General features: G+C 60.6%; 48 protein-coding genes and 2 rRNA genes (2 of these 50 cut by a window edge). 12 read left to right on the top strand and 38 right to left on the bottom strand.

Features of this window, described 5'->3' with window-relative positions; genetic code table 11:
* From I6L49_RS20160 to I6L49_RS20150, 3 genes are all read right to left on the bottom strand, one after another.
* A protein-coding gene (locus tag I6L49_RS20160; RefSeq protein ID WP_216951696.1) for an immunoglobulin-like domain-containing protein crosses the window boundary here: on the bottom strand, window positions 1-4800 show its beginning. Its footprint begins 17124 nt before the window's first position; 4800 of the gene's 21924 nt are visible here — the first part of the coding sequence; it begins with the start codon at window positions 4798-4800; the stop codon falls past the left edge of the window.
* A 231-nt stretch (window positions 4801-5031) separates the two neighbouring features.
* The gene (locus tag I6L49_RS20155) at window positions 5032-6693 is read right to left on the bottom strand and encodes a putative transporter (RefSeq protein WP_216950236.1); all 1662 of its coding nucleotides are present in this window, start codon (window positions 6691-6693) and stop codon (window positions 5032-5034) included.
* Between the two features lie 127 nt (window positions 6694-6820).
* Complete coding sequence (locus I6L49_RS20150) at window positions 6821-7456, bottom strand: hemolysin III family protein (protein WP_216950235.1); 636 nt, start codon at window positions 7454-7456, stop codon at window positions 6821-6823.
* Between the two features lie 175 nt (window positions 7457-7631).
* Between I6L49_RS20150 and I6L49_RS20145 the strand changes: the two genes are divergently transcribed.
* The 3 genes from I6L49_RS20145 to I6L49_RS20135 all read left to right on the top strand — a co-directional run bounded on the left by I6L49_RS20145 (window position 7632) and on the right by I6L49_RS20135 (window position 10130).
* The gene (locus I6L49_RS20145) at window positions 7632-9155 is read left to right on the top strand and encodes an aminotransferase class V-fold PLP-dependent enzyme (protein ID WP_216950234.1); all 1524 of its coding nucleotides are present in this window, start codon (window positions 7632-7634) and stop codon (window positions 9153-9155) included.
* Window positions 9156-9245: 90 nt separating this feature from the next.
* Window positions 9246-9809: a septation protein A gene (locus I6L49_RS20140; RefSeq protein ID WP_042080054.1), complete on the top strand. Its 564-nt coding sequence runs from the start codon at window positions 9246-9248 to the stop codon at window positions 9807-9809.
* A 24-nt stretch (window positions 9810-9833) separates the two neighbouring features.
* A complete protein-coding gene (locus I6L49_RS20135) occupies window positions 9834-10130 on the top strand; it encodes a YciI family protein (protein WP_033112808.1) in 297 nt (98 codons plus the stop codon).
* Window positions 10131-10209: 79 nt separating this feature from the next.
* Here the strand turns inward: I6L49_RS20135 and cysQ are convergent, their stop codons facing one another.
* The 11 genes from cysQ to rpoE form a co-directional block, all read right to left on the bottom strand.
* Window positions 10210-10965, bottom strand: coding sequence for a 3'(2'),5'-bisphosphate nucleotidase CysQ (gene cysQ / locus I6L49_RS20130; protein WP_216951688.1), 756 nt, complete (start codon window positions 10963-10965; stop codon window positions 10210-10212).
* A 214-nt stretch (window positions 10966-11179) separates the two neighbouring features.
* Window positions 11180-11917, bottom strand: a complete 738-nt coding sequence (gene pdxJ, locus I6L49_RS20125; protein ID WP_005335389.1) for a pyridoxine 5'-phosphate synthase — start codon at window positions 11915-11917, stop codon at window positions 11180-11182.
* Window positions 11918-12001: 84 nt separating this feature from the next.
* Complete coding sequence (recO, locus tag I6L49_RS20120; protein WP_216950233.1) at window positions 12002-12712, bottom strand: DNA repair protein RecO; 711 nt, start codon at window positions 12710-12712, stop codon at window positions 12002-12004.
* On the bottom strand, window positions 12713-13612 hold the full coding sequence (gene era, locus I6L49_RS20115) for a GTPase Era (RefSeq protein ID WP_005335393.1): 900 nt from the start codon (window positions 13610-13612) through the stop codon (window positions 12713-12715).
* On the bottom strand, window positions 13609-14280 hold the full coding sequence (rnc, locus tag I6L49_RS20110; RefSeq protein WP_005335394.1) for a ribonuclease III: 672 nt from the start codon (window positions 14278-14280) through the stop codon (window positions 13609-13611). Before rnc ends, era begins: the two co-directional genes overlap by 4 nt.
* On the bottom strand, window positions 14281-15204 hold the full coding sequence (gene lepB, locus I6L49_RS20105) for a signal peptidase I (RefSeq protein ID WP_216950232.1): 924 nt from the start codon (window positions 15202-15204) through the stop codon (window positions 14281-14283).
* A gap of 3 nt (window positions 15205-15207) precedes the next feature.
* Entirely contained in the window at window positions 15208-17001 is a 1794-nt protein-coding gene (gene lepA / locus I6L49_RS20100) for a translation elongation factor 4 (protein ID WP_005335396.1), read from the bottom strand.
* A gap of 116 nt (window positions 17002-17117) precedes the next feature.
* Window positions 17118-17579 carry a SoxR reducing system RseC family protein gene (locus I6L49_RS20095; RefSeq protein WP_139428717.1) on the bottom strand — a complete coding sequence of 154 codons (462 nt, stop codon included), beginning with the start codon at window positions 17577-17579 and terminating at the stop codon, window positions 17118-17120.
* Between the two features lie 93 nt (window positions 17580-17672).
* A complete protein-coding gene (locus I6L49_RS20090) occupies window positions 17673-18653 on the bottom strand; it encodes a MucB/RseB C-terminal domain-containing protein (RefSeq protein WP_005335407.1) in 981 nt (326 codons plus the stop codon).
* A 21-nt stretch (window positions 18654-18674) separates the two neighbouring features.
* Entirely contained in the window at window positions 18675-19277 is a 603-nt protein-coding gene (locus I6L49_RS20085) for a sigma-E factor negative regulatory protein (RefSeq protein WP_216950231.1), read from the bottom strand.
* Between the two features lie 22 nt (window positions 19278-19299).
* Window positions 19300-19881, bottom strand: a complete 582-nt coding sequence (gene rpoE / locus I6L49_RS20080) for an RNA polymerase sigma factor RpoE (protein WP_042062096.1) — start codon at window positions 19879-19881, stop codon at window positions 19300-19302.
* Between the two features lie 182 nt (window positions 19882-20063).
* On the opposite strand from rpoE, the gene nadB reads away from it, so the two are divergent.
* The gene (gene nadB, locus I6L49_RS20075) at window positions 20064-21671 is read left to right on the top strand and encodes an L-aspartate oxidase (RefSeq protein ID WP_005354382.1); all 1608 of its coding nucleotides are present in this window, start codon (window positions 20064-20066) and stop codon (window positions 21669-21671) included.
* Window positions 21672-21825: 154 nt separating this feature from the next.
* Here the strand turns inward: nadB and I6L49_RS20070 are convergent, their stop codons facing one another.
* Window positions 21826-22218 carry a protein YgfX gene (locus tag I6L49_RS20070; protein WP_139441637.1) on the bottom strand — a complete coding sequence of 131 codons (393 nt, stop codon included), beginning with the start codon at window positions 22216-22218 and terminating at the stop codon, window positions 21826-21828.
* Between the two features lie 19 nt (window positions 22219-22237).
* Window positions 22238-22507: a succinate dehydrogenase assembly factor 2 gene (locus I6L49_RS20065; RefSeq protein ID WP_005335417.1), complete on the bottom strand. Its 270-nt coding sequence runs from the start codon at window positions 22505-22507 to the stop codon at window positions 22238-22240.
* A gap of 111 nt (window positions 22508-22618) precedes the next feature.
* On the opposite strand from I6L49_RS20065, the gene ygfZ reads away from it, so the two are divergent.
* Window positions 22619-23527: a tRNA-modifying protein YgfZ gene (ygfZ, locus tag I6L49_RS20060; protein ID WP_216950230.1), complete on the top strand. Its 909-nt coding sequence runs from the start codon at window positions 22619-22621 to the stop codon at window positions 23525-23527.
* 6 nt (window positions 23528-23533) lie between these two features.
* Here the strand turns inward: ygfZ and I6L49_RS20055 are convergent, their stop codons facing one another.
* Window positions 23534-24415, bottom strand: coding sequence for a LysR family transcriptional regulator (locus I6L49_RS20055; protein ID WP_216950229.1), 882 nt, complete (start codon window positions 24413-24415; stop codon window positions 23534-23536).
* A gap of 125 nt (window positions 24416-24540) precedes the next feature.
* Between I6L49_RS20055 and I6L49_RS20050 the strand changes: the two genes are divergently transcribed.
* Entirely contained in the window at window positions 24541-24987 is a 447-nt protein-coding gene (locus tag I6L49_RS20050; protein ID WP_047436069.1) for a PACE efflux transporter, read from the top strand.
* A gap of 162 nt (window positions 24988-25149) precedes the next feature.
* Here the strand turns inward: I6L49_RS20050 and I6L49_RS20045 are convergent, their stop codons facing one another.
* On the bottom strand, window positions 25150-25506 hold the full coding sequence (locus I6L49_RS20045) for a hypothetical protein (RefSeq protein ID WP_005354392.1): 357 nt from the start codon (window positions 25504-25506) through the stop codon (window positions 25150-25152).
* 244 nt (window positions 25507-25750) lie between these two features.
* On the opposite strand from I6L49_RS20045, the gene cutA reads away from it, so the two are divergent.
* From cutA to I6L49_RS20025, 4 genes are all read left to right on the top strand, one after another.
* Window positions 25751-26068, top strand: coding sequence for a divalent-cation tolerance protein CutA (gene cutA, locus I6L49_RS20040; RefSeq protein ID WP_005335428.1), 318 nt, complete (start codon window positions 25751-25753; stop codon window positions 26066-26068).
* Window positions 26065-27864 (top strand): protein-disulfide reductase DsbD, encoded by a 1800-nt coding sequence (locus I6L49_RS20035; RefSeq protein WP_216950228.1) that lies wholly within the window; start codon window positions 26065-26067, stop codon window positions 27862-27864. Before cutA ends, I6L49_RS20035 begins: the two co-directional genes overlap by 4 nt.
* Window positions 27854-28345, top strand: a complete 492-nt coding sequence (locus tag I6L49_RS20030) for an N-acetyltransferase (RefSeq protein ID WP_216950227.1) — start codon at window positions 27854-27856, stop codon at window positions 28343-28345. Before I6L49_RS20035 ends, I6L49_RS20030 begins: the two co-directional genes overlap by 11 nt.
* Before the next feature lie 79 nt (window positions 28346-28424).
* Window positions 28425-28838, top strand: a complete 414-nt coding sequence (locus I6L49_RS20025) for a hypothetical protein (protein WP_042029699.1) — start codon at window positions 28425-28427, stop codon at window positions 28836-28838.
* A gap of 63 nt (window positions 28839-28901) precedes the next feature.
* Here the strand turns inward: I6L49_RS20025 and I6L49_RS20020 are convergent, their stop codons facing one another.
* The 11 genes from I6L49_RS20020 to I6L49_RS19970 form a co-directional block, all read right to left on the bottom strand.
* Window positions 28902-29492, bottom strand: a complete 591-nt coding sequence (locus I6L49_RS20020) for a hypothetical protein (protein WP_216950226.1) — start codon at window positions 29490-29492, stop codon at window positions 28902-28904.
* A 194-nt stretch (window positions 29493-29686) separates the two neighbouring features.
* Entirely contained in the window at window positions 29687-30991 is a 1305-nt protein-coding gene (locus tag I6L49_RS20015; protein ID WP_216950225.1) for an FAD-binding oxidoreductase, read from the bottom strand.
* A 158-nt stretch (window positions 30992-31149) separates the two neighbouring features.
* Window positions 31150-32229, bottom strand: a complete 1080-nt coding sequence (fbaA, locus tag I6L49_RS20010; protein WP_042029694.1) for a class II fructose-bisphosphate aldolase — start codon at window positions 32227-32229, stop codon at window positions 31150-31152.
* Window positions 32230-32344: 115 nt separating this feature from the next.
* Window positions 32345-33508, bottom strand: a complete 1164-nt coding sequence (locus I6L49_RS20005) for a phosphoglycerate kinase (RefSeq protein WP_005340965.1) — start codon at window positions 33506-33508, stop codon at window positions 32345-32347.
* Between the two features lie 61 nt (window positions 33509-33569).
* A complete protein-coding gene (gene epd, locus I6L49_RS20000) occupies window positions 33570-34580 on the bottom strand; it encodes an erythrose-4-phosphate dehydrogenase (RefSeq protein WP_042029692.1) in 1011 nt (336 codons plus the stop codon).
* Window positions 34581-34660: 80 nt separating this feature from the next.
* Window positions 34661-35590: an ROK family protein gene (locus tag I6L49_RS19995; protein WP_201931328.1), complete on the bottom strand. Its 930-nt coding sequence runs from the start codon at window positions 35588-35590 to the stop codon at window positions 34661-34663.
* Between the two features lie 112 nt (window positions 35591-35702).
* The gene (gene hemE / locus I6L49_RS19990; protein WP_005335440.1) at window positions 35703-36770 is read right to left on the bottom strand and encodes a uroporphyrinogen decarboxylase; all 1068 of its coding nucleotides are present in this window, start codon (window positions 36768-36770) and stop codon (window positions 35703-35705) included.
* Between the two features lie 182 nt (window positions 36771-36952).
* Window positions 36953-37732: an NAD(+) diphosphatase gene (gene nudC / locus I6L49_RS19985; protein WP_216950224.1), complete on the bottom strand. Its 780-nt coding sequence runs from the start codon at window positions 37730-37732 to the stop codon at window positions 36953-36955.
* Window positions 37733-37978: 246 nt separating this feature from the next.
* Window positions 37979-41143, bottom strand: a complete 3165-nt coding sequence (gene putA, locus I6L49_RS19980) for a bifunctional proline dehydrogenase/L-glutamate gamma-semialdehyde dehydrogenase PutA (RefSeq protein ID WP_216950223.1) — start codon at window positions 41141-41143, stop codon at window positions 37979-37981.
* 313 nt (window positions 41144-41456) lie between these two features.
* A complete protein-coding gene (locus tag I6L49_RS19975; protein WP_005335443.1) occupies window positions 41457-42062 on the bottom strand; it encodes a TIGR04211 family SH3 domain-containing protein in 606 nt (201 codons plus the stop codon).
* Window positions 42063-42208: 146 nt separating this feature from the next.
* Window positions 42209-42961, bottom strand: a complete 753-nt coding sequence (locus I6L49_RS19970; protein WP_005354446.1) for a potassium channel family protein — start codon at window positions 42959-42961, stop codon at window positions 42209-42211.
* Window positions 42962-43062: 101 nt separating this feature from the next.
* Here I6L49_RS19970 and I6L49_RS19965 point away from each other — a divergent pair, with 101 nt between their 5' ends.
* Entirely contained in the window at window positions 43063-44313 is a 1251-nt protein-coding gene (locus I6L49_RS19965; protein WP_216950222.1) for a methyl-accepting chemotaxis protein, read from the top strand.
* Between the two features lie 205 nt (window positions 44314-44518).
* Window positions 44519-47392 carry a bifunctional [glutamate--ammonia ligase]-adenylyl-L-tyrosine phosphorylase/[glutamate--ammonia-ligase] adenylyltransferase gene (gene glnE, locus I6L49_RS19960; protein WP_216950221.1) on the top strand — a complete coding sequence of 958 codons (2874 nt, stop codon included), beginning with the start codon at window positions 44519-44521 and terminating at the stop codon, window positions 47390-47392.
* 91 nt (window positions 47393-47483) lie between these two features.
* Here glnE and I6L49_RS19955 read toward each other — a convergent pair whose 3' ends face one another.
* From I6L49_RS19955 to I6L49_RS19915, 9 genes are all read right to left on the bottom strand, one after another.
* Window positions 47484-48014 carry a GNAT family N-acetyltransferase gene (locus tag I6L49_RS19955; RefSeq protein WP_216950220.1) on the bottom strand — a complete coding sequence of 177 codons (531 nt, stop codon included), beginning with the start codon at window positions 48012-48014 and terminating at the stop codon, window positions 47484-47486.
* A 95-nt stretch (window positions 48015-48109) separates the two neighbouring features.
* A complete protein-coding gene (locus tag I6L49_RS19950; RefSeq protein WP_216950219.1) occupies window positions 48110-50308 on the bottom strand; it encodes a glycoside hydrolase in 2199 nt (732 codons plus the stop codon).
* A gap of 108 nt (window positions 50309-50416) precedes the next feature.
* A complete protein-coding gene (locus I6L49_RS19945) occupies window positions 50417-51250 on the bottom strand; it encodes a DUF2861 family protein (protein WP_216950218.1) in 834 nt (277 codons plus the stop codon).
* Complete coding sequence (locus tag I6L49_RS19940) at window positions 51247-51894, bottom strand: response regulator transcription factor (protein WP_203130021.1); 648 nt, start codon at window positions 51892-51894, stop codon at window positions 51247-51249. The genes I6L49_RS19945 and I6L49_RS19940 overlap by 4 nt, the downstream gene beginning before the upstream one ends.
* Complete coding sequence (locus I6L49_RS19935) at window positions 51891-53273, bottom strand: DUF3404 domain-containing protein (RefSeq protein WP_216950217.1); 1383 nt, start codon at window positions 53271-53273, stop codon at window positions 51891-51893. Before I6L49_RS19935 ends, I6L49_RS19940 begins: the two co-directional genes overlap by 4 nt.
* 145 nt (window positions 53274-53418) lie before the next feature.
* The gene (locus tag I6L49_RS19930) at window positions 53419-55581 is read right to left on the bottom strand and encodes an AsmA family protein (RefSeq protein ID WP_216950216.1); all 2163 of its coding nucleotides are present in this window, start codon (window positions 55579-55581) and stop codon (window positions 53419-53421) included.
* Between the two features lie 132 nt (window positions 55582-55713).
* On the bottom strand, window positions 55714-56220 hold the full coding sequence (locus I6L49_RS19925; RefSeq protein ID WP_216950215.1) for an NUDIX domain-containing protein: 507 nt from the start codon (window positions 56218-56220) through the stop codon (window positions 55714-55716).
* Window positions 56221-56407: 187 nt separating this feature from the next.
* A 5S ribosomal RNA gene (gene rrf, locus I6L49_RS19920) occupies window positions 56408-56522 on the bottom strand.
* A gap of 79 nt (window positions 56523-56601) precedes the next feature.
* Window positions 56602-57671, bottom strand: a 23S ribosomal RNA gene (locus I6L49_RS19915); it runs 1820 nt beyond the window's last position.

Here is a 57671-nt window from a genome sequence, read left to right as displayed (position 1 = left end):
GCCGAGGTTGATGACCAGCGGTGCTTCGGTGGCATTGGACAGGCTGACATTGAACACGGCATTGCTGCCTTCATTTACGTCGCCGGCGTTGCTGACGGCCAGAGCAGGCTTGTCATTGTCCGGGGTCGAGCCAGGGCCGGTACCATCGTCTTTGATGGTGGCATTGCCGCTGACGCCAGCAGCGCCATTGGTGGTGATGCCATTGGCTTCGGTCACCTTCAGGCTGAAGGTTTCAGGGCCTTCGTAGACGCTATCCTGGGTCGTGGCGACGGTCACGGTCAGGTTGGTGACACCCGCCGGAACAGTCACATCGCCATTGGCGGCCACAGTCAAGGTTTGGGTCTGACCATTGCCGCCCACATAAGTGACGGTCATGGTGCCAAGGTCGGCAGCTTCAGCAGTGCCGTACACCAGGCCGAGGTTGATGACCAGCGGTGCTTCGGTGGCATTGGACAGGCTGACATTGAACACGGCATTGCTGCCTTCATTTACGTCGCCGGCGTTGCTGACGGCCAGAGCAGGCTTGTCATTGTCCGGGGTCGAGCCAGGGCCGGTACCATCGTCTTTGATGGTGGCATTGCCGCTGACGCCAGCAGCGCCATTGGTGGTGATGCCATTGGCTTCGGTCACCTTCAGGCTGAAGGTTTCAGGGCCTTCGTAGACGCTGTCCTGGGTCGTGGCGACGGTCACGGTCAGGTTGGTGACACCCGCCGGAACAGTCACATCGCCATTGATGGCCACAGTCAAGGTTTGGGTCTGACCATTGCCGTCCACATAAGTGACGGTCATGGTGCCAAGGTCGGCAGCTTCAGCAGTGCCGTACACCAGGCCGAGGTTGATGACCAGCGGTGCTTCGGTGGCATTGGACAGGCTGACATTGAACACGGCATTGCTGCCTTCATTTACGTCGCCGGCGTTGCTGACGGCCAGAGCAGGCTTGTCATTGTCCGGGGTCGAGCCAGGGCCGGTACCATCGTCTTTGATGGTGGCATTGCCGCTGACGCCAGCAGCGCCATTGGTGGTGATGCCATTGGCTTCGGTCACCTTCAGGCTGAAGGTTTCAGGGCCTTCGTAGACGCTATCCTGGGTCGTGGCGACGGTCACGGTCAGGTTGGTGACACCCGCCGGAACAGTCACATCGCCATTGGCGGCCACAGTCAAGGTTTGGGTCTGACCATTGCCGCCCACATAAGTGACGGTCATGGTGCCAAGGTCGGCAGCTTCAGCAGTGCCGTACACCAGGCCGAGGTTGATGACCAGCGGTGCTTCGGTGGCATTGGACAGGCTGACATTGAACACGGCATTGCTGCCTTCATTTACGTCGCCGGCGTTGCTGACGGCCAGAGCAGGCTTGTCATTGTCCGGGGTCAAGCCAGGGCCGGTACCATCGTCTTTGATGGTGGCATTGCCGCTGACGCCAGCAGCGCCATTGGTGGTGATGCCATTGGCTTCGGTCACCTTCAGGCTGAAGGTTTCAGGGCCTTCGTAGACGCTGTCCTGGGTCGTGGCGACGGTCACGGTCAGGTTGGTGACACCCGCCGGAACAGTCACATCGCCATTGGTGGCCACAGTCAAGGTTTGGGTCTGACCATTGCCGTCCACATAAGTGACGGTCATGGTGCCAAGGTCGGCAGCTTCAGCAGTGCCGTACACCAGGCCGAGGTTGATGACCAGCGGTGCTTCGGTGGCATTGGACAGGCTGACATTGAACACGGCATTGCTGCCTTCATTTACGTCGCCGGCGTTGCTGACGGCCAGAGCAGGCTTGTCATTGTCCGGGGTCGAGCCAGGGCCGGTACCATCGTCTTTGATGGTGGCATTGCCGCTGACGCCAGCAGCGCCATTGGTGGTGATGCCATTGGCTTCGGTCACCTTCAGGCTGAAGGTTTCAGGGCCTTCGTAGACGCTGTCCTGGGTCGTGGCGACGGTCACGGTCAGGTTGGTGACACCCGCCGGAACAGTCACATCGCCATTGATGGCCACAGTCAAGGTTTGGGTCTGACCATTGCCGTCCACATAAGTGACGGTCATGGTGCCAAGGTCGGCAGCTTCAGCAGTGCCGTACACCAGGCCGAGGTTGATGACCAGCGGTGCTTCGGTGGCATTGGACAGGCTGACATTGAACACGGCATTGCTGCCTTCATTTACGTCGCCGGCGTTGCTGACGGCCAGAGCAGGCTTGTCATTGTCCGGGGTCGAGCCAGGGCCGGTACCATCGTCTTTGATGGTGGCATTGCCGCTGACGCCAGCAGCGCCATTGGTGGTGATGCCATTGGCTTCGGTCACCTTCAGGCTGAAGGTTTCAGGGCCTTCGTAGACGCTATCCTGGGTCGTGGCGACGGTCACGGTCAGGTTGGTGACACCCGCCGGAACAGTCACATCGCCATTGGCGGCCACAGTCAAGGTTTGGGTCTGACCATTGCCGCCCACATAAGTGACGGTCATGGTGCCAAGGTCGGCAGCTTCAGCAGTGCCGTACACCAGGCCGAGGTTGATGACCAGCGGTGCTTCGGTGGCATTGGACAGGCTGACATTGAACACGGCATTGCTGCCTTCATTTACGTCGCCGGCGTTGCTGACGGCCAGAGCAGGCTTGTCATTGTCCGGGGTCAAGCCAGGGCCGGTACCATCGTCTTTGATGGTGGCATTGCCGCTGACGCCAGCAGCGCCATTGGTGGTGATGCCATTGGCTTCGGTCACCTTCAGGCTGAAGGTTTCAGGGCCTTCGTAGACGCTGTCCTGGGTCGTGGCGACGGTCACGGTCAGGTTGGTGACACCCGCCGGAACAGTCACATCGCCATTGGTGGCCACAGTCAAGGTTTGGGTCTGACCATTGCCGTCCACATAAGTGACGGTCATGGTGCCAAGGTCGGCAGCTTCAGCAGTGCCGTACACCAGGCCGAGGTTGATGACCAGCGGTGCTTCGGTGGCATTGGACAGGCTGACATTGAACACGGCATTGCTGCCTTCATTTACGTCGCCGGCGTTGCTGACGGCCAGGGTTGGACGGTCTGCATCATCAGTGATAATCGTCTTGATTTTCGCGTCTGACAGATCCAGTTTCTCAAAACCTAAAGTACCTGCAGGCACTTGAATGCCGCTGACAGAGACCTCAAAAATTTCGTTTCCTTCATAAGTAGAGTCAACCAACGTCGCAATGCTAAACATTGCCGTCTTGCCATCGGCACCAATAACCGCCTGTGTGGTCTCGGTGATGTCAGCACCACTGGCAGTAGTGTAGGTGTAGCTCAGGGTCACGATGCTACCGACCGGTGCTGCATTGCTCAGGGTCACGGTGTAGGTCGCCGTAGCCTCGCCCTCCACCACACTGCCTGGCCCGCGCAGGGTCACGGTGGTCACGTCGCTGTCGTCCACCACGGTGTTGCTGACGCTGCCGGCGGTGGTCACGCTCTCGTAGTTGCCGCCGCTGGTACCGCTGATACTGACGCTCAGCGTCTCGTTACCCTGCTGATAGGCATCGTCGGCCCGCACCGGCACCGGCTCGCTGTTGGCGCTGCTGCTGCCCACCGGAATGGTGATCACCACCCCGTTGGAGAGGGTTACGGTCAGCGGACTGCCGGTCACCGGGCTGCTGACGCTGGCGGTGTAGACAATGCTGCCGCCCTCGGTCACGGTCTGGCCATTGGTGGCCGAGCTCAGGGTCACCGTGGTGGTATCCACGGTGTCGGCCACCTCGGTGGTCACCTTGCTGCTGGTGTCCAGCTGCTCGTAGTTGCCACCGCTGCTGCCGGTGATACTCACCGTCAGGCTGCTGCCATCTTTGTAAACGTCGTCACTCGGGGCATCGACCGTCACGCTGCCGCTCAGCTCGCCCGCCTTGATGGTGATGCTGGCGCCGTTGGACAGGGTCAACACCAGGTCACTCTGCGGGGCGTTGTTCACACTGGCGCTGTAGGTGACCTGCCCACCTTCGTTGACCTGCGCCGGTGCGCTCAGGGTCACGGTAGTGGTGTCCACAGTATCGTTAATCTGGGTTGTGGTTGAAGAACCGGTGATGATCTGGTTAAAACCACCGCCCTGAGTACCGGTGATCGAAACGGTGATCGTTGACGGGTCGACATAAGGGCTGTCTGCTGGAGCAGCAACAGTGACTGAACCGGAACTCTGGCCGACGGGAATGGTGATCACTGCACCATTTGAAAGCTGAATAACCAAGTCAGAACCAAAAACAGGTTCATCTAATGTCGCAGTAAAGGTGATAAATCCACCTTCATTCACCTGTGCATCCGCACTCAAGACAAGGTTGGCGGAGGTAAAAAGAGGATCATCTTCACCAACGGCTTCAAGCGGTGGCTCACCATTAGCGTTGTAGGTGGTATCGAAGGTGGCTTCAGCAATGGTTGCGGAACCGGTACGGTCGATGGTGACAAAACCGCCGTTGCCACTGGCACCTGCGACGCCCCCAATACCGCCACCACCGGCGGCAGGTGCTCCGCCTGCTGCAGAGGCTTCAAAGGCCTGGGTTGGGTCAGCGCCACCCAGGATCGCCTGTTGCAGGGCATTGATATCATCAGGAGTGCCAGCGGCACCATTTTGCGCCAGCTGGGGAGCATCCCCCTCTTCGGCAGGTTCACTCTGCTCGCTGGCTGGTTGCACATTGAACGACTGTCCGCCGCCCATGAAACTGGCGCCATCCGGCGACATGATCACCGACCCTTTAGGCAGCACATCACCTTCAGCCAACAGCTTCCGGCTGCCATCAGCGGCAACCAGATAAATTTGTCCTTTAAGTTGGGTTACGGTTACGCCCTGTTCCAAGGTAACGGCATTGGTGATCATGTTCTCTCCTGAATCCTGATTTGAATGCAATAAGCCACAGCCTACTTTGCAGACTGAGGGGAAAAATAACCAGCTCGAAAATTCGAAAGGATAGACCGATTTGAGGCTGAACTGTTCAGCCAGACAGAAGTGTGTAAAACGAGGTTGCGAGAGTGGCAAAAACCTAAATTATCAATAGATTACAGAGTAATGACAGGAGCATGACAAAGCATGCTCCCGTCAGGATTAACCCTAGGCTCCCGCCCAGAGGATGATAGCCAGCAGCTGTGGCGAGATGATCCGCAGGAACATCACCAGCGGGTAGACAGTGGCGTATGAGAGCGCACTGGCACCACTGGTCGGGTGCATAGCGTTGGCAAAGGCCAGCGCAGGAGGATCAGTCATGGAGCCGGCCAGTAAGCCGCACAGGGTCAGATAGTTCATCTTGCCGTAGAGGCGCGCCAGCACACCGACCACCAGCAGCGGGATCAGGGTAATCGCCATACCGTAGAGCATCCAGGCCGGGCCATCACCGTTGATCAGGGTATCGACGAAGCCGGCACCGGACTTGAATCCGACCACCGCCAGAAACAGTACGATGCCGATCTCCCGCAGCGCCAGGTTGGCACTGGGGGGCATGAACCAGTAAAGCTTGCCGATGCTGCCGATCCGCGACAGGATCAGCGCCACCACCAACGGCCCGCCCGCCAGACCCAGCTTGAGGGCGGCCGGGAAACCGGGCAGGTAGAAGGGGATGGAGCCGAGCAATACGCCAAGGCCAATCCCGATAAATACCGGCAACATCTGCACCTGCTGCAGTTTTTGCTGCACGTTGCCGACCACATTGGTCACCGCTTCGATGGCGTCGAGGCGCCCCACCAGGTTGAGGATGTCACCAAACTGCAGGCTGGTCTGGCTGGTCGGCACCAGTTCGATACCGGCACGGTTGAGGCGCGAGATCACCACGTCATAGCGCTGTTTGATGTCCAGATCGCGGATCTTCTTGCCAAGAACCTGCTCGTTGGTCACCACAACCCGCTCGACGCGCAGATCGGTGCCCCGGGTCGAGAGCGAGGTCTCCACCTCCTCCCCCAGCACCAGCAACACCTTGTGCAGCGCGTGACGCTCACCGACCAGGTGCAGCAAGTCACCCAGTTCGATACGGGATTCCGGCCGTGGCACCATCAGCTCGTCGCCACGCTTGAGCCGTGAACAGATGACATCCGACTCGTCGAGACTCGGGATCTCGCTCAGCATCAGGCCGTGCATATTGGGGTTGCGCACCGCGATGTTGATGGTCTGCAAGCTCTCCTTGATTTTACCGGTTTGTAGCTCGAACTGGGCGGCTTCATCGTCGATCTTGATGCGAAAGAAGACCCTGACCAGCCACATGGTGAGCAAAATGCCACAGATACCAAACGGATAGGCAACCGCATAGCCCATCCCCATCAAACCGGTAGAACCGGGCGCAGCGCCCAGCTCGGCCAGGATCTGCTGGCCCGCACCGAGAGATGGCGTATTGGTGACGGCACCGGAGAAGACCCCCAGAATGACCGGCAACGGCACATCGAAAAATTGATGCAAGCCAGCGGCCACCACGCAGCCAAGGATGACCAGTAAAGCGGCAAAGGCGTTGAGTTTGAGACCCGAGCTGCGCAATGACGAGAAGAAACCCGGCCCGACCTGGATGCCGATGGTATAGACAAACAGGATCAGGCCAAATTCTTGAATAAAGTGAAGCGTTTGTGCATCCAGCGCGAGATCGGAGGCGCCTGCAAAGTGACCTACTATGATGCCGCCGAACAGCACCCCCCCTATTCCCAAGCCAACGCCATAGACTCGCCAGTTTCCCAGCCAGAGTCCTAGCACTGCCACCAGCGACAACATGCTGATGGAAAGCGCGATTTCACTCATTTCGTGCATCCTTTGCGAATTGAACTGGCCCTAGCTTGTCAGCAAACGCTGATGCCAACTGTGTGATACCGCACGAATTTATCCTTTTACGCGCTAAAAATACCAATTAAGGGCTAGTTGCAAGACGTTAGGCGACGTAGCCGTAAATGGCCATAAAGTGACAAACGCTGCCACCCAGCACAAAGAGATGCCAGATGGCATGGTTATAGGGGATCTGCTTGGCCACATAGAAGATGACCCCGAGACTGTAGATAAGGCCGCCGAGCCCGAGCAGCAGCAGCCCCTCACCGGCCAGATGGATATAGAGCTGATAGATAACCACCAGCGACAGCCAGCCCAGCATCAGATAGGTAAACAGCGACAACTTCTTGAAGCGGTTGATAAACACCAGCTTGAACACCACGCCAGCCAGCGCCAGGGCCCAGATCACCACCATCAAGGCCTTCGCCAGCGGCGTGTCGAGTGCAACCAGCAGGAAGGGAGTATAAGTACCGGCGATCAGCAGATAGATGGCACAGTGATCAAACACCTTGCACCAGCGTCTGGCCCGCCCTTCAGCCATGCTGTGGTAGAGGGTCGAGGCAAGATAGAGTAGCACCAGACTGCCGCCATAAAGGCTGTAGCTCACCAGCGCCTGTGTACCCTGACCCCATCCCTTGATGAGCAACAGCACCAGCCCGACAATCCCCAGCAACAATCCCGCACCGTGACTCAGCCGGTTTGCCAGCTCCTCCCGGGGGGAGTAATCCATCACACCACTCATAACATCGACTCCACAATAACTGTGGCTCACTCTACCCAGCGCCATTTCGGAGTACAAGTGTTCGCTTAAAAAATGGAGTGGCTGTCACCTGCCAACCTTTGGTGTATGCTCTGCCGCCGATGCCCGACAGAAGCGGCATAAACACCTACCCCGGTGACCTGGTCTGGAGAACCTGATGAAGTTGACTGAGCTGTTTGCACAAGCGGATCCCGCCTTTGGCGAGGCGATGAGCACCTTGCTGGAGACCTTCCACCACTCCGACGACAGTCAGGCCCCCTACCAGCGCGACCTGTTCACCCACCAGCTCGATCAATCCCGCATGCCTGCAGTCGGCCAACCTATCGAGGAGTATCTGGCGCGGCTGGCTACTCTGGTGCCTGGCGCCTCGCACCTCACCTCGCCACGCTACATGGGCCACATGACGGCGCCACTGCCGGCCTATACCGCCGAGCTGTCGCGCCTGCTGGTGATGCTGAACCAGAATCCGATGAAGATGGAGTCCTCCCGCCTGCTCAGCTTTCTGGAGCGGGAGGTGCTGGCCAAGCTGCACCGCCTCATCTATGGCAGGGACGATGCCTTCTACGGCGAGCAGATGCATGCCAAGGATGCCGCTCTCGGCGTCATGACCAGCGGCGGTACCATCGCCAACGTCACCGCCCTCTGGCTGGCCCGCAACCGCGCCTGCGGCGACAACCTGTTCGCCCTCTATGAGCAGGGCTATCGCGGCGCCGTCATTCTGGGTTCCCGGCTGATGCACTACTCCTTCGACAAGGGGATGGATCTGCTGGGACTGGGCGCCCGCAGTGTCTGGCGCCTTGAGACTGACGAACAGAACCGGCTCAGTCTGGCTGCGCTGGAGCAGGCGCTGCTCCAGTGCAAGGAACAGAAATTGAAAGTGCTGGCATTGGTCGGCGTGGCGGGCAGTACCGACTTTGGCTCCATCGACCCCCTGCCGGAGCTGGCGACCATCGCCGAGCGCGAGCAGATCCACTTCCACGTGGATGCCGCCTGGGGAGGCCCGACCCTCTTCTCCCCCCGCTATCAAAACCTGCTGGCCGGGATCGAGCGCGCAGATACCGTCACGCTGGATGGTCACAAGCAACTGCTGGTGCCGCTCGGTACCGGCATGCTGCTCTGCCGTCAGCCCGACCTGATGATGGCGGTCAAGCGAGAGGCGCCCTACGCCATCCGTGCCACCTCGTTCGATCAGGGTCGCTTTACCCTGGAGGGCACCCGCCCGGCCAATGCCCTCTATCTGGACGCCGCCTTCCAGCTCTTCGGCCAGCAAGGCTATGCCGAGCTTATCGAAGCCAACTACGACCGGGCCCGGCTGATGGCCGAGCTCATCACCAGCAATCCCGCCTTCGAGCTGATGTCTGCTCCGGTGATGAACCTGCTCTCCTATCGCTGCATCCCACCCCATCTGCAGGGCAAGGTGCTGGATGAGACGGCCAATGCGCAGATCAACGACTTCAACGTGTCCCTGCAAAAAGCCCAGCGGGCCGAGGGGCACAGCTTTGTCTCCCGCACCCAACGAGCGGTGGTACGCTACGGTGCCCAACCGCTCACCCTGCTGCGCGCCGTGCTGCTCAACCCTCTGATTGAAGAGCGCCATATCCGCGACCTGCTGGCCGATCAGCAGCGACTCGGGATCTCCATTGCACGCCAACTGTTTGGCGACAGCGCGGAACCGGCGTAAAAATGAGCGGTCTTATTCATTTGCCGTTGTCCGCCATGCAGGTAGACTGGGCGAAATTTGCAGGCCATCTTTGAGGACTAGGCGCCAGACATGAAGCAATTTATTGAATTTATTCCACTTATCGTTTTCTTCGCGGTCTACAAGTTCTACGACATCTACATGGCTACCGGCGCACTGGTAGTGGTCACCGGTCTGCAGCTCGCCTATAGCTGGATCCGCTATCGCAAAGTCGAGAAGATGCAGCTCTTTACCTTCCTGCTGGTCGGCTTCTTCGGCGGCCTCACAGTTTTCTTCCACGATGACACCTTCATCAAGTGGAAAGTGACTGTCATCAACGTGCTGTTCGCACTGGGTCTGCTCATCAGCCGCTACGGCTTTGGCAAGAATCTGATCAAACAGATGCTGGCCAAGGAGCTGCAGGCACCCGATAAGGTCTGGGACACAGTCAATCTCGGCTGGGTCGGCTTCTTTACCGTCTGTGGCCTGCTCAACCTCTACGTGGCGTTCAACCTGCCGCAAGAGATGTGGGTCAACTTCAAGGTGTTCGGTCTGCTGGGGATGACGCTGGTCTTTACCCTGCTGAGCGGCGTCTATCTCTATCGCCATATCCCTGCCGATCAGTTGTCCCAGCAAAAAGACGAACCCAAAAAATAACCCTCATCAGAAAAGGATTGTCTCATGTGGTATCTCATCTACTCCGAAGATGTTCAGGGCAGCCTGCCGCTGCGCAAGCAGGTTCGCCCCGCCCATCTGGCTCGCCTGCAAGCCCTGCAGGATGAGGGTCGGCTGCTGACAGCCGGCCCCAACCCGGCCATCGATGCCGAGGATCCGGCCGATGCCGGCTTTACCGGCAGCACCGTCATCGCCGAGTTTGCCTCGCAGGCGGACGCCCAGGCCTGGGCCGATGCCGATCCCTATGTGGCAGCTGGCGTCTATGCCAAAGTGACCATCAAGCCGTTCAAGAAGGTCTTCTGACCCAAAGCGAATAGCGAAATAAAAAAGGCCGGACTGGAAGTTTACTCCAGTCCGGCCTTTGTGCATCCCGGTATCAGCCTCACGCCCTGGCGACAAACCAGGGGTTGAGGATGTCGGACTTGTTATAGCGTAGCGGCGAGCCATCGAGTTGGGTGACGCTGCCCCCCGCCCCCTCCAACACCGCTTGCGCCGCACCGGTATCCCACTCGCAGGTGGGGGCGAGGCGCGGATAGAGCTCAGCGCCCCCCTCGGCAATGATGCAGAACTTCAGCGAACTGCCCATAGAGACCAGCTCGATTTCCCCAAAGGGAGCCAAGAAATCGAGGGTCTCCTGCGACAGGTGGTTGCGACTGCCCACCACCCGCCACGCTTCTCCTTCACGATGAGGCCGGGTCTGGATGGACTCGCGCTTGCCATCGGCGATGCGCCAGGCGCCTACTCCTTTGCCGCCATACCAGAGCTTGTCCAGCACCGGCGCATAAACCAGCCCCCAGCGCGGCGCCCCCTCTTCAATCAGTGCGATATTGACGGTGAACTCGCCGTTGCGGGAGACAAACTCCTTGGTGCCATCGAGGGGATCCACCAGCCAGTAGCGTGACCAGCCGTGGCGCGCCGCCATCACCTCGGGCCCCGACTCCTCGGACAATACAGGGATGTCGGGTGTCAGCCGTGCCAACGCCTGAACGATCACCTCATGAGCCCCCTTGTCAGCCGCGGTCAGCGGACTCTCGTCGCTCTTGTACTCCACCGCGAAGGGCTGGCTGTAGATGGCCATAATGGCCGCCCCCGCCGCGCGGGCGACAGGTTCAAGTTCGGTGATATCGGGGTGGTGCAGGGGGTGATCCATAACAATCTCGTCCAACTCACAGGGTCAACCAGTGTAACCCTTTTGACATCAACTGCTTATAGCCGATTGTGCTGGGTTATTACAGCTCTATAGCCGCCAACCCATTGCCCTCACTTGAACAACACCTGAAATAACAAAGGACGCCGTGGCGTCCCTTGTTATTTCTAGCGGCCGGTCTCAGGCCGCGGGCCTATTTTGCAACTCAGATCCCCTGACGGGCTTCCTGCATCAGCAGACGCATATCGCTCACGGCCTTGGCCAGACCGTCGAAGGCGGCACGGCCAATGATGGCGTGGCCGATGTTGAGCTCATAGAGCTCGGGGATGGCGGCGATGGCCTTGACGTTGTGGTAGTGCAGACCGTGGCCGGCATTGACCTTGAGCCCCTTGCCAGCGGCATAGGAGGCACCGGCGGCGATGCGCTTGAACTCGGCGTTGCGCTCGGCATCTGTGGTGGCATCGGCATAACGGCCGGTATGGATCTCGATAAAGGGGGCGCCACTCTCGGCAGCCGCATCGATCTGGATGGGATCGGCGTCGATAAAGAGGGATACCTGGGCACCCACAGCAGAGAGGCGGGCAACGGCGTCAGTCACCTTGTCCAGCTGACCGGCCACGTCCAGACCGCCCTCGGTGGTCACTTCGGTGCGCTTCTCCGGCACCAGACAGACGAAGTGGGGCTTGATGCGGCAGGCGATGCCGATCATCTCTTCGGTCACCGCCATCTCCAGGTTCATTCTGGTCTGGATAGTCTGGCGCAGGATCTCCACATCGCGGTCGGTGATGTGGCGGCGATCTTCACGCAGATGCACGGTAATGCCATCGGCCCCGGCCTGCTCGGCCACGAACGCGGCCTGTACCGGATCCGGATACTGGGTGCCACGGGCGTTGCGCAGGGTGGCGATATGGTCGATGTTCACACCCAGATAGATTTCACTCATTGAGAACTCCTTGAAAGGCTTCATCTGTTGACTGCGCGGTCAGCGAATCACACCGCGCCAATATCCGTATGTCTGTAATCTGTGTCAGCCTTGCATACTGGCTTTGCGTTTTAAAAACAGCTCCCGGCTCTTTAGCTGGCGCTTGCCCAGATAGGGTTGCAGTGCCAATCGGCTGAAACGTTTGGCCGCCTGCAGCAAGGGAGGTGTATCGAAACGTCCCTCGGCAAAGGCGAGCAGGTGGGCACCGAGAAACAGGGTACGGGGATCCGGCGCCCGCTCGCAAGCAACAAAGCCCAATTCACGCTCGAAGCCATAGAGCAAGTTCGGCTCGATGGGCGACTCGTCGTCCGCCGTGTATTCGAAATCCACCGCATAGCCGAGCGCCTGCAACAGCAGGAACTCGAAGCGACGCAGCGGCAGCTCCGGCGTCTCGCCATCGGCCAGCGCCATGATGGCACGGGCATAGGCATCGAATACTTCGGGGAACGGGGTGTGCGCTTCCAGCAGGTAGTAAACCAGCTCGTTGAGATAGAGGCCGTAGAAGAGGCGATCACCGCCGAGTCGCAGGGAGTGATCCGGGCATTCGACCTGGGTGAGATTCTTGAGATCCCCCTTGCCTCGCCAGGCGATGGTGAGCAGGGTAAAGGGCTGCAACAGCCCCTTGAGAGGGGAGCGTGGCCCGCGAGAACCGCGAGCCACCAGGGTAAATCGGCCACTATCCTGGGTGAAGACCTCGACCAGCTGGCTGGTCTCCCGATAGGGCCGACTGTGGATGACGAAAGCCGGAGTCAGCAATCAGTCGTCGCCATACCCGAGGCTGCGCAGGGCGCGCTCATCATCAGCCCAGCCCGACTTGACCTTGACCCACAGCTCGAGGTGCACCTTGTTCTGGAACAGACGCTCCATATCGAGGCGCGCTTCGGTGCCGATGGTCTTGATCTTCTCACCCTTGTTGCCGATGACCATCTTCTTCTGGCCATCGCGCTCGACCAGGATCAGGCCGTGGATGTGATAGAGGCCGTTCTCTTCCACCTTGAATCGCTCGATCTCCACCGTCACCGAGTAGGGCAGCTCCTCGCCGGTGAAGCGCATCAGCTTCTCGCGGATGATTTCGGAGGCCATAAAGCGTGACGAGCGGTCGGTCACGTAATCTTCCGGGAAGAAATGGACGTTTTCCGGCAGCAGATCCTTGGCCCACTCGCGGATCTTCTCCACGTTGGTGCCCTTTTCGGCACTGATGGGCAGAATATGGGCGAAGTTCATCTGTTGGCCCAGCCACTCGAGGTGGGGCAGCAGATCTTCTTTCTCTTTGACGTTGTCAATCTTGTTGACCGCCAGCACCACAGGGCACTTGAGATTGCGCAGCTTGCCCAGCACCATCTCGTCATCTTTGGTCCAGTGGGTACCGTCGACCATGAACACCACCATGGCCACATCACCCAGCGAACTGGTGGCGGCACGGTTCATCAGGCGGTTGATGGCCCGTTTCTCTTCAATGTGCAGACCCGGGGTATCCACATAGATGGTCTGGTAGTTATCCTCGGTGTCGATCCCCAAAATCCGGTGACGGGTGGTCTGGGGCTTCTTCGAGGTAATGCTGACCTTCTGGCCAAGCAGCTTGTTGAGCAGGGTGGACTTGCCCACATTCGGGCGGCCCACGATGGCGACAAAGCCGCAGTAGGTGGTATCTGTCATGACAGTTTTTCCAATGCTTGCTGCGCCGCGGCCTGTTCGGCCTTGCGACGACTGGTGCCGACCCCGACGAGGGGACCATCCAGACCTTCAACGTCACACTGGACAGTGAACTCCTGGTTGTGGGCCTCGCCCTTGACGTTGGTCACGGTGTAGGTCGGCAGGGATTTGCGGCTTCCCTGCAAAATTTCTTGCAGACGGGTCTTGGGATCTTTCTGCTCGATGCCCGGCTTGATCTCTTCCAGGCGGCTGGCATACCAGCTCAGCAGCAGTGTCCGCACCGTCTCAAGATTGGTATCCAGATAGACGGCACCGATCACCGCCTCGACCGTGTCGGCCAGAATGGATTCGCGGCGAAAACCGCCGCTCTTGAGTTCGCCGGGACCGAGGATCAGGTGATCCCCGAGATCAAACTCCCGGCCCAGTTCGGCCAGGGTCTTCTCGCGCACCAAGGTGGCGCGCATCCGGCTGAGATCCCCTTCCGCCGCTTGCGGGAAGCGGTGGAAGAGATCGTCGGCAATCACCAGACTCAAAATCGAGTCACCCAGAAATTCCAGTCGTTCATTGTGACGGGAGCCGGCGCTGCGGTGAGTCAGCGCCCGGGTCAGCAGTTCCAGATCCGCAAAGACATGCCCGAGACGGGACTGCAGTCTGTTCATCTTGATATTCATTTACTTGATTCCGCCAATGCGGTTGAAGCGCACACTTGTCGGTACCCAACTTGGCAGCAGGGAGCCTTCTTCGCGCTCGAATTCAAAACTTATCCAGATAGCGACCGCCTTGCCGACCAGATTCTGCTCGGGCACAAAGCCCCAGAAGCGGCTGTCGGTACTGTTGTCGCGGTTGTCGCCCATCACGAAATACTGGCCTTCCGGTACGACCCATTCGTCGGGGTAGGTGCCGGGCTGGCGATAGTAACGGCCAACCATGTCGGGCATCAGCGGATTGCGCAGGGTCTCGTGGGAGACATCACCCAACTGCTCGGTATAGCGGTCAAGGGGGATCCCCATCTGGGTAAATTCGCCTCTTTGTTCAAACTTGACGTCGAGCTTCTTGAAGCCCGGGCACGTTTTCCCTTCCTGCTCTTCGCACTTGGGCCGGATCATCAGCTCCTTGTTGCGATAGATGACCCGATCACCCGGCATGCCGACCACCCGCTTGATGTAGTCAACGCGCGGTTCAAGGGGATACTTGAACACCACAACATCGCCACGCTTGGGCTCGCCAGTCTCGAGGAACTTGGTGTTGGTCACCGGGTCCCGCAGACCATAGGCAAATTTTTCCACCAGGATGAAGTCGCCCACCAGCAGGGTGGGCATCATGGAACCTGACGGGATCTGGAACGGTTCAAAAATGAACGAACGCAGGATCAGCACAAAGGTGATGACCGGGAAGACCCCGGCGGTCTGTTCAATCCAGACCGGCACAGGGGCCACCTTGGCCAGGGTCTTCTCATCCAGGTGGGCACCGCCATGGGCACGAGCCACGGCAATCTTGGCGGCGCGCTGCTTGGACCAAATCATCTTGTCCAGACACCAGATAACACCGGTGATCGCGCAGACCACCACCAGGATCAGGGAAAACGTGCTTGCCATCTATTAATCCTTTCCGACGTGGAGAATCGCGAGGAAGGCTTCCTGCGGCACGTCGACACGGCCGAGAGACTTCATCCGCTTCTTACCTTCTTTCTGCTTGTTCAGCAGCTTCTTCTTACGACTCACGTCACCACCGTAACACTTGGCAGTTACGTCTTTACGCAACGCCTTGACGGTGCTGCGAGCGATGATCTGGTTGCCGATGGCCGCCTGAATCGCGATATCGAACATCTGGCGCGGGATCAGCTCGCGCATCTTCTCCACCACCTGACGACCGCGATACTGGGCGTTGTCCTTGTGGGTGATGATGGCCAAAGCATCGACCCGCTCACCGTTGATCATGATGTCCAGACGGACCATGTCGGAGGTTTCGAAACGCTTGAAACCGTAGTCCAGCGAGGCGTAACCGCGACTGGTGGATTTCAGACGATCGAAGAAGTCGAGCACCACTTCTGCCATCGGGATTTCATAGGTCAGTGCCACCTGCTTGCCGTGGTAGACCATGTTGGTCTGCACGCCACGCTTCTCGATACAGAGGGTGATCACGTTGCCCATGTACTCCTGCGGCAGCAGGATATGACACTCGGCGATCGGCTCGCGCATCTCCTTGATGCTGGTGATGGCAGGCATCTGGGCCGGGCTGTCGATGTGGATGGTGGAACCGTCGGTCAGCTCGATCTCGTACACTACGGTCGGCGCCGTGGTGATCAGATCCAGATCGTATTCACGCTCCAGACGCTCCTGAATGATCTCCATGTGCAGCATGCCGAGGAAGCCGCAACGGAAGCCGAAGCCCAGCGCCGTGGAGCTCTCCGGTTCGAAGAACAGGGAGGCATCGTTCAGGGAGAGCTTGTCGAGGGCGTCACGGAACGACTCATAGTCATCGCTGGAGATGGGGAACAGACCCGCATAAACCTGCGGCTTCACCTTCTTGAAGCCAGCCAGCGCCTTGTCTGCACCGTTCTTAGCCTGAGTCAGGGTATCGCCCACCGGCGCGCCGTGGATGTCCTTGATACCGCAGACAACCCAACCTACCTCGCCACAGCCCAGACCCTGGGTATCCACCTGCTTGGGCGTGAAGATACCGATACGATCGACACCCCACACCTGACCGGTGCTCATCACCTTGATCTTGTCGTTCTTCTTCAGGGAACCGTTCTTGATCCGCACCAAAGAGACAACGCCCAGATAGGAGTCGAACCAGGAGTCGATGATCAGCGCCTGCAGCGGGGCATCCGGATCACCTTCCGGCGCCGGGATCTTGGCGACGATCTCTTCCAGCACCAGGTCAACACCCAGGCCGGTCTTGGCAGAGCAGCGCACCGCATCGACTGCGTCGATACCGACGATGTCTTCGATCTCCTCGGCAACCCGCTCGGGTTCTGCGGCCGGCAGGTCAATCTTGTTCAGCACCGGCACCACTTCCAGATCCATTTCCATGGCGGTATAGCAGTTGGCCAGAGTCTGTGCCTCAACCCCCTGGCCGGCATCCACCACCAGCAGCGCCCCTTCACAGGCCGCCAAAGAGCGGGAGACCTCGTAGGAGAAATCCACGTGGCCCGGGGTGTCGATAAAGTTCAGCTGGTAGGTGTTACCGTCTTGTGCCTGGTAGTTCAGGGTCACACTCTGTGCTTTGATGGTAATGCCGCGCTCGCGCTCCAGATCCATGGAGTCAAGCACCTGAGCCTGCATCTCGCGGTCGGACAAGCCACCGCAAGTCTGGATCAGACGGTCCGACAGGGTCGATTTACCGTGGTCGATGTGCGCAATAATCGAAAAGTTACGAATGTGTTTCATCGAGCAAGAGTCACTCAAAATTAGTTAAGGTCAGTTATGGAGGCGCGATTTTACTGGATAACCCGGCTGACGGCCATTCTTTAGTCGCCAGCGCCAGTGAAATAGCGCCTGTTCGGTCAGGGGAGGATGCGGACAGGGACTACCACGCCGAGCATCTGCGGGCCGTAGCGCCCCTGATCCAGGCGGTTGGAAAAGTAACGAACCAGTAAAAAGCCCAGCACGCCCCCCAGCAGGCAGCAGAGAATGGTAATTCCCTCCCCGCCCGAGAGCAGCGGCGCCAGCCAGAGCTGCCCCAGCAAGGCGCCGGCCAACAGACAGAAAAGCGGCAGCACATAGACCAGCGCAGCCCCGCGCAGCAGACTCTCCTGCGGGATACCGAGCCTCACTTGCTGGCCAACCCGCACCTCGGCGGTCAGCCTGACCCGCAAGCGGGGAGCTTTCAGGGGAAACGCCTTGGCCACGGTGCCGGTACCGCAGTTGGATTGCTGCTGACAACCACTGCAGGCGGAGCGACGCTCGCACTCCACCCAGGCATGGGCACCCTCAATGGCCACCACGGTCGCCAGCTCTTCACTCATCTCATTCACGGCAACACCTCGGGTTCACACAATCAGGGGATCTGACCACGACTCGCCACGCTCGGCAAGCGGGGAAGAACCCCGCATCCCCCGTTACTGCACCGCTTCGTTGCGGGCCAGCGGCTGGACCGACTCGGCGATGCGCTTGGCGGTTTCGGCAGGCACCTCGCCGACCACGGTGATCTCGACCCCCACCTCGTTGACATAGCTCACCAGCGAAGTCGCCCCCTGGCGGATCAGCTGCTGGCGCACCGCCTGCTTGGGATCGACCCGGGAGACATAGACCGAGAGATCCACCAGCCCATCGGAGAGCATCATGTAATCCACCGGCATACTGGTGGTCACCAGCTGGTGCCGGTCTTGCGACAGCACCTTGAAGCCATCGGGCAGCCAGGTGATCTGCCAGTTCAACTGCTGTTGCGGCGCCGGATAGGCATCCTCCAGCGCCAGCGCCGGGGGCTGCTTGCTGTTGGCCAGCTTCACCAGCCAGGGGGCCGGTTTGCTCTGCAGATCCAGCTCGACACCGAGTACCTGCTCCACCAGATTGCCTTCCCGCTCGACCATGTCGATCCGCAGCAGCAAGTGGCTCTGCTCGTCAATCCAGAGCACGAAACCATATTTGTCGGCCTCTTTAGGCACCAGCCTCACCACCTGCGCCACCACACCGGCAACCCGGCTGCGGCCGGCCAGCACAGGATCATAGCTCTCCAGCACCTGCGCCAGCGGCATCTTCACCAACGTCGACCAGATGCCGGGGAAGCGGGCATCCTTCAGGGTGTAGGGATCGTGGCTGTTTTCAAAAAAGGTGTATTCGTTCTGGCGCTGGAGATACTCGATCGCCTTGCCGTCAAGATAACTGAGGTGGGCCACTTCCTTGCCGTTGATCACGGCATGGCTGATCCGGATCGGTTCAAGACGCCCCTGACGGGCTTTGACCATGGACAACTCGAAATTCTGTTGCTGCACGGCACTCTGCATCTGCTGCAACAAGGCCTCGGCCGACTTATCGTCGGCCGAGGCCTTGGCACTGATCAGCAGGAGAGAGGCCAGCAAAATACGGCTGGACTGGCGCACGTTTGTATCCCTGACAATTCGTTATTGTTGGATCTGTCTGTCTTGCAACAGGCGCTGCTGCAACTGGTGGTCACGCAGGAAGGCGTTAATCCGCTCCCGCTGCTCCTGCATCTGCTGTTCGGTCAGCCCTTGCTGACGGGCACGGGCACCATCCTGTTGCGGATAGTGAACACTCACAGGCGCCGCACTGCCACCGATTGGAATGGTATTGAGCACCGGATTGGCCGGAACGCCATCATGCCCCTGATACTGCTGCACCCCGAAGATAACGGCAGCGGCCACGGATGCCGCAATGGCATATTGACCCAGTTGCTGACCGACACGGCGGAACAACGGAACCACATTGGAATCAGTCTTGACCGGCGCAACGGCAGGTTGCAGTACGGGAGCCATCTCGACCGGCTTGGGTGCCAGTATGGTGGGCTCATCCTCCAGCGCAGCCATGATGCTGTCACTGAGATCCAGTTGCAGATTGACCGGCAGGTCACCCCGCATGGCATCGCCGATCAGGTGGTAACGACCCCAGGTATCTTGCAAGTCGGAGTCCATCTCCAGCTCGTTCAGTACCTCTGCGTCACTCAGGTCACCATCCATCAGGGCAGAGATTTGCTCTTTATTTGCCATAAGTTAACCCGTCTTTCCCCAGTTAATTCTCGATCAGAGGTTGCAGCTTTTTATCGATTGCTTCCCTCGCCCGGAAGATACGGGATCTGACCGTACCCACTGGGCAATCCATGATTTCGGCAATCTCTTCGTAGCTCAGCCCTTCCAGTTCGCGAAGGGTGATAGCTGTCCTCAGGTCTTCCGGCAATGCCTCAATGGCTGAAAACACGGTGCGTTTGATCTCGTCAGTCAGCGCCAGGTTTTCAGGGGTTGAGACCTCTTGCAAGGCTTCACCGCCGCCATAAGACTCCGCTTCGTCAGCCTCCACATCACTGCTGGGCGGCCTGCGCCCCTGGGAGGTGAGATAATTCTTCGCCGTGTTCACGGCAATTCGGTACAACCAGGTGTAAAAAGCACTTTCGCCACGGAATGTCGGCAATGCCCGGTAGGCTTTTATGAAGGCCTCTTGTGCCACATCGGGCACATCGCCGGGATTGTTGACATACCTGGCAACCAGGTTGACCACCTTTTGCTGGTATTTTTTTACCAACAGGTTGAAAGCTGCTTTATCGCCGCGCTGGACCCGTTCAACCAGTTGTTCGTCCAGTAGATTCTGGTCGCTCATCAGAGCCGTAAAACCCCCATCAGGTTATCGTTTTTCTTTTCCGGCCCTTCCTAAGCGCACAAGTTCAGACAGGGAGAATCAGAGAAAGTTCGCTTCAATTGAAAAAAATGTGATGCAGGCTGCATCCTCGCCCTCGCTTGGGCTACCATGGTGCCAGTTCTTAATCCAGGCCAATGATACTTATGAAAGCAAGTGTTGAATACCTTTGCGATGTACTGATCATTGGCAGCGGTGCCGCTGGTTTGTCCCTCGCGTTGCGATTGGCAGACCACGCCAAAGTCCTGGTTCTGAGCAAGGGGCCCATCAGTGAAGGGGCCACTTTCTATGCGCAAGGAGGCATCGCTGCCGTTTTCGACGAAACCGACAGCATCGAATCCCACGTGAGCGACACGCTCAACGCGGGCGCCGGGTTGTGTGACCCGGCAGTGGTGGAGTTCACCGCTCGCCACGCCCGCGAGTCCATCCAGTGGCTCATTCAGCAAGGGGTCCCCTTCGATCAGGAGGAGAACGCCGACGGCGAGTCTCAGTACCACCTCACCCGGGAAGGGGGCCACAGCCATCGCCGCATCTTCCACGCGGCGGATGCCACCGGCAAGGCGGTGCAGCTCACCCTGATAGATCAGGTTCGTGCCCACCCCAATATCCAGCTGATGGAGCGCTTCAACGCGGTCGACCTCATCACCACCCGCAAGCTCAACCTGCCGGGCAACAAGGTGCTTGGCGCCTACGTCTGGAACCGCAACGCCGAGCAGGTCGAAGTGATCCGCGCCCGTTTCGTGGCGCTGGCGACCGGAGGTGCCTCCAAGGTCTACCAGTACACCTCCAACCCGGATGTGAGTTCTGGCGATGGCATCGCCATGGCATGGCGGGCCGGCTGCCGGGTGGCGAACCTGGAGTTCAACCAGTTCCACCCCACCAGTCTGTTCCACCCGGACGATCCCAACTTCCTGCTGACCGAAGCGCTGCGTGGCGAGGGGGCCTATCTGCGCCGCCCGGACGGCAGCCGCTTTATGCCGGAGTTTGACGAGCGGGCCGAGCTGGCACCGCGGGATATCGTCGCCCGCGCCATCGACCACGAGATGAAGCGACTCGGCGCCGACTGCATGTATCTGGATATCAGCCACAAACCGGCCGATTTCATCATCAAGCACTTCCCGACCATTTATGAGCGCTGCCTCGCGGTCGGCATCGACATCACCAAGGAGCCGATGCCCATCGTGCCGGCCGCCCACTACACCTGTGGCGGCGTGATGATCGATAACAACGGCCAGACCGATATCCCCGGCCTCTATGCCATCGGCGAAGTGACCTACACCGGCCTGCACGGCGCCAACCGCATGGCCTCCAACTCCCTGCTGGAATGCGTGGTTTATGCCCATCAGGCGGGTGCTGACATTCTGGCCAAGCTGCCGATGAGTGTGGAGCCGCCGCGCCTGCCGGTGTGGGACGAGAGCAAGGTGGAAGATTCTGACGAACTGGTGGTGATCCAGCATAACTGGCACGAGCTGCGGTTGATGATGTGGGACTACGTGGGGATAGTGCGTACCAACAAACGCCTGGCCCGCGCCAAGCGCCGCATCGACCTGCTCAAGCAGGAGGTGCAGGAGTACTACGCCAACTTCCGCGTCTCCAACAACCTGCTGGAGCTGCGCAACCTGCTGCAGGTGGCCGAGCTTATCGTCAACTGCGCCCTGCAGCGCAAGGAGTCCCGCGGCCTGCACTACAACCTGGATTATCCGGATATGCTGCCGGACTCCAAACCGACCGTGCTGACCCCGGAGCGGGATTAATCCCCCTTCCCGCAAAACGTTACAGCAATCAGTGACCCCGCCCCGGCGGGGTCACTTGTTTTCAACCGCTTTTCAGCCACAAAAGAGTGTCGCCAGCCACATGGCAACAGCTTATCGCGATAAATCAGCGCATGGTCATCACGGAAAGCAGGCGTCAGCGCCGGGACGGCAGAAAGTGGATGGCTCGCGCCAGCAGGCGGTAATGTTCGGGGGGAAGGGCATCGGAGAAGAGCCACAGTTGCCGTGGCGACACGGCTCCACTCTCTTGCGGATCGGGACAAAGCACCAGCCTGAGCACGCCGGGCAGAATGCGGCTTTTCTTGTCAAGCTGATAGCGACGACCTTGCCACTGCAACCACTGACCATCCCAAACAAGCTCGAACGGGGGCTCGGCGAGCGCACGCCAGCTCAACCAGAGCGCCGCCAGCCAGACGGGCAGCAACAGCGCCCACTGCCAACCGGCAATCAGGCCAGCTACCGGCCAGAGCAGCAACAGAAAGAGGGCCACCAGCAAACATTGCTGATGGCGGGAGGGGTGAACCGTCATGATCACCCGCTCCACGCTATTACCCCTGGCGGTCGTGGCGCGCCTGATTGCGCTCCAGGATCATCGGGATCATGGCGGCAAATGCGGGATCGGCAGGGACACCATGACCCATGCACCATTTGAACAGATCCGGATCGTCGCTCGCCAGCAGGCGGATAAAGGTCTGCTGATCGGCTTCGCTCAGGGAGTCGAACTCGTGTTCGAAAAAGGGCATAAAGATCACATCCAGCTCGAGCATACCGCGACGGCAGGCCCACTTCAGGCGGGATTTTTCAACTGGGCTCAACATGGCACTCTCCTTACAAAGACCGGGGGATGGTACCAGCTGGATTTTCCGGCTGACAAACATTAGTTACGTCTTTACCATGCAGCTCACATACTTTCTCTCTGGAATACCATCGTGAGCCTGCAACCACCTGTTTTTCCTGCCGAGCCGACCCGCTTCCCCCTGACCAAGCTGGCCATCACCCGTATCAGCGGCCAGGATCGCGCCAAATATCTGCAAGGTCAGGTCACCTGTGATGTCAACGCCCTGCAACCGGGGCAACAGACCCCGGGCGGCCACTGTGATCCCAAGGGCAAGCTGTGGAGCAATTTCCGCCTGCTCTGCCTCGACGACAGTCTGCTGCTGCTGACCAGCCCCTCTGTACTGGAGCGTCAGTTGCCGGAGCTGAAGAAATTTGCCGTCTTCTCCAAGGTCGAGATCGCCGCCGATGAGCGTCACGCCACCGGGATCGCCGGTACGGGCAGCGATAGCTGGATCTCTGCCCAGTTCGGCCTTGAGCAGAGCGGTCTGATCGACGGCGGCATGGCGGTGAAGATTGAACAGGATCGCTGGCTGCTGGTCAGCAATCAGCAAGCCGATGCCCTGCCGCAAGGTGACGAGTCACTCTGGTGGGGGCTCGAGATCAAGGCGGGTCTGCCACATATGGAAGCGGTGCATCAGGGGGAGTTCATCCCGCAGATGCTCAACCTGCAGGCACTGGACGGCATCAGCTTCAACAAGGGCTGCTACATGGGGCAGGAGACGGTGGCCCGCGCCAAATATCGCGGCGCCAACAACCGCGCCCTGTTCCTGCTGGCGGGCAGTGCCAGTGAGCCGGTCAATGCGGGCGATACCCTGGAGCTGCAACTGGGTGACAACTGGCGCCGCAGCGGCATGGTGCTCAACGCCTGGCAACAGGCCGGGCAGGTGTGGCTCACCGCCGTGCTGCCAAAAGATACCGAGGCTGACGCCCAATTCCGCCTCAAGCAGGACGAAGGCTCCCGCCTCACCCTGCAACCCCTGCCTTACGCCCTGACCGAGTAAGGTCGGCTAGCGAGGCACCCGCGCCAGCAGTGCCTCCTTCAGCCAGCGCCCCGCCTGCCCCAGCGGGCGGGCGCGATGCCACTGCAACTCCAGCGCCAGCGCGTGGCTGGCGATAAAGTCCGGCTCCAGCACCACCACTTCACCCCGCTTCAGCGGTTGATGCAGCAGAAATTCCGGAATGGCGGACCAGCCAAGACCCCGCTTGACCAGTTCCAGCACCCCGAGATCCCCCTCGACCCACCACACCTGAGCCGAGATGCGAAAACGCTGACGCTCGCTCCCTTCCCGTCGGCCGGTGACCATCAGCTGACGTGCCCCCTGCAGATCGACCTCCCGCAGCGGCTGCTTGCGGGCCAGCGGATGATCCGGTGACACCACCAGCGGCATGGTCACCTCCCCCAGCGAATGGGCGACAATCTCCCGCTGGGGATGCACCTTCTGATAACTGATGCCAAGCTGGGCCCGGCCGGTCACCAGCATCTCGGTCACATCTTCCATCAACGGGAAGAGCAGCTCCAGCTCCACGGTCGGGTAACGAGTGGCGAACTCCTCCAGCAGGGTGCCGAGCCAGGGCAGGTGGGAGTCATCATCGATGGCCAGAGTGAGGCGCGTCTCCACCCCGGCCGCCAGCTCCCCAGCAATGGATTGCAATCGTTCACTCTGCGCCAGCAGGATCCCCGCCTCCTGCACCATGCGGGCCCCCGCCTCCGTCAGCTGCGGATAGCGGCCGCTGCGGTCAAACAGGGTGAGCGCCAGATCGATCTCCAGATTGGCGATAGCGCTGCTCACCACCGACTGCGCCTTGCCCAGCTTGCGGGCGGCAGCGGAAAACGAGCCGTTTTCGGCGGCCGCCAGCAAGATCCTCAGTTGTTCCAGTGATGGTGTCATCTTATGGCCCTCCGGCAAGCTCTCTCATCCATCTATTTTAGCGATGGATACCAACATGAATCTATCGCTAAAGATCTATAGATTAACCAGCAATCCGTGAATAAATCTGATTGAGAGAGTGACTTATGCGTACCCGTAACGATCGCCTGCGCCATGCCATTGGCTTTGAATTCATTGGCCTGCTGATTGCCGCCCCGCTGGCCAGCTGGGTTACCGGGGTAGGGCTCAACCATATGGGCCCGCTGGCACTGTTCTTCTCGGTGCTGGCCACCGTCTGGAACTACATCTACAACATCGGGGTCGACAAGCTGCTGCTCAAATATCAGGGCCATACCCACAAGACCCTGTGGCAACGGGTGCTGCATACCTTCGGCTTTGAGGGCGGTCTGCTGATCGTCGCGCTGCCGGTCATGTCCTGGTGGCTGAGCGTCAGCCTGCTGGAGGCGCTGGTGCTGGATCTGGGCTTCGTCGTCTTCTATCTGATCTATGCCTTCGTCTACAACTGGGGCTATGACAAGGTGTTCCCCATCCCCCGCGAAGTGCCGCACGGCATGCCACAAGAGGCGCGCTAAGGCACGAATCAGTTGGATTGAAACCGAGAAGTGAAGGTCAACAAGGGAAGGCAGCAGAAGAAACGACACGGCCCCACCATGGCAGACATGATGGGGCCGCAAGAGGGATCAGCGCTGGCAGGCCGGCTGATTCAGAGGTAAGGATTCAGACCTGCCCGTCGCTCAAGCCTGGGCCTTGAGCTCTTCGCCGCTCTCGTCAGTTGCAACAGCCTCTTCAGGCTGGGCCTGAGCGGTCTGCAGCGCTTCCAGCTCGCTCTGATAATCGCTCAGGATCTGCTGGGCAACCGCCATATCTCCCTTGTGTTTGCGCTCGAACAGATGGTGCTGCACCACGCCGTTGAGATACTCCACCGTGATGGGCTGCTCCAGGGTGGCCATCAGCTCCTCTTTCTCCAGCTCGGCATTGATTTCATCGGCGGTCGTGCGCAGCAGCCCGGCCAATTGAACCAACATGCGGCGCTCACCTTCGCGCAGCAGGCTCAACATGCGGTTTCTCTGCTGCTCATTCTGTTGGGTCATACATTTCCTTACGTCAATTGGGAACAAGCCCGCTCATTCTGCCCTGTCCCCATGACAGCGTCTATCTCATGCCCCCCACAAATTTTTGGCGCTGGCTCACAAATGGCTACAGATGCTATTTGAAGCGGCTCTGGGGTATAGTAGCCGCTGATTTTCAGGCGCTTTTTTCACCTTCATCCGCAGAAAGGGGTGAGACGGCAAGGGCGCCTGCCCGGTTTACCCCAACGAGGTGAAGATCCGCTTTATGACCGACGCCATTGTGGTGCTCTGCACCTGCCCAGATCAAACCAGTGCCGACCTTCTCTGCGAACAGCTGCTGAACCAGCGGCTGGCCGCCTGCATCAATCAACTGCCGGGCATTACCTCCGTCTATCGTTGGCAAGGCAAGGTGGAGCGCGCCACCGAGATCCAGCTCATCATCAAATCCCGCCAGCCACTCTTTGCCGAGCTGCAGGCATGTATTCAAGCCAATCACCCTTATGAGGTGCCCGAGCTGCTGGCCCTGCCGGTGAGTGCCGGACTACCCGCCTATCTCGACTGGCTCAATGGGGAGACCTCATGACATTCACTCGCTTGCTCTCTCCCCTGTTGCTGCTCTGTGCCCTGTTGACGATAGCGGTGGGCAGCGCCCCTGCCCACGCCAGCGGCGCCGACCTGCTCAGCTCGCTGGGCATTGAGGCCAACGCCAAACCCAAATTTTTGCAGGTCGATGAGGCCTTTCAGATCGAGAGCGAACAGCGTGGCGATCAGCTGCTGCTGACCCTCCATATCGCCGACGACTACTACCTCTATCGCCACAGCCTGCGCTTCAAGGGGAACAACCTCACCTTCAGCGAGCCGACCCTGCCGGAAGGCACCGAGCACGAGGATGACTTCTTCGGCAAGGCCCGGGTCTACTACCAGCAGGTGAGCATCGCGGTGCCGCTAAAGGATGTGGGGGAAAATGCCACCCTGCGGGTGCGCTATCAGGGCTGTACCGACGGACTCTGCTATCCACCGACCGACAAGCTGATCGATGTGGCCCCGCTGGTCACGGCAACCACAGCGTCCACTGCTGATACGGCACAAAGCGTCGCACCGGTTAGCCAGCAGGATCAGCTGGCCGCCGCCCTCGGCAGCCAGGGCTTCTGGCTCAGTGTCGCCGCCTTCTTCGCACTGGGGCTGGGGCTCGCCTTTACCCCCTGCGTCTTCCCCATGTACCCCATTCTGACCGGGATCATCGCCGGGGCCGGCCATCGCCTCTCCACCGGCCGCGCCTTCCTGCTCTCCATGGTCTATGTGCAGGGGATGGCGGTGACCTACACCCTGCTCGGACTGGTGGTCGCCTCGGCAGGGCTGAAGTTCCAGGCCGCACTGCAACACCCCTATGTGCTGATCGGCCTCTCGCTGATGTTCGTGCTGCTGGCCCTCTCCATGTTCGGGCTCTACACACTGCAGTTGCCGAGCAGTTTGCAAACCCGCCTCTCCGGTCTTTCCAACCGCCAGCAGGGCGGCTCGGTGGCCGGGGTCGCCATCATGGGAATGATCTCCGGACTGGTCTGCTCCCCCTGCACCACGGCCCCGCTTTCGGGGGCTCTGATCTACGTGGCCCAGAGCGGCGATCTCTGGCTCGGCGCTGCAGCGCTCTATGCCCTCTCGCTCGGGATGGGGCTGCCGCTGCTGCTGCTCGGCACCTCGGGCGGCAAGCTGCTGCCCAAGGCGGGCGCCTGGATGGATGTGATCAAGCAGCTGTTTGGCTTCGCTCTGCTGGCGGTACCGATCCTGCTGCTCTCAAGGCTCTGGAGCGATCAGATCACCACCCTCGCCTGGCTTGGCTGGGGGCTGCTGCTGTGCGGCTATCTCTATCATCACAACCAGCACCAGCCCCACTCGGTGGCCAAAAGCCTGCGCGGCTTTGTACTGCTGCTGGCGATGATCAGCGCCGTGGTGGTGGGCAAGGATCTGCTGCAACCGCCCGCTACCGGCGCGGTCACGACGGGCACCAACCAGAGTGCCCCGCAGTTTGTCCGCATCAAGACCCAGGCTGACCTCAAGGTGCAGCTGGCTGCCGCCCGCGGCAAGCCGGTGCTACTCGACCTCTACGCCGACTGGTGCGTCGCCTGCAAGGAGTTCGAACACAAGACCTTCAGCGACCCGGCAGTACGCGAGCGTTTCGGCCAGATGGTGCTGCTGCAGGCGGATGTCACCGCCAACGACGATGCCGATGTCGAGCTGCTCAACACCCTCAATGTGCTGGGGCTGCCGACCCTCATCTTCTTCGACCGTGAGGGCAAGGAGCTGACAGGCCAGCGGGTCACCGGCTTTATGGGGCCGGCGGAGTTCCTTGATCACCTCGACAGGGTCAGCCATGCCAAGTGAGCTGCGCCAACTGCAGCCAAGCGATGCACCGGCCTTGCAGCGGCTGCTCGAACTGGCCCCTGCCTATCAGGCGGCAGTGAGCGATGAGCCCCTCGCCCCGGATGCCGCAGAAGAGGAGCTGGTAGCCTGCCCACTCGGCCTGCCGCTCTCTGCCAAGCACCTCATCGGTCGCTGGGAGGAGGGGGAGCTGACCGCGGTGATGGATCTGCTGCGTGGTTATCCCGACCCGACTACCGCCTATCTGGGGTTGTTGCTGGTGGGGGAACCCTGGCAAGGGGCTGGTCGTGGGCAGGCGCTCTATCGCCACGCCTGCTCGCTGGCGCGCTCATGGGGAGCCACCCGACTTCGCTTGTCGGTCATTGCCAGCAATGAATCCGCACTCTCTTTTTGGCAGCGCAGAGGGTTCACCGAGTGCTATCGTCGCGAGCTGGCCAGCTATCGGGCCGAGGCCATCGTGCTGGAACGCGCACTGGAACCGTGAGCCGAGGTTTGCCACCGCCCGTTCGCGTGGCACAATCTGCCCTCCCGTTTTGCTCTTTTTGCACCTGTTCGGAGTTTTGATGAAAAAGTGGTTCATCCCCCTGCTGGCCCTCTGGCTGTTTGGTTGTAGTGCAGGGCCCGGAGAAGATGTTATCCGCCAGCAGGTCACCGCCAAGTTGCTGGCCGAAACGGATGCCAACCTGTTCGATATCAGCGACTTCACCATCCTCGGCAAGGAGGAGCGGATGGAGGGGGTCTATCTGGTCAAGGTGAGTTACCAGCTTCACTTCAAGCAGGGACTGGATCAGCTGCAGGTGCTGCACGATGAAGATCTGATTTATGACCGTGTCGGCCCCTTCCAGCAGGAGATGGGACTGATGGAGCTCGAGCGCAAATATGGCGAATTCGAAGCGGGTCAGGTGTTGCCGCAAGAGGCAGAGGTGTGGATGATGAAAGGCGAACAGGGGTGGCGACTGGCTGAACCGGCGCAATAAAGGGCTGCCCGCCCCTTACTCTCTGCAAACTCGGCAACGGCAGCTCTGCCGTGATTGACCAGCTCAGACCTGGGTATCGACCCGATACCCTTTTTGGTCTGCGGGTTCACCCGGCAGCTTGCTGGCCAACCCTGACAGCACATCCTTGAGGGTGATCCCGCTATCTGCCGCACCGCTGCTCTCCAGCAGCTTGGTCAGCTGGCTCTGCAAGGGGTCAATCGCATCGTTCTGCCCCCCTTGGCTGCTCTCTTTGCCCTGCCCGCCCTGTTGATCCAGCGTCTCCAGCAGACGCGCCAGATCCCGTTTCAGCGGGCTCTCGCTGTTGTCGGCGAGCGCAATCTTTCGTTGTTCCTGTTCTTGCCGTTGTTGTTGCTGCAACGCCAGCTGTTGCTCCTGCTGCTGTTGCAGGGCTCCCATCATGGTATTGATGAACGCCTCCAGAGAGTCCTTGATTGACATATGGCTGCCGCCGCCACCTTCTCCTTTCGACGACAGTCCGAGATTATCCAGCACAGAGCCAAGATCGCGCACCATCCGGCTGTCACTGCCAGCTGATGACGACAGCGTCGTCCTCGCCAATGGCTGCGCGATATAAGATCCCTGCCGTTGCACCAGCGGGCTGGGCCCGCCTGACGCGACCACATTCATCTCCATCTCGGCCCTCCTTCACATCTTTTTCGGCCAGCTAACCCGCTCTTGTTCACCTGACCCGGCATCACTCCCACACCTAAAAGATAGCGCCAACCGGAAGGGATTGGCGCTAACGCATTTTTTGGTCTATCAGGCTGTGCGCTAGTGCAGTGCCGCTATAAACAAGGGCTGGCGGGGTACAGTGCCCCACCAGTGGATCAGAAGATATCCTTGAAACGGTGCCACAGCATCCCCAGCGCCAGCAGCGGAGAGCGCAGCGCCGGGCCACCCGGGAAAGTGATGTGAGGCACCCTGGCGAAGAGATCGAAACCCCGGCTCTCGCCGCGGATCGCCTCGGCTACCAGCTTGCCCGCCATGTGGGTGGCATTGAGGCCATGCCCCGAGTAGGCCTGGGCATAGAGCACATTGGGATGCTCCTTGAGACGGCCAATCTGCGGCAGCCGGTTGGCGCCAATCCCGATCATCCCGCCCCACTGAAACTCGATGGCGGTGCCAGCCAGCTCGGGGAAGACCCGCAGCATCTTGGGCAACATGAAGGCCTTGATGTCGCGGGGATCCCTTCCCGAGTAGTTGCAGGCCCCGCCAAACAGCAGGCGACCGTCGACGGAGAGGCGGTAGTAGTCGAGCGCCACGTTCTGATCGCACACCGCCATGTTTTGCGGCAGCAAGCGCTGGCGCAAGCGGCGATCCAGCACCTCGGTGGCGAGGATGTAAGAACCGGCCGGCAGCACCCGCCCGCCCAGCTCCGGATTGAGGTCATTGAGATAGGCGTTGCAGCCGATCACCAGATAGTCGGCAGTGACCCGGCCGTGGGCGGTGGTCACTTCAACCTGCTTGCCGTAATCGATATGGGTCACTCTGGAGTGTTCAAACAGGGAAACCCCGAGGCTGGCTGCGGCGCGCGCCTCGCCGAGCGCCAGATTGAGGGGGTGGAGATGGCCGGAGCCCATGTCGATGAGGCCGCCGATATAGCGATCCGACCCCACCACGCTATGGATATCTTCGCGCGGCACCAGCTTGAGTTCGTGCTCATAGCCAAGGCTCGCCAGATGGTCGAGATCTTCCTCGAAGCCGGCCAGATGGCGCTGACGGGTGGCCAGATCGCAGTAACCCCAGGTGAGGTCACACTCGATATTGAAACGCTCAACCCGCTCGCGTACCAGCTGCACCGCCTCCAGCCCCATCAGGTCGAGCTCGCGTACCCCTTCCTCACCAATCCAGCGGGCGAACTGGCTGGTATCGTGGCCGATACCGCGAATAAGCTGGCCGCCGTTACGCCCGGAGGCGCCCCAGCCGATGCGGTTGGCCTCCAACAGCACCACCTTGTAGCCTGCATCAGCCAGGTTGATGGCGGTGTTGAGACCGGTAAAACCGCCGCCGATGATGCAGACATCCGCTTTCAGCTCGGCCTCGAGTTCCGGCCACTGCTGCAGATCGTTGCGGGTCGCGGCGTAGTAGGAGGCCGCGTGCTCCTGATATCCGATGTGCTTTCCTGCCTGCATGTTCAGCATCCTGCCTTGTTGCAAATTGTTTAATAAAATAAGCAAACTTGTTTCGATAATACCCAGCTACGGCACGGCAAACCAGCTACCACGGATCACAGAAATGCAAAAGGCGCCCCGAAGGGCGCCTTTTCATGCAATCAAGGTGCTGTAACGAATTACAGTACGTCGATGGCGTTCAGGTCGGAGAAAGCCTGTTCCAGACGCTTGATCATGGAAGTCTGACCTTCACGCAGCCATACGCGCGGGTCGTAGTACTTCTTGTTCGGCTTGTCGGCGCCTTCCGGGTTGCCCAGCTGACCTTGCAGGTAAGCTTCGTTCTTCTTGTAGAAGTGCAGCAGACCTTCCCAGGTAGCCCACTGGGTGTCAGTGTCGATGTTCATCTTCACTACGCCGTAGGAGATGGACTCGCGGATCTCTTCCAGAGTGGAACCTGAACCACCGTGGAATACGAAGTCCAGAGACTTGGCCGGAATACCGAACTTCTCGGAAACGTACTTCTGGGAAGCGTCCAGGATGGACGGGGTCAGTTTGACGTTACCCGGCTTGTATACACCGTGTACGTTGCCGAAGGAGGCAGCGATGGTGAAACGCGGGCTGATCTTGGACAGACGCTCGTAAGCGTAGGCAACATCTTCCGGCTGGGTGTACAGAGCGGACTGATCCATGTGGCTGTTGTCGACGCCGTCTTCTTCGCCACCGGTGCAACCCAGTTCCAGCTCCAGAGTCATGTTCATCTTGGCCATGCGGGTCAGGTACTCGCAGCAGATGTCGATGTTCTCTTCCAGAGACTCTTCGGACAGATCCAGCATGTGGGAGGAGAACAGCGGCTTGCCGGTTTCAGCAAAGTGCTTCTCGCCCGCTTCCAGCAGACCGTCGATCCACGGCAGCAGCTTCTTGGCAGCGTGGTCGGTGTGCAGGATTACCGGCACGCCGTAAGCTTCGGCAACAGCGTGAACGTGCTTGGCACCGGAGATGGCACCCAGGATGGCAGCTTTCTGACCTTCCAGCTTCAGACCCTTACCGGCGGTGAACACGGCACCACCGTTGGAGAACTGAACGATAACCGGCGCTTTAACCTTGGCGGCAGCTTCCAGTACGGCGTTCACGGAGTCGGTACCAACGCAGTTTACGGCCGGCAGAGCAAAGCCGTTCTCTTTAGCGATGGCGAACACTTTCTGAACGTCATCACCAGTGATCACGCCGGGTTTTACGAAGTCGAAAATTTTCTTAGACATGTTTAATCGTCCTGTCTCGTATGCCGTTAATAAAAAATGGGGGGTTCATCATGAACCGGCACAGCGGGCACATGATAAACGAAACGGGAGGCTTTTGCCCCCCGTTCCGGGTCAATTAGGCTTTGGCGCGCTGTTCCAGAATCGCAACAGCCGGCAGTACCTTGCCTTCTACGAACTCCAGGAAGGCGCCGCCGCCAGTGGAGATGTAGGAGACTTTGTCAGCGATGCCGAACTTGTCGATAGCAGCCAGGGTGTCGCCACCGCCAGCGATGGAGAAGGCCGGAGAAGCAGCGATGGCTTCAGCGATAACCTTGGTGCCTTCAGCAAACTGGTCGAACTCGAATACACCGACCGGGCCGTTCCACAGGATGGTCTTGGCGTTCATGATGATGTCAGCCAGGGCCTTGGCAGAATCCGGGCCGATGTCGAAGATCATGTCGCCGTCGGTCACATCGTTAACAGACTTGATGGTGGCCGGAGTGGACTCGGAGAACTCGGCACCTACAACCACGTCGGTGGTCACAGGAATGTTGGTCTCGGCAGCCAGTTTCTTGGCGGTGTCGATCAGGTCGTGCTCGCACAGGGACTTGCCGACGTTGTGACCGGCAGCAGCGATGAAGGTGTTGGCGATGCCACCACCGACAACCAGCTGGTCAGCGATTTTGGAGAGGGATTCCAGAACGGTCAGCTTGGTGGAGACCTTGGAGCCGCCAACGATGGCAACCATCGGGCGCTCGGGCTTCAGCATGGCTTTGCCAAGGGCTTCCAGTTCACCCGCCAGCAGCGGACCAGCACAAGCGACCGGAGCGAACTGGGCAACACCGTAGGTGGAACCTTCGGCGCGGTGAGCAGTACCGAACGCATCCATTACAAAGACGTCACACAGGGCGGCGTATTTTTTGGCCAGCTCTTCGGTGTTCTTCTTCTCGCCTTTGTTGAAGCGGCAGTTTTCCAGCACAACCAGCTCACCGGCAGCGACTTCTACGCCATCCAGGTAATCCTTGGCCAGGCGAACCGGGCAGGACAGAGCGTCTTTCAGATAGTTGACAACCGGAGCCAGGGAGAATTCTTCGTTGTATTCACCCTCGGTCGGACGACCCAGGTGGGAGGTGATCATCAGCTTGGCGCCCTTTTCCAGAGCCAGCTTGATGGTCGGCAGGGTAGCGACGATACGTGCATCGGAGGTGACCTTGCCGTCTTTTACCGGCACGTTCAGGTCAGCACGGATCAGAACGCGTTTGCCCGCCAGATCCAGGTCAGTCATCTTGATAACAGACATATTCAGTCCTCTATATTTTCCAGGTAATGTTAAAAACAGTAACCTTTCGCCCGGGGCAGGCTCAGCCTGCAACCATCATGGCCCGGGTGGTATCCAGCATCCGGTTTGCGAAGCCCCATTCGTTATCGCACCACATCAACATCTTGACGAGGTTGGCATCGCTCACTCGGGTCTGGGTACCATCAATGATGCATGAGTGCGCATCATGATTGAAGTCTACGGAGACCAGCGGTTCTTCCGTGTAATCCAGAATACCGTGTAATGTACCTCTGGATGCCCGTTGCAGGGCTTGATTTACGTCACTAACTGTCACTTTTTTACGAACAGTAATACTCAGATCCATCGCTGTTACATTGATGGTCGGCACCCGCACCGCGATCGCCTCGAACTTGCCGGCGAAGTGGGGCAGGATACGCTCCAGCCCCTTTGCCAGCTTGGTATCCACCGGAATGATGGACTGACTGGCAGCGCGGGTTCGGCGCAAGTCACTGTGGTAGGCATCGATGACTTGCTGATCATGCATGGCCGAATGAATTGTCGTAATAGTACCACAATTTATCTCGAATTCTCGATGCAATGTTTCAATCACCGGCACCACGCAGTTGGTGGTACAGGAGGCGTTGGAGACGATCCGCTCGCGCCCCGTCAGCACCTGATGATTGACCCCGTAGACGATGGTGGCGTCCACATCCGCTTCGGCCGGATGAGAGAACAATACCTTGCCGGCCCCCGCCGCCAGATGCAGCTCGGCATCGGCCCGCGAGCCAAATACCCCGGTGCAGTCGAGCACCACATCCACCCCCAGCGCCCGCCACGGCAAGTTCGACGGATCCCGCTCGGCAAACAGGGAGATGAGATCCTCCCCCACCAGCATGCTGTTGCCGGCCAGCTGCACCGGATAGTGAAAACGACCGTGGCTGGTATCGAAGCGGGTCAGGTGCACCATGGCTTCGGGTGCCGCCAGCTCGTTGATGGCGACGATCTTGATGGTCTTGTCGCGCCCGCTCTCGTAGAGGGCACGCAGTACATTGCGGCCGATCCGTCCGTAACCGTTGATGGCAATCTTGATCATCTGGCAGCCAGTTCCTTACCACAGATTTGCTAGCGCATGGGCTAGAGAAAAGAGCAGCCGACCGGCTGCCCGGGCCCGGCTCACGACAGCAGGGCATCCTTGAATTCACCACGGGCCAGCAGGGCCGCCCCGAACACCCCGGCACTGTCACCAAGGGCTGGAGCAATAATGGGGGCACTGAAACGGGGATTAAAGAGGAAGGGCAAAATAGTCTGCCGTCCCACGCTGTAGAGGCTCTGCACGTTGCCGACCCCGCCGCCGATGACAATAACATCCGGGTCGAGAATGTTGACCACGTTGGCCAGCGCCTGACCAAACAGCAGATGCAGCCGGTCGATGGTGAGCCTGGCCACATGATCGTGGGCGGTGGCAGCCGCGATTTGCGCCAGCGAGAGGCGACGCTTGGCCTTGGCCTCGTACCAGGCCTCCAGCGCCGGGCCGCTGATCAGGGTCTCGACGCAACCGTGCTTGCCGCAGTAGCACTCGGGGCCATCGGGGGAGAGCACGTTGTGGCCCCACTCACCGGCGATGCCGTGATGACCGTTGAGAATGCGGCCGTTGATGACGATGCCGGAGCCGACCCCGGTACCCATGATGATGCCGAACACCACTTTCGCATCGGGATGGTGCTGGCGCACCGCCCCCAGATGGGTTTCTGCCAGCGCAAAGCAGTTGGCGTCGTTGGCAATCAGCACCGGCACGCCGAGCCGGCGCTCCAGATCCTCCTTGAACGGCTTGCCATTGAGCTCGGTGGTGTTGCAGTTCTTCATCAGACCGGTTTGCGGATCCCGCGCCCCCGGCGTGCCCATGCCAATGACGGTCGGGCGCTGGCCAATCTTCTCGGCGCACTCAGCTACCAGCTTGGCGATCTGGCCGATCATATGGTCATAACCGCCCGCCCGCTCGGTGGGGATGCGGTGGCGCAGCAGCACCTCGTCGCCATCCAGCACCACGCATTCACACTTGGTACCGCCAAGATCGATACCCCAATCCAGTGACTTGCTGCTCATCTTGCCTCCTGCACGGACGCCACGCGCTCGTCGTCGCAGCGCCATTTTTTAATGTAAAACGGGGCCTGACGGCCCCGGATATCAAACAAACTCTTCTTCTCTCGCCCCGGCCTTAGCGGCCGTGGTACTGGGCGGAGAGCTCGTGTACCGCGTTGACGAACACGCCAGCGTGCTCCGGGTTCACATCCTGATGGATGCCGTGGCCGAGGTTGAAGACGTGGCCATTGCCGTGACCGAAACCGGCCAGAATGGAGGCGACCTCTTCACGGATGCGAGCCGGAGTGGCATAGAGCATGGAGGGATCCATATTGCCCTGCAGCGCCACCTTGTCACCGACCCGACGCTTGGCGTCGGCAATGTCGGTGGTCCAGTCCAGACCCAGCGCATCGCAACCGGTGGCTGCAATCTGCTCCAACCACTGACCACCGTTCTTGGTAAACAGGGTGACCGGCACGCGGCGACCGTCGTGCTCGCGGATCAGGCCATCGACAATCTTGTGCATGTACTGCAGGGAGAAGTCGCGGTAATCGCGCGGGGTGAGCACGCCGCCCCAAGTGTCGAACACCATGACAGCCTGCGCACCCGCCTTGATCTGGGCGTTGAGGTAAGCAATCACGCTGTCGGCCAGCTTGTCGAGCAGCAGGTGCAGGGTTTGCGGCTCCGCGTACATCATCTGCTTGATCTTGGTGAATGCCTTGGAGCTGCCCCCCTCCACCATGTAGGTGGCCAGGGTCCATGGGCTGCCGGAGAAGCCGATGAGCGGCACTTCACCCTTCAGCTCGCGGCGGATGGTGCGCACCGCATTCATCACGTAGCCCAGCTCATCTTCCGGATCCGGAATGGGCAGCGCCTGCACATCGGCCATGGAGGTGATCGGACGCTCGAAGCGCGGGCCTTCACCCTGCTCGAAGTAGAGCCCCAGCCCCATGGCATCGGGCACGGTGAGGATGTCGGAGAAGAGGATGGCGGCATCGAGCGGGTAGCGGCGCAGCGGCTGCAGGGTGACTTCACAGGCCAGCTCGGCATTGCGGCACAGGGACATGAAATCCCCCGCCTGGGCGCGAGTCGCCTTGTATTCCGGCAGATAGCGCCCTGCCTGGCGCATCATCCATACCGGCGTCATGTCTACATCCTGACGCAGCAAAGCGCGCAGGTATCGATCGTTCTTCAGCTCTTTCATCCCAGTTCCTGAATTCATATCACGCATAAAATGGCGGCCATAATACCACTTTGCCCAGTCAAGCGGACTGCCCAAAACGTGGCAAATAGGTGATCGGTTGCAAAGATGTGAAGGGGCGCAAACCAGAGCACCCCGTTTTTAAAAAGAAGAGCAAAAGGGTTGGCGAAAAGATAAGCGCCTCGTTACCCCTCGCCCGCCAGTGACAACTCGATCAGCCGCCGGGCGATGGTGCCGTGGGGCGGCAAACGCGGCAAGCGGTCGGCGGTAAAGAAATCGGCAGCCACCAGTTCGTCATCCTGCCCCCGGATTTCGCCGCTCTCGTAGTCGGCGGTAAAGCCCATCATCAGGCTGTGGGGGAAGGGCCAGGGCTGGCTCGCCACATAGCGCACATTGCGCACCCGGATGCCGCTCTCCTCGAACACCTCCCGTGCCACGCACTGCTCAAGGTTCTCTCCCGCCTCCACAAAGCCGGCCAGCACGGTATACATGGGATCGTCCGCCTGATAGTGACGACGATGGGCCGCCAGCAGGATCTCCGGCCCCTTGCGCACCGCCACTATGATGCAGGGTGAAATGCGCGGATAGGCCGTGTGGCCGTGGTGGCACACCTGCGCCCACTCCCCCGCCTTCGTGGTCATGGGGGCGCCGCACTCGCCGCAGAAACGGTGGGTGCGGCGGAAGGTAACAAGCTGCCAGGCACGGCCCGCGAGACGAAAGCCCTCCTCGTCCCCCGCCACCATCAGCTGGCGCAGGGGGGCCATCATAGTCGTGTCGGCCTCAGCCCCCAGATCCAGCAGATAGCAGGGCAGCCCCTGCCACTCATCAAAACGCTCGAAACGGGCACCGGCCAGCGCTGCAGGCAGGCACGCTTTACTTCCTTGTGGCACCTCTCCCCGCTGATCGAGCAGTACCAGATGATCGCCCCCCAGCACGAACCAGCGGGCTTGTTCGGTTAATGACATCAGATGAACACTCTCACTTAAGTCCAATTACACAAAGTCCAGTTAAACAGAACCCTGGCCACGACTGGCCGACCAAGGGGCAAACGCCGCGCGAATGGCTCCCATCTTACGACCAGCACGGGTCGCTGACGACCCCGCTGTGGCCGATTGTCCCATTCGTAAAAAACGGATGGCGCAAATAAAGAGGCCGCCCGAAGGCGGCCCGCTGTTATCCGGTATCCCGTATCCGGCCTCTATCGACGCGGATCAGGCATCACCCATCGCCAGCAAGGAGGCGTTACCGCCTACTGCAGTGGTGTTGATGGTGCGGGTCTTCTCGGTAACGAAGCGGCTCAGGTAGTGAGGGCCACCCGCCTTGGGGCCGGTGCCGGAGAGCCCCTGGCCGCCGAATGGCTGCACCCCGACCATGGCGCCGATCTGGTTACGGTTGATGTAGACGTTGCCCACGTTGATACGGTTCGCCAGCTCCTCGGCGTGAGATTCGTTGCGGCTGTGGATCCCCAGCGTCAGACCGTAGCCGGTGCCGTTGATGTCGCTGATCACCTTGTCCAGATCCCGGGTGGCGTAACGCACCACGTGCAGGATGGGGCCGAACTGCTCCTTGGCCAGCTCGCGGATGGAGCCGATCTCCAGCGCGGTCGGCTGGACGAAGTGTCCCTCCATGGTCGCGGCAGGCATCGGCGCCTGGGCAATCAGGCGAGCTCGCGGGATCATCCGGGCCAAATGGGCATCCAGCCCCGCCTTGGCATCGGCATCGATCACCGGGCCTACGTCGGTGTTGTGCTCGGCCGGGTTGCCCACTTTGAGCTCCTGCATGGCGCCGGTGAGGATCTCCAGTACCCGCTCGGCGATCTCCTCCTGCAGGTAGAGCACCCGCAGGGCCGAGCAGCGTTGACCGGCGCTCTGGAAGGCGGCGCTCACCACATCGCGTACCACCTGCTCCGGCAGGGCGGTGGAGTCGACGATCATGGCGTTCTGGCCGCCGGTCTCGGCGATGAGCGGCAAGATGGCGCCATCGCGCTGGGCCAGGGTCATGTTGATGAGCTTGGCAGTCTCGGTGGAGCCGGTGAAGCAGACGCCGCCAATGCGCGGATCGGCTGTCAACTTGGCACCTACGGTGGCACCGTCACCGGGCAGCAGTTGCAGCACGTCGCCCGGAATACCGGCCTGATGGGCCAGCGTCACCGCCAGATGGGCGATAAGGCCGGTCTGCTCCGCCGGTTTGGCGATGACGGTGTTGCCGGTGGCCAGCGCAGCGGCGATTTGGCCGAGGAAGATCGCCAGCGGGAAGTTCCACGGGCTGATGCAGACAAAGACGCCGCGCCCCTGCAGGAACAGCTCGTTCTGCTCGCCGGTATAACCGGGCAGCAGGGTCGCCTGCCCCATCAGACTGCGGGCCTGCACCGCGTAGTAGCGGCAGAAATCCACCGCTTCACGCACCTCATCGATGCCATCTTGCAGCAGCTTGCCCGCCTCGCGGGTACAGAGGGAGACAAACTGCTCGCGATTCGCTTCCAGCAAATCTGCCAGCTTCTCCAGCGCCGCGGCACGCTCGCTCACCGGGGTTTCACGCCAGCGCGGGAAGGCGGCGTGGGCCGAAGCCAAGGCTTGCTCCACCGCCTGCTCGTCGGCCCAGTGGATCTTGCCGACGGTGAGGCTCACATCCTGCGGGCTCAGCACAGTGCGGGCTTCGCTGCGCTTGAGGGTCTCGCCATCGACGATGGGCCCTGCCAGCCACTGCTTGCTCTCCAGCTCTTTCAAGCGGGCGAAGAAGGGGCGCTGGATGGAGAGGATGTTCATGTTGACGCCGCTGGAGTTCTTGCGGTCGCTGAACAGGTTCACCGGCTGCGGAATGCGGTCGTTGGCAAAGCCGGAGTAGCGCTTGAGGGTGCGCAGCGGATGCTCGGCCAGCGAGTCCACCGGGGTATTGGGGTCCACCAGCTTGTGAACGAAGGAGGTGTTGGCCCCGTTCTCCAGCAGGCGGCGCACCAGATAGGGCAGCAGATCCTTGTGGGCACCGACCGGCGCATAGATGCGGCAGTGCAGGCCGGGATTGTCGTTCAGCACGGCGTTGTGCAGCTCCTCCCCCATGCCGTGGAGACGCTGGAATTCAAACTGGCGATCACCGGCCATCTCCAGAATGCTGACCACGGTATTGGCATTGTGGGTGGCAAACTGAGGGGCGATAAAGCCGCGAGTCGGCTCGCTCAGCAGGTAGCGGGCGCAGGCGAGGTAGGAGATATCGGTACCCGCCTTGCGGGTAAACAGCGGGTAGCCGGGCAGGCCCGCCTGCTGGGCATATTTCAGTTCGCTGTCCCAGTAGGCGCCTTTTACCAGTCGCACCGGAATGAGGTCACCCTGCTCGCGAGCCAGTGCGGTGAGCCAGCAGAGTACCGGCAGGGCGCGCTTGGAGTAAGCCTGTACCACCATGCCGAGCTTGCCCCAGCCAAGGTTGGCATCGGAGCGGTAGAGTTGCTCGAACAGATCCAGCGACAGCTCGAGGCGGTCCATCTCCTCGGCATCGATGCTAATGGCCACATCCTTGTCGCGGGCCAGACGCACCAGCCCCACCAGCCGCTCGCACATCTCGCCGAGCACCCGTTCGCGGTTGGCCACGTCATAACGCGGATGGAGTGCCGACAGCTTGATGGAGATGGAGGGGGCCGGGCCGCCGTCGCTGATCCGCTCGTTGCCCACCGCCTCGATGGCGTTGCGGTAATCGGTCAGATATTTATCGGCATCCTGCATGGTCAGCGCCGACTCACCCAGCATGTCGTAGGTGTGGGTGTAGCCCAGCTCGCGGGATTTGCGGCTCGCCTTGAGCGCCTCTTTCATGTCGCGACCCAGCACGAACTGCTTGCCCATGATCTTCATGGCGGCGTACATGGCGGAGCGCACCACCGGCTCCCCCAGCTTGTTGACCATGCGCCCCAGCAGGTTGGCCGGGTTGCCGTCGAGCTTCTTGTCGAGCTTGATGATCTTGCCGGTCAGCATCAGCCCCCAGGTGGAGGCGTTGACCAGGGTGGAATCGCTCTTGCGGAAATGGGATGACCAGTTGGCGCCGGAGAGCTTGTCCTTGATCAGGGCGTCGGCGGTCTCGGCATCGGGAATGCGCAGCAGCGCCTCGGCCAGACACATCAGGATGATCCCCTCCTGGGTATCCAGGCTGTACTCCTGCAGGAAGGCGTCGATACCGTCACCGGAGCCGCTCTCCTTGCGCACCTTGGTCACCAGAGTACGGGCACGCTGGGTCACCTGCTCCAGCGAGGCGCCATCCCCCGGCAGCATGGCCGACAGTTCGGCCAGATAGGCATTTTCATCCACCACGTAGTTCTGGGTGATGGCTTCGCGCAGGGCGGCCAGATCAGAGGGGATATAGTCAGCGGCAAGCACTTGAGTAGCTTTGAACATATGGGGTCTTCCTGTACGCCCTAGGGCTGATATCGACAAAGGCGGACGCGCCGCCGAAACGCCGATAATGTATACAATGTTGCACCCTATATGAAATGAATTTGTTGCCAATCTTTAACAAAGATCGCTCATTCCCCCTATGAATTCCCTTTTGAAGCCAATACGCCAGCAAGCGTGAGGGTCATCTGACTTCATTTTGTATACGATCTGCCGCTGCTCTATCGCAAAGCAGCCACGCATTCCGCCCAATGCGCCCCAAAAAAGAAGGGCCGCCACGGCGACCCTTCTCAGCAATTCATTCAGCCAGAGGCTGTCAGTTCATCCAGCGATCGCCACGGCTGCGACGACGGGGCAGCATCGGCAGCAGGATGCCGAGCAGGATCCCCGCCCCCACCATGGCACCACCACGGATAAACCAGTCCATCTGCATGTCATGTTCCTGGTTGTCGTAGCTCTGGGTCAGGGCATCATTCTGCTCTTTGAGATTGCTCATCTCCTCACCCTGACTGACCAGCTGGGCCTTGAGGGCGGCGATCTCCTTGCTCTGGGCAGCGATCTGACCATCCTTCTCGGTGAAGCGTTTCTCGTTGTCACCGTTAAGGTTCTGCAAGCGATCTTTAAGCTCATCGCGCTCTTTTTCCACCTGGGGCAGACGCTCGCGCAGGCTGATCTGGCTCTGCAGTTCGCTGTTTTTGATCCACCCCTCGCGGCCACGACCGTCCACCACCTGGGTGAAACCGGCCTCGCTGTTCACCGCCTTTACCTCCAGCGGTTCACCAGCCTTGACGCTGCCAAGGATCCGGTACTGGGTACCCGGGCCATTGTGGATATAGGTAAAGATGTTGTCTGAAACATAACGGGTATCGGCCAGTGCCTGTTGGGCACACAAGCAGATCAAAATCCCGAGAAGGGCGCGCATGGTCGATCGGTTCTCTTTTTCAGGTTTGGACAAGAGGTTGAATGTTAAGCCGCCAGCAGGTTAAAGGACAAGCAAAGAAAAAGCACCTCCCCCGGATTAAAGAGCGCAGAGTTGCGAGTCAACTCGCAACTTGCCCGTCTGCGGCCTCACTTGTTTTTCAGCTCCTGTACTTCGCTGCGCAGGGCGCGGATCTCTCGCAGCAGCTCCTCTTGCTGGTTGTTGTAGTGATGACGCCACTTGTCGGTCTCGCCATCCCCCTTGTTGGGCTGCAAAAACAGGCTGGCCATAAAACCGCTGATGGCACCGAACAGACCGACCCCAAACAGGATCAGCAGGCTGGCGACAAACCGCCCCTCCTCGGTCTTGGGCACCAGATCCCCGTAACCGACAGTCGAGAGGGTCACCAGCGTCCACCAGAACGCGTCATAGGGTGTCTCAATCTGGCTGCCGGGCTGGCCTGACTCAATCCAGTACATGACGCCGGAGCCCACCCCCAGCAGCAGGAAGAACAGAAACAGGATGCCGGAGAGGGTGGTCTCGTTGCGCTCGCGACGGAACATGGCCCAGAGATCCGGGTGCTCCTTGAACAGCTGATAGACCCGCCAAAGCTGGATCAACCGCGCCCAGCGCAACTGCTCCGCCATCGGCAGGCTACCCGGCAGATAGATCCAGTTGGCCTTGAAATAGGCCTTGCGATCGGAGGCCCGGATCCAGCCATAAGCAAAGTGCGCGAGGAAGAAGTAGCAGATCAGACTGTCGAGGTCATAGAAGAGCTGCAGGGTCTGTGGTGTCAGGCTCTCATGGCCCCACCAGCGGGCCGTCACCAGCACAACCGAGATAATCGACAGAAATGCCATCAGCAGATCCATCGCCCGCAGATGAGTTAAGTGATGTCGCATACATTTTCCAACTTTAAGCACAGTGCAAATTAATAAAAGAGAAGATAATGCCGATAGTCCTGAGGGCAAAGGAAAAAACGGCTTTTAAAAGGAGAATGACAATGCAGCTGAACCTGCTGGAGAAAAGAATGAGCAACATCCGGTTGGTACCCAAAGTGGTGCTGCTGATGGTGTTCAGTACCCTCCTGCTACTGACCAAGCTCTGGTTTGACGCCAACAATCTGGAAGCGACCCTGCTCAGCGAAGGGCTCGATCCCGCCAAGGCGGATGCGATCTCCAATCGCCTGCTCTGGACCGGTCTTATGGAGACCGCCATCATGGGGCTGCTGTTCGTGATCCTGCTGCTCACCGGCTCCCGCCTGATGGTCAAGCAGGTGCACTATCTGGTGAGCCTGCTGGAACGCTTCGCCAAGCGGGACCTCAGCCACAAGGTACTGCTCAAGTCTCGTGACGAATTCGGTGACATCGCCAAGGCGGTCTCCCACTCGCAGGAGAATCTCAAAGAGGTGTTTGGCAACCAGCGCGCCGCCTGCAAGGAGCTCAACGACATCGCCTCCCAGGTGACCCTTTGCATGGAAGAGGCCAACGAAGCGATCAACGAAGAGTTCACCCAGATCGAACAGCTGGCCAGCGCCATGAGCCAGATGGTCGGTGCCATTCGCGAAGTGGCCGCCCATGCGGATCAGGCCTCTCACGCCACCGCCGAAACCAGCCAGCTGGCGGAAGAGGGGAGCCGCTGCGTCGCCGATACCGTCAGCACCATCGACACCCTCTCCGGCAACATCCAACGCTCCGCCACCGTGGTCAACGAGGTGGAGCAGGGGGTCGAGCGCATTGGCTCTGTGGTCGACACCATTCGCGGCATCTCGGAGCAGACCAACCTGCTGGCACTTAACGCGGCAATCGAAGCGGCTCGCGCCGGTGAAGCGGGTCGTGGCTTTGCCGTGGTGGCCTCCGAAGTGCGTGAACTGGCCAACCGGGCTCAGGCCGCCACCGTCGAGATCCAAAAGATGATCGAACAGCTGCAGGGCAATGCCCATCAGGCTGGCGAGCTGATGGCCCAAAGCGTACAGCAGGCCGACAAGGGGGTGGAACAGGTGACCCAGGCCGGTACACAGCTCGCCACCATAGTGCAGCGGGTACAGGGTGTCGCCGACATGAACCGCCACATCGCCGCCGCCTCCGAGCAGCAGAGCTCGGTCGCCGAAGAGATGCGCGGCAATCTGGAGCAGGTCAAGCAGATCGCCGAAGGCTCTGTGGTAGTTCTACGCGAGCTGCAAGAGGCCTCCGAACTGGTCGAGCAGCACAGCAAGGAGCTCGACAGCCAGATCCAGTCCTTCAAGCTGGCGTGACCACAGCGCATAGACAGAAAGGCCCTGCGGGGCCTTTCTTCATATCCCCACCAGCAACCCATTTTCCTTTCTGGATCATGCTTCTCGCCCCTGTGCTGTGACGCGGGGGCCTGACAGTGCTAGATTGGCAGCCACCATTTTGAACCGGCAGCGTTGTTAACCTCGTGTCGTTAACCCTCTGTCGTGAACCACAAGGACGGCAACCGTGGCCCAGCACTCTCCCTCTTTCTCCGCCCTCTCCCCCCTGCTGCAAGAACAGGCCGAGCGCCAATGGCAGCGACTGATCGAACTGGCCCCCGACTATGGCTCGCTGCCCGAGCCCGTTCGCCAGACCCTGCTGACCCTGCTCGGCCTCTCCGATTTTGTCGCCGACTCCCTCTTCAAGCAGCCGGCGTTGCTGACCGAGCTGCTCGCCTCCGGAGATCTGGAGCGCTCCGAACGCTGGCCCGCCTACCAGCGCGATCTGACCGCCCTGCTCGCCGAGGTGAGTGATGAAGAGGCGCTCAAGCGTATCCTGCGCCAGTTCCGCCGCAGCCACATGCTGGTGATCGCCTGGCGCGAGCTGCTGGGCCATGCAGCGGTGGAAGAGAGCTTTATCCACCTCACCAAACTGGCGGATGCCCTCATCTGCTCCGCTCGTGACTGGCTCTACGCCAAACAGTGCAGCGAGCTGGGCACCCCGATGGATGGCAACGGTAATCCGCAACCGCTACTGATCCTCGGCATGGGCAAGCTGGGGGGCGGCGAGCTCAACTTCTCCTCGGACATCGACCTTATCTTCACCTTCCCCGAGAACGGCTACACGGTCGGCGGGCGGCGCGAGCTCGCCAACCAGCAATTCTTCATCAAGCTGGGCCAGCGCATCATCAACGCCCTGCACCAGAGCACGGTCGACGGTCAGGTGTTTCGGGTCGATATGCGGCTGCGCCCCTTTGGTGACGCGGGGCCGCTGGCCATCTCGTTTGCCGCCATGGAGGATTACTACCAGCACCACGGCCGCAACTGGGAGCGCTACGCCATGGTCAAGGCGCGGGTGCTGGGGCCCCAGTGCGAACATGCGGTGGAGCTGGCCGAGATGCTGCGCCCCTTCGTGTTTCGCCGCTATATCGACTTCGGCGTCATCGACGGCCTGCGCCAGATGAAGGCGATGATCGCCGCCGAGGTGCGCCGCAAGGGGCTGGAGGGCAACATCAAGCTGGGGGCTGGCGGCATTCGCGAGGTGGAGTTCATCGCCCAGGCGCTGCAACTTATTCGCGGCGGGCGTGAGCCGGCGCTGCGGGTGCGCCATCTGCCAGAGGCGCTGGCCGCCATCGCCCAGTGCGGCGCCCTCAAATCCACCCATTGCAACCGCCTGCTGGATGCCTATCGCTTCCTGCGCCGGGTCGAGAACATCTTGCAGGAGATCGGCGATCAGCAGACCCAGACCCTGCCCACCGAGGAGCGGGATCGCCAGCGGCTCGTCGCCGCCCTCGGCTTTGCTGACTGGGGCGCCTTCATGGCTCATCTGGACGAGGAGATGGCGGCCGTCCATCAGGAGTTTGCCGCCGTGGTGGGGGAAGAGAAAGAGGCCCCCGCCCATCTGGAGCAACTCTGGCTCGATCTGTGGCGCACCGAGCTCGACGCCGCCGAGTTGGAGCAGCTGCTGACCGCGCAGGGAGTGGCCGAGCCCGCCCCGCTCAGCGCCGCGCTGCTGCGCTTCAAGGAGGAGTACAAGCGACGTCAGGTAGGGCCGCAGGGGCGCATCGCGCTGGACTGGCTGATGCCGGAGCTGCTGCGGCTGGTGGTCGCCAGCGAACAGCCCGCCCGCCTGTTCGAGCGGGTGTGCGAGCTGCTGACCCGCATCTTCACCCGCAGCGCCTATCTGCAGCTGCTGGCGGAGAACCCGGGCGCCCTGCGCCAGCTGGTGCGGCTGTGTGACGCCAGCCATCTGGTGAGCGAACAGCTGGCCCGCTACCCTATCCTGCTGGACGAGCTGCTCGATCCCCAGCACCTCTACCACCCCACCCCGCTCGATCAGTACAAGCCCCAGTTGCGCCAGTTCCTGCTGCGCATCCCCGAAGAGGACGTGGAGCAGCAGATGGAGGCGCTGCGCCAGTTCAAACAGGTGCAGCTGCTGCGCATCGTGGCGGCCGACATCGCCGGCGCCCTGCCGCTGATGAAGGTGAGCGACCACCTCACCTGGCTGGCGGAGGCGATCACCGAAGAGGTGGTCAATCAGGCCTGGGCCCAGATGAGCGAGCGCTACGGAGTGCCGCCCGAGGTGGCAACCAGCGGCCAGCGCGGCTTTGCGGTGGTGGCCTATGGCAAGCTGGGCGGCATCGAGCTCGGCTACGGCTCGGATCTCGATCTGGTGTTCCTGCACGGCGGCGACCCCAACAGCTACACAGATGGCCGCAAGCCCATCGACAGCCGCCAGTTCTACCTGCGCCTCGCCCAGCGGATCCTGCACCTGTTCAGCACCCGTACCCCCTCCGGGATCCTCTACGAGATCGATATGCGGCTGCGCCCCTCCGGCGACTCCGGCCTGCTGGTCTCGTCGCTGTCGGCCTATGAGCAGTATCAGCAAAACGAGGCGTGGACCTGGGAACATCAGGCGCTGGTGCGGGCTCGCCCCATCTATGGCGATGACGCCATCGTTGCCGAATTTGCCCGTATCCGCCGCGATGTGCTGGCCAAGGAGCGGGAGCTGCCGACCCTGGCCCGCGAGGTGCGCGAGATGCGCCACAAGATGCGGGATCACCTGCTCAAAGCCGGTGCCGGCGAGTTCGACCTCAAGCAGTCCCCCGGCGGCATGGTGGATATCGAGTTTATCGCCCAGTATCTGGTGCTGGCCCACGCCTGCGGTGAACCCGATGCCCTCACCCGCTGGTCCGATAACGTGCGCATCTTCGATGAGTGCGTCATGGCGGGGGTGCTGACCCTGGAGCAGGCGGAGGGGCTGAAGCAGGCCTATCTGGAGATCCGCAACCTCGGCCATCGCCTCAACCTCTCGGAGATCTCCCGCAAGGTAAGCGACGATCAGCTGCAAAACGAGCGCAGCCATGTGCTCGCCGTCTGGCACAAGCTGCTGGGGGAGTAATTCCCTCCAGCGGCAATGAAAAAGGGCCCGCCTGAATTGCTTCAGGCGGGCCCAGCTCTTATCGGTAAAACAGCATTCTTACGGCTGCTCCTCAGCCGTGCTCCATCACCGTCTCCACCAGCATGCTGTTGAAACGCTGATAGGCCTCTTCCTCAAGAAGCCCCGGATAGCTCAACACCCGTAGCGCATGACCTTGATAGTCCGGATGATAGGGCGGGTGGACATGGGCATAGTCGTTGAGACAAAAGCCCAGCCCCTGATAGAAGCGCAGACGGCGAATGGCAATCTCATCCTCTGGCGGATCGATCTCGAGAATGACGGTTTTGCCTGCCCGCTCGCAAAATTCAGCCAGCAGGCGGCTGCCGTAGTTGCGGCCGCGCAGCGCCGGATTGATGGCCAGATGTTCGATATAGATCTGCTCACCGCACGCCCGCCAGAAGATGAAACCGAGCAGCAGGCCGTCCAGATAAAAGATTTGGCAGTGATAGCGAGGATCCCGCATCTTCTGGGGCTGATGCTGTGACTGGCGCTGCTCGTAGCGGGGAAAACTCTCGCCATAGATCTGCCAGACCAGCGGCCACGCCGGATGGTTTACCTCTCTAATCACTTCACTCTCAATCATCAGAACTGCCTCTCGTTTATTTTGCAGAACGTTCATCTATACATAAAAAGTTCTGCCACAGCATCATCTGATGAAATAAAAGCCAGAACGCCAGATTAGCGGACGCCATCCGGTTGCGAGACAAACTGCTGCTGGCTGCCATCGGGCAACAGCGCCAACACGCTTTGAGCGGCCAATTTTATCCCTGCCAGTTCGGTGGCTGGGCCGAAGTTGGCCACCAATCTGGTGCCATCGGCAAACTCGCTCTGCTGCACCACACCTCTTTTATCGAGCCAGCGAAAACCGGTGAGCGGCTGGTTGTAGAGCCGCTCATGCAGCGGGCGGAAGAAGGCATCGAGCCCCTTGAGGTAGGGAATGCGCGCGCTGGCGCTATCCAGACTGAGGTTGAGCAGCGGCGGCACGTTGTAGAGCTGCTGCAACAGCTCGGTGACCTGACGGCTCTCCTTGAACTTGAGGCTATCCATCGTCCAGTGGTGGGTGGTCACTATGCTGTCGTGAAAAACGCTCTGGAGCAGCGGCAACCGCAGCGCCGGATCGAAGTAAAGCCCCTGATACTCAGGTTTTAGGTGGCTCTGGCGAAAGAAGAACGCGGGCTGAAACTCGGGATACCAGGCCCCCAGATAGTAGGGAGAGCGCTTGTTGCGGCGCATATCGGGATCCTGCCAGCCAAAGCCGCTGGTCTGGGGGCCATGGGCAAAGGCCGCGGTGCGGTTGGCAACAGCGCCGCCCTCCTCGGAGCCCACCAGTACACCCTGACTCCTGGCAATCCACGCCATCCCGGCCATCCGGTTTTGCGCATCCTGCGCCTGAGTGGTCGGCTTGGCCGGGTCGAAGTCGTCAAACACCATGCCGGTCGCCGCCACATCGAGGAACCAGCTGTTGTAGTGGCTCGCCTGCTGCAATTTGGGCACTCGCTGCTCCATCACCGGGCGCACACAGGCCTGATTGGTGTAGACGCCGCTATTTTGAAAGCCGCTCTTGCGCCGTCCGTTCTCCTGCATGATGCCGCAGCGCAGGTAAATATCCTGCCCCATCTGGGCGGTGAGCCAGCTCTGCTGGCGATTTCCCTCCGGCAGCGCGGTATCGTAAGAGTCGTAGGGAGCGATGAGATAGCCCGCCGCTTTGGCAAGTGCAATCCCCTGCGGCGCAGCAAAACCGGCAGTCCACTGGGGCAGCCCCAGCCAGAGTCTGGGTAGTCCAGCCTGCTTGAGAGCGGCGATCATCTTGGCCGAGCTGCCATCGCCCCAACTCTGCGGCTCGTTGAGCGCAGCGCCCAGCTGTCTGACTGCTAGCGCACGCCGGGCAGCGAAATCGGCCGGTTGCTGACCCGGATGGCGCTGCGCCAGCGCCTGCTCCACTCCGGCCAATACCAGATTTTGCAGATAGCGGTTGCGCTCAAGATCGGGCGCTTGCAGCGCCGTTTTGCTCTCCCCCTTGAGCCAGTCGGTGGGCATCAGGCGGCGCAGCGCGGGCCAACTCTTCACATCCTGTGGCACCAGCAGTCGCTCGCCCCAAAGGTAGAGGTGAGAGGCACCGATCAGCCGTTTGCCATCCGGTACCGCCCCCAGCTTGCTCTCGAGCGAGACAAGCTCGCCCCGAGCCTGCAACCAGTGGCGATAGGCCTTGGCCGCCGCCAGCCAGTCGTTGCCCGGCTGCAGCGTCACCACCACCTCATAGGGGTCGGCCAGATTGAGGCGATTGACGCTGTGGGTCGCGGTGAGGGCAATGCCATCTTTCTTCGGAGCAAAGGTGAGCCAGTTGTTGAAGGGGTTGGCAAAGAGGATCGCCAGCTGCTGATCCCCGTGATCCAGCCCGACCAGCGGCAGGGTGAGATTTTCGGTGGTATTGATCCCCTGATACTCCTGCGCCAGTGCCTTGCGCCACTCGGGATGATCAACCGGGATGCGAAAACCCTCGTGGATCGGCAGCATCAGCGCCTGCGCCCCTGCCGGCACTCGCGGCCACACCAGCTCGCCAGCACTCGCACGACTCAAGCTGAGGATCAGACGGTTGCCCTCGAGACGGGCAGAGGCTCGCACCTCGCCATCGGCACGAGTCAGCCAGCTGGCACGCTCCCCCTCCTGCTGCAAGGCGGTGACCGGTTGGCGCGGACCGGGGGAAGAGATGGCAAGGTGCTGGCCCGAGGGTAGGATAGCCTCGGCCGCCAGAGTGGCGGGATCCAGCTCGATGCGCCACTGATCGTTGGCCAGGGTCAGCGCCTCGGCAGGCAGGGAGAACAGCGGCATCAACAGCAGCAGGCGGATCCGGCTCGCCAGCACGGGGAAAGAAGTCATGGTCGGTGATTCCTGATAACACACGGGAATCGCCATTTCAGCAGATTGGCCGCCTGCGATTGTCAGGCCAATGTCAGGATTGCGGTGACCTGACCATCACGACGACCACTAGTCCACCGGCCCAGCCTGACTGTGACTCAGCTGCAACACCAGCTGACCGCGCTGGCTGGTCTGCACCAGCGAGAGGGTGCTCCAGCTATCGGGCGTGGCGGCAGGCCAGTTCACCGGCTCATTGGGTGCAATCCGGTGCCACCAGAGCAGGGAATATTGCGGGCGGGCCAGCACAGCCTGATCGAGCCAGAGCGGAGTGCACGAAGCGGGATTGGCGGGGGGATTGGCCACCGCCAGCGGCGAGCGGGAGAGCCAGTCCAGATCCTGCACCGTAGGCAGCGGCAGCACTACCTGCCACGCTTTGCCCGCCACCGTCAGCCGCAGCTGATAGAGGCCAGCTGGCAAAGGCGTCGGTAGATCGGCCCCGACAACCCTGACTCCGGAGTTCTCTTCCGCCTCCCACTGAGCGCCTGCCAGTCGGTCACGGCCAGCGGGATCGACAAGTTCAGCGGCGGTGATGGCCCCCTCCCCGGTCAACTGCACCCGATAATCCCGCAGCAGCGGCGCATCGCGCTGGATCAGCTCAAGGCGCAGCTCGCTCACCCCATCAGGCAAGGTCAGTGGGAAATCCTTGCCGCAGTGCTGGGCACTCAGCGCGGCCAGCATCCCCTGCCAGCTACGGCGCTCGGCATCGCTGTTGAGGGCAGGCCAAGCCTGCTGCAAAGATTGCCAGGCGTGCCGGTTATCCCCCTGCAACAGTGCCAAGGTAGCCGGTTGCAGCGGGTCGGCGCGTTCGGTTTCCTGGAGGCGTTCGGTTGCCATCACACAGCTTGCGTTCAGCAAGCCGACGCTTAGAGCCAACAGCAGCCCAGCCAGCGTTGCACGCTTCACGTTGGCACCTCCAGCCGGTAGCCGATGCCGCGCACCGTCTCGATGGCCAGTCCGGGCAGCTTCTGGCGCAGTTGCAGAATATGGGTATCGACGGTGCGAGTGGAGGGAAACGCCTGATAGCCCCACACCCGATTGAGGATCTCCTCCCGGCTCAGCACCCGCCCCGCCATCCGCACCAGCAGGGTGAGCAGGGCAAACTCGGTGGGGGTAAAGCTCACCTCCGCATCCTGCCAGCTCGCCTGCATCCGGGCGGGGTGGAGCTGCAAGCCGCCCACCGCCTGAGTGCCATCCCCCAGCTGACGCAACTGGGCCCGGATCCGCGCCAGCAGCTCGTCGTGGGAGAAGGGTTTGGTCAGGTAGTCGCGCGCCCCCGCATCGAGCCCAGCCACCCGATCGCTCACCTCCACCCTTGCGGTGAGCACGATCACCGGCAGCGCCTTGCGCGCCAGCCACTGGGGTAGCCAGTCGAGGGCATCCCCCTCCGGCATGGTGCGATCCAGCAGCACCAGATCCGCCGCCAGCCACTGCTGCTCCGCAGCAGCCAGAGTGTCGCACCAGAGGCAGCGATACCCTTCGCGGGTCAGATAGCGTTGCAGGTTCTCCGCCAGCAGCGCCTCGTCTTCGACAAGCAAGATGGTCTTCATGATTCGGGGTTGCTCCAGAGTTGGCAGGGCAGCGTCAGGGTGAAGGTAGTGGGCGGGCCGGATAGGGCGAGGCACCCGCCAAGACGGCGCAGCAGATGGCGCACGATGGCAAGCCCCAACCCCAGACCATCGGCACGGGCACCGCGGCACAGCAGGGTGGCAAGCCGGTAACTCGGCAGCTCGCCGCCATCGCTGACCGCGAGGATCAAGCGCCCCGCCTGCCAGCGGGCACAGATCCGAACCGGTGCGCGGCCATGCTGGCTGGCGTTGCGCAGCAGGTTGTCGAGGGCAAGATCGAGCCAGTAGAAGGGGAGCGCCAGAGTCATCTCCCGCTCAAGACAGAAGGTGGCGTCATGCCGCTTGCAAACCAGGGTGAGCCACTCGGTGAGACTGACCGCCACCCGCTCATCTTCGAGAGTCTCAGCCGCCAGATAGTGGCGACTGGCCTGCGCCAGCTGATGCAGGCGGGCGACACTGCCCAGCAGCTGACCCACGCTCTGCTGGGCGGAAGGGGGGAGCTGGTCGAAATCGTGGCGCAGCTCCTCGCTGATACCGGAGAGCGCCATGATGGGAGTACGCAGCTCGTGGGTCAGCATCTGCAACGCGACGCGCCGCTCCCGTAGCAGGCGCCAGCGCTGCCAGCTGGCCCACCCCAGTAGCAGGATAAAACCAAGCGTGCTGGCCAGCGCCAGCCACTGCCAACCAAGCGTGGGGCGAGTATTGAAGCAAATTGCTCCGACTCGCTCTTCACAGGGGCCATCGACTCGGCTATCCAGCATCACGCCGAGCCGCTCGGCCTGCGGTTGCCACTGCCCGGCGCCATAGCGACGCCACTGCCCATCGGCAAGCAGCCAGAGCAGGCCGGATTGCAGCAGCCAACGCTCACCCCGCAGCAGGGCGTCGAGGTTGTCATCGCCGAGCTCGCCAAGCAGCCCCAACTGATCACGCCGCTCCCGCACATGGAGCAGAGCGTCGAGCCCCGCCGCCGGATGACCAGCCAGCCAGCGGGCAGCGCTGGAGCCACCCAGCGGATAGATTGGGTGAGCGGCAAACCAGCGGGCCGAGGGTACAGCCCCTTGGCCGCAAAGCGCCCGCAGCAGCGGCAGCCACTCGGCAGGCAACTCATTCTCTGTCCCGCACTCCTGCTGATAGCGATAGATGGCCTGCAGTTGACGCAGCGGATAGCGCTGCCAGGCAGGATGAAGGGGATCGGGAGCAATCAGGCGACGGTCGAGCCGCTGCACCTCGTCAATAGGCAGCGCCTGTTCGGGAGCCTGCCTGGCCAGCTCGCCCGCCAGACGCTCCGCCAGCGGCCCGGCCAGCACGGGATACGCCATGCTGTAGCAGATCAGGGAGCAGAGCAGCAAGATCAGGCGCATGGGTTCAACTCGAGATGACTCCGGATGAAGACACAGCAGCTCACTGCGCCATAAAAAATGTCAGCGCCATTTTTCAATGGCGCTGACATCCGGTCAACCGCTAACGGCATTGGCGCGGCTCCCGACAGCCCATATGAACCGCCACCTATTTGAACAGTCCCTTGAGCAGCTGGTCGGCCACCCCTTTGACGGCCTCGTTGTCGGCCTTGTCACCCAGCAGCTTCTTGAGGCCGCGTTCGGCCTCCTTGCGCGCCTTATCTTCCAGCAACTTGTTGTTGCTGAGCAATGCCTTCACATCGAGCTGATAGCTGGGAGCTTGCCAGTGACCGCCGATCCGCACCGGAATGGTGATCTCCTTGAGCTCGTCCACATCCTTGCCCCCCTGCCCCTTGCTGCTCTCGACGATGGAGGTGAGGAACAGGAAGTCGAGGCTCTCCGGCACCAGCGCCGTCTGCCCCTCGCCCTTGACCCGCAAGGCCGGCGCAAAGAGCTGGATGTCGTTGCTGCGGGCGATGCCGTTGGCAATCTGGAAGCTGGCGGTCAGGGCGCTGAAGTCGGTCTTGCGCGCCTCCTTCACCTGCTCGGCCCCCTTGCCGGTGAGGGTAGCCCGCGCCTCGCGGATCATCTCCGGCAGGTTGATGCCATGCAGGGCACCGTCGCTCAGTTTCAAGGTAACCTTGCCCTGCATCCCGTTGCGCAGTGCCAGCGCGGAGAGACCACGCCCCTGCACCTGCACATCGAGATCGCCCTTGCCCTCCAGCAGATCGCTCTGAGCCAGAGTCTGCAACAAGGGACGAATGTTCACTCCGGCCACCTGCTTGTGCACCTTGTAGGTAGCGGGTTGCTGGCGCGCGTCGAGTACCCCGTTCGCGCTTACCTGACCGCCAGCCACGGTCGCGCTGAACTGTTTGAGCGTGAGCAGTCCCTTGGCCATAGCCACCTGCAGATCGACAGCACCGAGATCCAGCCCTTTCAGGCGCAGGCTGCCAAGTTGCAACCGACCATCCAGATCCACCCCTTTGAGCGCGCCCAGATCCGGTTCGACCGCGGAGAGGGTTTCGCTCTTGCCGGTTACCGCTTTATTGTCACTTGCAGCGGCATTGGAAGCACCGGCCGCCGGTTTGTCCTCTTTCGCCTGTGCGGTCGTGGTCGGTACCGATTTGGCGAGCCATTTGTCGAGATCCAGCTTCTCCCCCTTGAGATCGAAGCTGATTGCGGGAACGGCACCAAGCTGCACGGTTCCATCACCACTCAACAGCGCCTCATCGGCACTCATCACCAGCTTGCTCAGGGTAATCAACTCCTTGTCGAGCTCGGCACGGGCAAACCCGGCCAGTTTCAGCTTCATCTGCGGGCGCGGCAGCGCATCACCTTCCAGCGCAGCCGTCAGCAGCACATCGGAGAGCTCGGCCAGCTTCATCTCTTTATCGAGCCGTCCCTTGAGTGTTCCTTCCAGCGAGCCAGCCAATGAAGCTTGCTGCCCCTCACCCTTGGTCCCCTTCAGCGCCAACGTGAGGTTGCTCCACTCACCAAGGGCCAGTCGGTCTGCCTTGATGGAGAAACTGTCTAGTCGCAGGGACGGATCACTCAGGCTGCCACTGAGGCTCAAGTCTTTCAGTTCACTGGCCATCACCTCCTGCGCCAGCTTGATCTGGGTCTGCCCTTTAACATCGAAAGCGAGCTTGTCGGCACTCCCCTTGGCGGCCAGCGTTACGGGTACCCACTGACCGGTGGCCAGCTGCCCCATATCGAGATCGAGGCGATCCAGTCGCAGCGACGTGCCGCTGCGATCATCCTGTACCAGCGCACTGGCCTGGGAGAGCGCGACACCCTGCAAGCTGATCTGCCAGGGCTTGCTATCAGCGGTTGGCGCAGGGGTTGCGGGGACGACCGGTGCGCTTGCATCAGCAGTGGCATCTTTGATCAGTCCGCTCAGATTGGAGCTGCCATCCGCCTTGGTCTGGATAAAAAGATGGGCGCTACTCAGGGTCACCTTGCCAATCTCCAGACGATGGGAGAGCAGCGGCAACAGGGCAACCGAGGCCTCGCCCTGTTCGAAACGAACCAGATCCGGCTCGGCAAAACCGGCCGGATTGCGCAGAGCCACCTTCTCCAGCGAGAGCCCGAGACTCGGCCAGAAACGCCAGTCAATCTCCCCCGCCATCACCAGTTCCCGGCCCGTGCTCTTGCGCACCTGTTCAGCCAGTTGGGGCTTGAATTGATTGGGGTCGATGAGGCTTATCAGCGTCACGATGGCCAGCAAGGCCGCCACGGCAATGCCGAGCAAGATGAGAACTATCTTCTTCACGATATGCTCCTTGAATCCTGATCCACTGCAGACTATACCACTCACCGTCTGACGAATGGGGTCTGCGGGACAAAAGCGGACAAGGATGAGACAGGGATGGTCGCTGCCAATCCCCATCATCATCAGCAGGGATCAGGCTTGCAAAGAGGATTGCTGCAGCCGCGCCATCGCAGTGCGCGTCGACTCGAAAGCAAAGCGGGACAAGGGAACATCGCGGATCTTCAACCACTGACAGGCGGCCACATCGTCAGCCGGCTGGATGACCGGTTTTTCACTCAGCTTGATGGCGAAAAAGGTGTCACAGGTGTGATAGGTGATGCCATCGTAGGGATAGATATTAGGGTATGAACCAAGATAGATAAAAGGTTGAACGCTAACATCGAGCCCCAACTCCTCCTGCAACTCGCGATGGAGCGCTGCTTCCAGCGACTCGCCGGGATCAACAAATCCGCCAGGCAGATCCAGCAACCCCTTGCCCGGATTGCCGGCCCTCACCGCAACCAGCACCTCATCCTGCCAGCAAAGCGCCACCATCACAGCCGTCGCCACATTCTGGAAAAAATGAAAACCGCAGCCACAGCGAAACTCTTTGGGGCTGACGCTCTGCAGGGTTTGACCGCCACATTTTGGACAAAACACGGGCTATCTCCGACCAGATAAAGCGCTATTTTACGCTGCCATCGCTGTTTTTATGAGTAAAAACGACAGGAAGAGGGGAAGTTGGGGGGAAGGAAAAAATATAACAGGTCAATTATCAGGCGATTTAATAAATAAATTGCAGCCAATAAAAAACCCCGCTCGATGAGCGGGGTTTCTTGGATTGGGTGCCTGGCAGTGTCCTACTCTCGCATGGCGAATGCCACACTACCATCGGCGCTACCGCGTTTCACTTCTGAGTTCGGCATGGGATCAGGTGGTTCCACAGCGCTATGGCCGCCAGGCAAATTCTTCAATCTGAGAAAGCTGATGTAAGTAATTCGTTCATTCGCTACAAGGCCAGAAACACTTCTTGGGTGTTGTATGGTTAAGCCTCACGGGTAATTAGTATGGGTTAGCTCAACACGTCGCCGCGCTTACACACCCCACCTATCAACGTTGTGGTCTCCAACGGCCCTTTAGGACCCTCAAGGGGTCAGGGATGACTCATCTCAGGGCTCGCTTCCCGCTTAGATGCTTTCAGCGGTTATCGATTCCGAACTTAGCTACCGGGCAGTGCCACTGGCGTGACAACCCGAACACCAGAGGTTCGTTCACTCCGGTCCTCTCGTACTAGGAGCAACTCCCTTCAATCATCCAACGCCCACGGCAGATAGGGACCGAACTGTCTCACGACGTTCTGAACCCAGCTCGCGTACCACTTTAAATGGCGAACAGCCATACCCTTGGGACCGACTTCAGCCCCAGGATGTGATGAGCCGACATCGAGGTGCCAAACACCGCCGTCGATATGAACTCTTGGGCGGTATCAGCCTGTTATCCCCGGAGTACCTTTTATCCGTTGAGCGATGGCCCTTCCATTCAGAACCACCGGATCACTATGACCTACTTTCGTACCTGCTCGACCTGTCCGTCTCGCAGTTAAGCTGGCTTATGCCATTGCACTAACCTCCTGATGTCCGACCAGGATTAGCCAACCTTCGTGCTCCTCCGTTACTCTTTGGGAGGAGACCGCCCCAGTCAAACTACCCACCAGGCACTGTCCGCGAGCCCGATTCAGGGCCCTGCGTTAGAACATCAAACATACAAGGGTGGTATTTCAAGGACGGCTCCAGCGCAACTGGCGTCACGCCTTCAAAGCCTCCCACCTATCCTACACATGTAGGTTCAATGTTCAGTGCCAAGCTGTAGTAAAGGTTCACGGGGTCTTTCCGTCTAGCCGCGGGTACACCGCATCTTCACGGCGAATTCGATTTCACTGAGTCTCGGGTGGAGACAGCATGGCCATGGTTACACCATTCGTGCAGGTCGGAACTTACCCGACAAGGAATTTCGCTACCTTAGGACCGTTATAGTTACGGCCGCCGTTTACCGGGGCTTCGATCAAGAGCTTCGCTTGCGCTAACCCCATCAATTAACCTTCCGGCACCGGG

The sequence above is a fragment of the Aeromonas sp. FDAARGOS 1419 genome, from assembly GCF_019047045.1.
GTDB lineage: Bacteria > Pseudomonadota > Gammaproteobacteria > Enterobacterales > Aeromonadaceae > Aeromonas > Aeromonas veronii.
Note: the sequence above shows the minus strand (reverse complement) of the source record. Positions and strands in the feature narration are given on the sequence as shown.

Excerpts from the sequence above, each read along its gene's own strand:
- cutA (WP_005335428.1), top strand. The coding sequence starts at position 25,751 with ATGACCGACGCCATTGTGGTGCTCTGCACCTGCCCAGATCAAACCAGT.
- I6L49_RS19995 (WP_201931328.1), bottom strand. The coding sequence starts at position 35,590 with ATGAGCAGCAAGTCACTGGATTGGGGTATCGATCTTGGCGGTACCAAG.
- I6L49_RS20155 (WP_216950236.1), bottom strand. The coding sequence starts at position 6,693 with ATGAGTGAAATCGCGCTTTCCATCAGCATGTTGTCGCTGGTGGCAGTG.
- pdxJ (WP_005335389.1), bottom strand. The coding sequence starts at position 11,917 with ATGAGTGAAATCTATCTGGGTGTGAACATCGACCATATCGCCACCCTG.
- I6L49_RS19965 (WP_216950222.1), top strand. The coding sequence starts at position 43,063 with ATGCAGCTGAACCTGCTGGAGAAAAGAATGAGCAACATCCGGTTGGTA.
- I6L49_RS20095 (WP_139428717.1), bottom strand. The coding sequence starts at position 17,579 with ATGAGTGAAGAGCTGGCGACCGTGGTGGCCATTGAGGGTGCCCATGCC.
- I6L49_RS20055 (WP_216950229.1), bottom strand. The coding sequence starts at position 24,415 with ATGACACCATCACTGGAACAACTGAGGATCTTGCTGGCGGCCGCCGAA.
- rnc (WP_005335394.1), bottom strand. The coding sequence starts at position 14,280 with ATGAATATCAAGATGAACAGACTGCAGTCCCGTCTCGGGCATGTCTTT.
- I6L49_RS20035 (WP_216950228.1), top strand. The coding sequence starts at position 26,065 with ATGACATTCACTCGCTTGCTCTCTCCCCTGTTGCTGCTCTGTGCCCTG.
- lepA (WP_005335396.1), bottom strand. The coding sequence starts at position 17,001 with ATGAAACACATTCGTAACTTTTCGATTATTGCGCACATCGACCACGGT.
- putA (WP_216950223.1), bottom strand. The coding sequence starts at position 41,143 with ATGTTCAAAGCTACTCAAGTGCTTGCCGCTGACTATATCCCCTCTGAT.
- I6L49_RS20015 (WP_216950225.1), bottom strand. The coding sequence starts at position 30,991 with ATGCAGGCAGGAAAGCACATCGGATATCAGGAGCACGCGGCCTCCTAC.
- era (WP_005335393.1), bottom strand. The coding sequence starts at position 13,612 with ATGACAGATACCACCTACTGCGGCTTTGTCGCCATCGTGGGCCGCCCG.
- I6L49_RS20025 (WP_042029699.1), top strand. The coding sequence starts at position 28,425 with ATGAAAAAGTGGTTCATCCCCCTGCTGGCCCTCTGGCTGTTTGGTTGT.
- I6L49_RS19970 (WP_005354446.1), bottom strand. The coding sequence starts at position 42,961 with ATGCGACATCACTTAACTCATCTGCGGGCGATGGATCTGCTGATGGCA.
- I6L49_RS20065 (WP_005335417.1), bottom strand. The coding sequence starts at position 22,507 with ATGTTGAGCCCAGTTGAAAAATCCCGCCTGAAGTGGGCCTGCCGTCGC.
- hemE (WP_005335440.1), bottom strand. The coding sequence starts at position 36,770 with ATGAAAGAGCTGAAGAACGATCGATACCTGCGCGCTTTGCTGCGTCAG.
- I6L49_RS19940 (WP_203130021.1), bottom strand. The coding sequence starts at position 51,894 with ATGAAGACCATCTTGCTTGTCGAAGACGAGGCGCTGCTGGCGGAGAAC.
- I6L49_RS20150 (WP_216950235.1), bottom strand. The coding sequence starts at position 7,456 with ATGAGTGGTGTGATGGATTACTCCCCCCGGGAGGAGCTGGCAAACCGG.
- I6L49_RS19950 (WP_216950219.1), bottom strand. The coding sequence starts at position 50,308 with ATGACTTCTTTCCCCGTGCTGGCGAGCCGGATCCGCCTGCTGCTGTTG.
- fbaA (WP_042029694.1), bottom strand. The coding sequence starts at position 32,229 with ATGTCTAAGAAAATTTTCGACTTCGTAAAACCCGGCGTGATCACTGGT.
- I6L49_RS20005 (WP_005340965.1), bottom strand. The coding sequence starts at position 33,508 with ATGTCTGTTATCAAGATGACTGACCTGGATCTGGCGGGCAAACGCGTT.
- I6L49_RS20020 (WP_216950226.1), bottom strand. The coding sequence starts at position 29,492 with ATGGAGATGAATGTGGTCGCGTCAGGCGGGCCCAGCCCGCTGGTGCAA.
- nadB (WP_005354382.1), top strand. The coding sequence starts at position 20,064 with ATGAAAGCAAGTGTTGAATACCTTTGCGATGTACTGATCATTGGCAGC.
- nudC (WP_216950224.1), bottom strand. The coding sequence starts at position 37,732 with ATGTCATTAACCGAACAAGCCCGCTGGTTCGTGCTGGGGGGCGATCAT.
- I6L49_RS20140 (WP_042080054.1), top strand. The coding sequence starts at position 9,246 with ATGAAGCAATTTATTGAATTTATTCCACTTATCGTTTTCTTCGCGGTC.
- rpoE (WP_042062096.1), bottom strand. The coding sequence starts at position 19,881 with ATGAGCGACCAGAATCTACTGGACGAACAACTGGTTGAACGGGTCCAG.
- I6L49_RS20050 (WP_047436069.1), top strand. The coding sequence starts at position 24,541 with ATGCGTACCCGTAACGATCGCCTGCGCCATGCCATTGGCTTTGAATTC.
- epd (WP_042029692.1), bottom strand. The coding sequence starts at position 34,580 with ATGATCAAGATTGCCATCAACGGTTACGGACGGATCGGCCGCAATGTA.
- I6L49_RS20030 (WP_216950227.1), top strand. The coding sequence starts at position 27,854 with ATGCCAAGTGAGCTGCGCCAACTGCAGCCAAGCGATGCACCGGCCTTG.
- I6L49_RS19975 (WP_005335443.1), bottom strand. The coding sequence starts at position 42,062 with ATGCGCGCCCTTCTCGGGATTTTGATCTGCTTGTGTGCCCAACAGGCA.
- I6L49_RS20045 (WP_005354392.1), bottom strand. The coding sequence starts at position 25,506 with ATGACCCAACAGAATGAGCAGCAGAGAAACCGCATGTTGAGCCTGCTG.
- lepB (WP_216950232.1), bottom strand. The coding sequence starts at position 15,204 with ATGGCAAGCACGTTTTCCCTGATCCTGGTGGTGGTCTGCGCGATCACC.
- I6L49_RS19935 (WP_216950217.1), bottom strand. The coding sequence starts at position 53,273 with ATGCGCCTGATCTTGCTGCTCTGCTCCCTGATCTGCTACAGCATGGCG.
- I6L49_RS20135 (WP_033112808.1), top strand. The coding sequence starts at position 9,834 with ATGTGGTATCTCATCTACTCCGAAGATGTTCAGGGCAGCCTGCCGCTG.
- I6L49_RS20085 (WP_216950231.1), bottom strand. The coding sequence starts at position 19,277 with ATGGCAAATAAAGAGCAAATCTCTGCCCTGATGGATGGTGACCTGAGT.
- I6L49_RS19955 (WP_216950220.1), bottom strand. The coding sequence starts at position 48,014 with ATGATTGAGAGTGAAGTGATTAGAGAGGTAAACCATCCGGCGTGGCCG.
- I6L49_RS20145 (WP_216950234.1), top strand. The coding sequence starts at position 7,632 with ATGAAGTTGACTGAGCTGTTTGCACAAGCGGATCCCGCCTTTGGCGAG.
- I6L49_RS20070 (WP_139441637.1), bottom strand. The coding sequence starts at position 22,218 with ATGACGGTTCACCCCTCCCGCCATCAGCAATGTTTGCTGGTGGCCCTC.